Below are 54,809 nucleotides of genomic sequence, written 5' to 3'. Positions count from 1 at the left end.
CCCCGGTGCGGTTGGTGGAGGTCACGCTGATTCCGTGGTTCTCCTGCAGCTGCTCACCGATGCCGCGGCCCAGCAGGTCCGGTGTGCCTCCGGCGCCGAAACCGATGAGGATCTCCAGGTTGGAGTCGGGCCAAGTGCCGTCGTCGTCCGTCTGTGCATCGCCGCAGGCTGCCAGAGCCAGGGAAGCGACGGCGAGCAGTCCGGTGGTCTTCACGGCATAGGCGGTCTTCATCGGGTGAACATCCTTACAGCGGGTCGGAGACGAGTGAAGTCAGGCGCAACATGCTAGTACGCCTGCTGGCCCGACGGTGCACCCGCGCAACCTCACGTAATACAGCACCGTTTCCTGTCCGCCCTGAGCCGACGCGATGGACCACGGACGCAGACCTCTCCTTAGGATTATGGGGACATTCCCACCCCCTGACCCACGAGAGCTGAGGCTTTGAACGTGCCACGCATCGGATTCTTCACCCGCCTGTTGGAGACGGGAACCGCTGGTGAGCGGTACCGCTGGGCGCTGGAGCAGATTCAACAGGCTGAGCGCTGCGGATTCTCCAGCGCGTGGGTGGCCCAGCATCATTTCAACGCCAAGGAGGGAGGCCTGCCCACCCCGTGGCCACTGCTGGGCGCTGCCGCGCAGGCCACCTCCCGCATCCGCCTGGGCACCGCGGTCGTGACTCTGCCGCATGAGAACCCCATCCGTACCGCTGAGGATGCCGCCGTGGTGGACGTACTCTCTGGCGGACGCTTTGAATTCGGCGTAGCCCCCGGCGCGTCCCCGCAGGCGCTGGAGGCCTTCGGCTACGGCGGCGCCGATGTGCGCGAGATGTTCGCCCAGAAGTTCGCCCAGCTGCGGGCGGCGCTGCGCGGAGAGCCCATCGGGGAGGCCGGCTTCACCCTGCAGCCGCTGCCCTCCGGTCTGGACGAGCGGATCTGGCAGGCCACCTTCTCCGTCAGCGGTGCTGAACGCGCGGGCCGCGCCGGCGACGGGCTCATGCTCTCGCGCATCCAGCCCGGCAGCCGGCCCGGGGACCGGGTGGGACAGCAGCAGCTGGAGATGATCGAGGCCTACCTGGCCCAGCTGCCGGAAGGCTCCTCACCGCGTATTCTGGCCAGTCGCACGGCTGTCGTGGTTGATGAGAAGAACCGCCAGGTTGCCCTGAAGCACCTGCGGACCCGCGTGGCTGCGCTCGCGGAGCGGAACCTGAAGGTCGACGCCGCCACCTTGAGCGATGAGCAGCTGCTCGCCTACACCAACACCTACTTCGGCACCGTGGAGGAGGTCACCGAGCAGCTGGGTGCTGACGAGGCCGCCGCGCGCTCCACCGAAGTCAGTTTCCAGGTCCACTCCCTGGACCCCGGGCATGAGCTGACCCTGCGATCCATCGAGCTGCTCGGCACCGAGGTGGCACCCCGTCTGGGCTGGACGGTGGAGTCCTGATGACCGACATCATCAACGCTTTGGCCGGAATCCCGGCCGGCAGCAGGCTGGACCTGGTCCGCGATGCGCGCCCGCAGGCCCGGGAGAACGCCCAGCGCTCCTTCGAGCTGCTCTTTGAACCTGAGGAGCCCGGCTCGTTCACCCTGGCAGAGCGCTACGCGGTGGCCGCCTACACGGCGGGGCTGCACGCCAGCAACTCCCCTGCCCTGGCGTTCTACACCGAACTGGCCGAGGATGAGGCCGGTACTCCGCTGGCGGAGGCTGTCGCGGAGTTGGCGGCTCGGGATCGCCGCCCGGGCCCCTACGGGCACTACCGGGAGCCGCGCCATCAGCACGAGTCGGTCCCCGGCCCGAGCGTGGACTACCGTCAGCGTCCGGAGCCGGTCTCGGAGCGGCTGGCCGCGGCCCTGGAGCACGCACATCTGCTGAGCCTGCATCCGCGGGATGCCCGTCCCGAGCACCTGCGCCGCCTGGAGGAGGCTGGCTGGAGCGCCGATGACATCGTCACGCTCAGCCAGCTGATCTCGTTTCTGGCGTTTCAGATCCGGGTCGTGGACGGCCTGCTGGCCCTTCAGGAAGGAGCTTCCGCATGAACACCGTGCTGGAGTACCAAGACATCACGCGGCCGGAGGGATTCACTCAGCAGGGCCTGGGGTGGAGGCCGTGGCTTGCTCCTGTGCCCGAGGATGAGCTGACCGAAGCACAGCGGGCCGCCCTGCTGGACGACTTCCGGATCAAGAGCCCCTACTTCCGACTGCTGGTGCGCAATCCGCAGGCCCTGCATGCCCGGACCCTCACGGACAAGGACATCTTCTACAACGTCACCAGCGGCCTGCCGCGGGCCGACCGGGAGATCGCCGCCTCCGCAGCATCGCGTCTGAACGGTTGCGTCTACTGCGCCTCCGTGCACACCGCCCGCGCCACCGCGGAGTCAGGCCGGGCCGAAGACGTCCAACGCCTGCTCGACGAGGGCGTGGATGCCGATCTGGGCGAACCCTGGTCGGCGATCGCCGCGGCCTCCGCCGCGCTGACGCGTACTCCTAGCGCATTCGGCCGGGCGCACCTCCAGGCTCTGCGGCAGGCGGGACTGGGCGAGGGTGAGATTCTCGACGTGATCTACGGTGCGTCGTTCTTCAACTGGGCGAACCGCCTCATGCTCTCGCTGGGAGAGCCGGAGGTGCCGCCCCGCAGGCGATAGGGCTGATCTCGGCTAGGCAGCGACGCCGCTTTCAGCTGCCGGAGGTCAGTAGCCCCAGAAGCTCACGCCGCAGGGCGAGGTAGTCGCTGCTGGACTCCACGGCATCACGGTCGCGCGGGCGCGGGAACGGAACCTTGACGTCCTTGAGCACGGCGGCCTCGGGCCCCTGGGACAGGACCAGAATCCGGTCGGAGAGCAGCAGCGCCTCATCCACGTCGTGAGTGACCAGCACGAACGTCCGCTTCTCCTGCTCGGAGAGCTTCAGCAGCTGCAGCTGCAAGGTGTGCCGGGTCAGGGCATCGAGTGCGCCGAGGGGCTCATCCATCAGCAGCACCTCTGACTCCAGGGCGAAGGCCCGGGCAATGCCCACGCGCTGCTGCATGCCTCCGGAGAGCTGTCCGGGCTTCAGGTCCTTCGCGTCGGAGAGCTGCACCAGCTCCAGCCAATGCTCGGCCAGCCGTTCGCGTTCGCTCGCGGAGCGGTCAGAGCCTCCGTGGGCCTCCAGGGCGAAGAGCACGTTCTGCTTGGCGGTGAGCCATGGCAGCAGCACATGCTGCTGGAAGACGACGCCGAGACGCCGGCTGGGAGCGGTGACCGGCTCTCCGGCCAGCTCCACTCGTCCCGAGTCGGGCGCTTCGAGCCCGGCCAGGAGCTTCAGCAGGGTGGACTTTCCGGAACCGGAGGGTCCGATGATGGTGACGAACTCGCCCTCACGGATAGAGAAGCTCGTCTCGCCGAGCACCCGCTGGAACCCTCTCCGGCGGTGGGGGAATCCTTTGGTGACTTCCACGGCGGCGAGCGCGGGGGCGGCGGTGAGGGGTTCGGCGGTGGCCTCGGAGGTCACGGTCATGAGGGATTTCCTTCCACGCGATGAACGTGCGGGCGGGTCAGTTCTTCGGGATGAGTCGGTGCAGCTGGGCGATGGAGCGGTCGAGCACAAAGCCCACTGCGCCGATGATGAGGATGGCCACGACGATGCTGTCGATCTGCAGGGCGTTCCACTCCGTCCACACGAAGGTGCCCATGCCACGGTTGCCCACGATCATCTCGGCAGCCACGATCACGAGCCAGGCGGTGGACAGCGCCGTGCGCAGGCCGGTGACGATGCCGGGCAGAGTCGCAGGCAGCAGGATGCGCAGCGTCCTGTTAGTGCTGGTGGCCTCCAGGGTGCGGGCCAGGTCCAGGTAGAGGGGGTTGACCCGGCGCACCCCGTCGATGGTGTTGATGAGGATGATCCAGAGGCTGGCCATGAAGATCACGAAGACGGCGGTGGCCTCGGCGTCACGCAGCAGGGCCAGCCCCAGGGGCAGCCAGGCCAGCGGGGAGACCGGGCGCAGTACCTGAATGAACGGCTCCAGGGCGGCGTTGATGGTGCGGTTGGTGCCTAGCAGCAGCCCCAGCGGTATGGCCACCAGCGCAGCCAGCCCGAATCCCAGCAGCACGCGCTGCAGCGAGGCCACGAGGTGGAAGACGATGCCGACGTCGTTGGGTGGATTGTGGGTGAAGGCGCCCGAGAGCACCTCCACCAGACGCTGCCAGCTCGCCGCGGGCGTCGGGGCCAGCCCGCCGTCGTCGTACCCCATGGTGGCTAGCTGCCAGAGGCCGATGAAGAGCACGAAGAAGATCACGAAGAGACCCGCGGCCTTGAGGCGGCGCGCTGCACGGTCTCGTTTGGCGGCGTCCTGGAGCGACTGGGGGGAGGCCTCTTTGTGCGCGGTGGTGGTCATGATGCTGCCTGCTTACTCCACTCGAGGGGATTCTGAGGGTCGAAGGTGCGGCCGAGCACCGTCTCTGCGGTGCGTTCCTGCGTGATTCCGCCCAGAGCACCCAGGACGTCCGCGGCGGCCTGCGAGTCGAAGACCTCTGAGACGGCGGCCGAATACTCGGCTCCGGTCGTGAAGGTCTGCTCTCCGGTGAGCCCCCAGCGCTGCATGGAGTCCAACATCCATACGCCGTAGGACTCGTGGGGGTAGGGCTGGAAGCCGATACGGTCGGGGACCGAATGCTCCTCGCCGGTGCCGTCGGGGTAGTTCCCGGTCAGCACAGCGGTGAGCACCGGTTCCGGCAGGCCCAGGAACGCGGGCTGAGCCATGAGGGAGGCCGTGTCCGCGCGGCGCTGGGGGTCATCGATGAAGAGTGCCGAATCGCCGATGGCACGCAGCAGCGCCGTGTAGGTGTTGGGGTTGGCGGCGGCGAAGTCCTCGGCGACGGCGAAGCTGCAGCACGGATGCTCCGCCCAGAGGTCCTTGGTCAGAGTGTGGATGAATCCGGCGCCTTCGGCCACGGCCCGCTGGTTGAACTGGTCCGGCAGGCAGAAGGCGTCGATCTGACCGACGGCCAGGGCGGTGACCATATCAGCCGGGCGCATGATGCGCAGGTCCACATCGGTCTGGGGGTCCAGTCCCCCGGAGACCAGGTAGTCACGGGCCAGCAGATTGTGCACGGAGTAGTCGAAGGGCAGTCCCAGGCGAAGGCCTGCGAAGTCCTCGGGGGATTCGACCTGCCCCGCCAGCCGCTGGGAGACGGTGATGCCGTTGCCATTGATATTGGTGACATAGGGCAGTCGCAGGCTGCGCTGGCCGGAGGCGAAGCCGTGATGGATGGCCAGCGGCATGGGCGCCAGGAACTGGGTGGCGTCGAGTTCACCGGCGACGAAGGCGATCCACAGCTCTGCCCACCCCGTGAAGCGGCGCAGGGTCACGTTGAGCCCGTAGTGCTCGTAGATGTTCAGGGCCGCCGCGTTGACGATCGGGGAGGAGCAGGTGATGGGCACAAAGCCGATGGTGATGTTGGTCTGCTCGAGGTTCTCCGGCGCGGGCAGGCTGGGCTCAAACGTCGGGGGCTCGGCGGCTGTGGCCGGAGCACCGGGGCCGGCAGGCGCACAGGCCGCCAGCAGGGCGGCGGCGGAGGCTCCCGCTCCGAGCCCCAGCAGGCTGCGGCGGGAGAGGCCACCGGAGAACGAGGGCGAGTGCATGGAGCTCCTTCGTCGAACGTCTCAGCGCCCGTGGGCCAGTTCCCAGCGCAGCTGCGCTTCGGAGGGAGACTGCACGGGCAGGAAGGTCGCCTCACGGAAGCGGCGGTTGGCGTCTGAGGTGACCACGTAGCCCTTGCCACCGGAGGTTTTGATCTCCAGGGTCGCCAGTGCCACCGCGAGCTGTCCGGCCTGCAGGCGCAGGGAGAGGATCTCCGAGCGCTGGGGAGCGTGCTCCGTGTTGACCCGCAGCGCGTAGTCGCGCAGCAGCGCCTTAACCTCCGCGAGCTCATCCTGCAGAGTCCGGAACTCCTCGAAGAACACCTCATTGAGGCCGGGCAGATTGCTGCGGGCCGCCCGGAAGCTGGCCGTTGCCAGCCCCAGGCAGAAGGCGCTCTGCAGCACCGCGAAGGTGGGGCGGCATCGGGCCAGAAAGCCGTAGAAATCCTCCGAGAGGACCTGCTCCGCCGAAATCCGGACGTCGGTGAGCTTCACGGAGGTCGAGGAGGTGCCCTGCAGGGCCAGCAGATCCAGGTCTCGGCCGATCTCCACGCCCTGAGCATCCAAAGGGAAGCTCACCACGATGGGGGTCTTCTCCCCCTGGGCGGTCTCCCATGCCGAGGTCGCGACGACGGCGTCCGGGTAGAGATTGGAGGCCCAGGGCAGCCGACCGTTGAGAATCAGCTCCTGCCCCTCTCGGACCGCGGTGAGATCCAGGGTTCCCGCCCCGGCGAACGTCTTGAATGCCGAGGCCATCCCGGAGACTCCGGGGACGGTTCCCTCACGCAGTCCGGTCAGCACCGAGTGGGCATACGGCGTACCGGCTGCGGCGAAGTACTCCACGGCCATCCGGTGGCCCCAGAGGGCGAACCCCGTCGAGAGGGACCGTTCAGCGAGCTGCTCGATCACTGCCGCCTGAGGCAGCAGGTCTCCCCCGCTGTTGCCTGGTGCCCCCAGGTCGTTGAGACCGTGCCGGCCGAGCTCGGGGAGGAACTCGCGAGCGAGCGCGTCCCCAGCGTCGATGGCTGAGGCGCGCTCGGCGACCGCCTCCAGGAGGTCGCGGGGCACCTCGGTATGGGTCAACGGGGCGTCGGCGGGTGCAGTGGTCATGGCAACAGGCTCCCTGCGGCTCAGCCGTGGCTGGCGGCGTCGCCCTCGGAGTCGGTGGGGGCCTCGCCCACGGTCAGAGTGGTCTCGAAGGTCGCCGGACGCTTAAAGGTATTCACCACCGGCGACCACGCGATGGCGTTGTCGGTGATCTCCTGCAGAGTGGCCTCATCGGCGTCGCCATCGAGGACTACGTTGACACGCACGTGGGAGACGCCCAGGACCTTCTCGGGATCGAGGTCGCCCACGCCCCAGGTGGCAGAGATGTCGATGTCGCCCTCGAGCTCCACCTCGATCTTGGTGAGCGTCACTCCGCGGTGGGTGGCGTTGGCCAGCAGCCCCACGGAAATGCAGGAGCCCAGGGCGCCCAGCGCGAACTCGGTCGGGTTCGGGGCCTCGTCGTCGCCCAGGAGTTTGTGAGGCTCGGAGATCAGGAAGGGCTTGTGATCGCGCACGTAGTTGAGGTTGCGGAAGCCGGCCTCAGCCACAGTCTTAGTCTTGACCACCTTGTGGCCGTGCTCGGGGTTCTCCCGGTTCTTCTGAGACAGGTTGGCCAGGCCTTCAGCATCGATGCCTTCAAGATGAGTCGTCTCGGCGCCCATAGGAACGGTTCTCCTTCGAGGTCGGTGGTTCACGTGCGGTACGGACCATCATCCGTTTCCTCGCATACTACGAGCTGGACATCGGGTGAACATAGACCTCTTCATCTGGAGACATAAATGCCCGACGACGGCAGCACAACGGCCCGCCCCCAAGGAAAAGAGGACGGGCCGTCAGCGGGATCAGTCAGAGGCGACTGCTCTCATCCCCACAGCTTCTTCGTCGCCAGCGCTGCTCCCTGCGCCAGGGACTCAAGCTTGGCGAAGCCGATGTCCGGGTGCAGACGTCCTCCCAGGCCGCAGTCGGTGCTCGCCTGGACGTTTTCCTTGCCCACGCGCTCGGCGAAGCGTAGGAGACGCTGCGCCACAAGCTCCGGGTGCTCAACCACATTGGTGGCGTGGGAGACCACCCCGGGGGCGATGACTTTGCCCTCGGGCAGCTTCAGGTCGTCCCAGACGGTGTACTCGTGCTCGTGCCTGACGTTGCCGGCTTCGAAGGTGAAGTACTTGGCGTTGGCCTCCAGGCACAGGTCCGCGATGTGACGGAACTCGATGTCGGTAGTGTGCGGACCGTGCCAGGAGCCCCAGCAGATGTGCAGGCGGACCAGCTCCGGGTCGATGCCCTCGAGGGCGTAGTTGATGGCCTCGATACGGATCTGAGTGAACTTCCGGTAGTCCTCCACGGAGGGCTCAGGGCTGATTTGGTCCCAATTCTCTGCCAGGGAGGGGTCGTCGAGCTGAAGGATGAGGCCGGCGTCGGTGATCGCCTTGTACTCGTTCTTGAGCACATCGGCCCACGCGTAGATGTGCTCCTCCTCGGTCTTGTAGTAGGAGTTGGGCACGCGAGCTCCGGAGCCGGGGGCGATGGAGGTGATGAACCCCTTCTCCAGCCCGACGGCGTCAAGGCCAGCCTTGAGGTTGGCAATGTCGGTCTCGATCGCCTCCTGACCCCGCCAGGTGAGGGGACCGGTGGTGGCGGGGAAGGCGGTGGCCTGTTTGCCGGTCTGCAGCTCTCGGGAGGTGTAGAACTGCTTGAACTTCACCCAGTCGCGGCGGTTGAGCATGTTGGTGAGCTTGATGTTGCCCGGGCTGGACTCCTGGTGGGGCCAGCTGAAGAGATCCTCGCCGGTGACCTCGAGGCCGCCGACGCGCTGGAAGACGTAGGACCACCAGGCGCCATAGTCCACCGCGGAGCTCATGGCCTTGCCGTATTCGCCGTCGCCGGGCAGCGTCACGCCGGCCTCGGCCTGCTTCTTCACCAGGTCCACGACCGCTTCACGCAGCAGCCGGTCGAACTCCTCGGTCTTCTTCAGAGTGAAGCCGTCGTCCTCCAGCTCACGGGCGGCATTGGCTTCAATGAGCTCATCAGTGCGCGGCAGAGAGCCGGCGTGGGTCACGAGGATCTGCTGATCGGGGTCCTGCGAGAGGGGCAGTCCGTTGAGGGAGTCAGGCATGCGAGCCGTCCTTTCGTTTCATCCGTGGGTGACGAAAGTCGGTTCGCTTCAGGTCGTGGTGCCTGCCGCGAACCATCCTTGTCGAACACTCCACCAGGTGTCATGAGGAATTGGTTCGCAGCGGTGCCGAGCAGAGTCCGCTGCGTCCTGTGTGGGGACTGCGGAGTGCTGGGCGCGAGGCTTCGCATGCGCGCTGCCGAAGAATTATGTTCAATTCTTCAGCAGGCATCATAACCACAGTTCCCTTCGGCGGCGGAAATATGACGGCACTAGACTGTGGGGCAGGACACCGACCCCGTAGAGAAGGAGCCCCCATGGCCAAGGATTCAAGCTTCGACATCGTCTCCCAGGTGGACAAGCAGGAGGTCAACAACGCGCTGAACCAGGCCCAGAAGGAGATCGCCCAGCGCTATGACTTCAAGGGCACCGGCGCTGAGATCGACTTCTCGGGCGAGAAGATTCTCATCAAGGCCAACTCGGAGGAGCGGGCCAAGGCCGTGGAGGACGTGTTCGGCTCCAAGCTCATCAAGCGCGGCATCTCTCTGAAGTCCTTCGACTCCGGCGAGCCCTACGCCTCGGGCAAGGAGTACCGCATCGAAGGCACGATCAAGGAAGGCATTGATCAGGCCACTGCCAAGAAGATCTCCAAGATCATCCGCGACGAGGGCCCGAAGTCCGTCAAGGCGCAGATTCAGGGCGATGAGCTGCGGGTGACCTCGAAGTCCCGGGACGACCTTCAGGCCGTGATCGCGCTGCTGAAGGACTTCGACGACGCCGCCCTGCAGTTCATCAATATGCGCTGAGCAGGTCCACCACGGAGTCCTCCCGGAAGGGATCCCCTTCGTAGAGCGTGCCGGTCTCGCCATCCTCATACCGGGACTGCACCGCCTCATAAGAGCGCTCGGGCAGGCGGTAGAAGAAGGTCCTCGGGAGTACGTCGTGGGCTGAGTTCAGATAGTGCTCGACGAACTCGGCCACGGCGTCGTTCTCCTGAAGGGCGCTCGTGGAGACGTAGATGAAGAGCGGACGTGTCAGCGGCTGGTAGCTGCCGTTCTGAGCGTTCTCCAGCGTGGGCACCACCCCGTCAACCGCCACGGTGGAGATCACGTCCCGGGATTCGTCGTCGCCGGCGCTGTAGTAGTTGCCGATGCCCATGAACGCCAGAGCATTGGGATGCTCCGCAACCCAGTCCACGAGCTCGTCGAGGTCATCGGTGGCGAAGTAGTCCTCGCGGATCTGCCCTGTCTCCCCCACGATCTGATGGGTGAACACATCAAAGGTGCCCGACCCGGCCGGACGGCCTGCCAAGTCGATCTGCTCTTCCGGCCAGTCCGGCCGGATGTCCGACCAGGTCCTGACGTCAGAACCCGGTTCCCAGACGGCGCGCAGCTCATCAACTGTCATCTCTGAGGCGAAGTCGTTCTCCAGATGACGGACGACCGTCAGGGTGTCCATTCCGATGGGCAGCTCTAAGAACTCCACGCCGTTGTCTTCGCAGAGGCTGAGGAAGTCCACCGGCTGACCCTCCCCCGGGATCGCCTCGGAGGCATTGTTGATATCGGTTTCTCCCGCGCAGAACCGCTGGAAGCCGTCAGCCGTCCCCTCCCTGGAGATCTCGACGCTGAAGTCCCCTTCCCGGGCCATGAGCTCGGTGATAGGGGCCACCGTCGCTGAACCGGAGATGCGGATAGTCTGGGCAGCTTGAGCCTGATCCTCTCCACAGCCGCTGAGCATGGCCGCCATCAGGACCGTGCCGGCCGCTGCGAGAGCGGTGGTGCGTGGACGCGTCACCTCTCTTCCTCCTGTCCCGCGTCAGCGCGGCCGCCCCGGAGCTCCTGGAGCATCAGCCGGAAGAAGACTCGAATCTCACTCCAGCGCACGGTGGCGGCGGCGAGATGCTCCTCCAGCTTGTCGACTTCCTCGTGCTGCATGCGCTCCTGCTGGATCTTCACCAGCTCATGGCGGAGTTCGGCGATGGACTCCTCCGCCTCGAGCAGGATGCGCGCAAGCTGGGTTTCGACGTCGGGAATCTCAGGGGAGTTGGTCATAGCAGGCTCTCCAGTCGGGGATCGGGAATCAGAAAGCGGTGGTGGCGAAGATCAGCACCAGAGGAATGACGACGAATACCCCAAGCGACCAGGCAAAGGCATAGACCTTGCGTTCGGCGGAGCGTGCCGCCAGCCAGGTGGCACCCCGTACCGGAATCAGGCGCAGAAATGGGAGCCCGAAGATCAGCACGGTGGAGAAGACGTTGAAGAAGAAATGCACTAGCGCCGCCGTCAGGGCCGCTGTAGCTTCTGGGCCGTCGAAGGCGAATGCCGCGATCAGGGCGGTGACGGTGGTTCCGATATTGGCCCCCAGCGTGAAGGGGTAGATCTGCTTCAGAGTGAAGGCTCCCGATCCGGCCAGCGGCACCACGAGGGCAGTCGACGTGGAGGACGACTGCACCATGACGGTGATGAGTGCCCCGGAGCCGATTCCGGCAAGGGGCCCGCGTCCGATCGCTATGTGGAGCACGTCCTTGGCCCGGCCCACCATGAGGATCTTCAGCTGTTTGCCGATGAAGTTGATGACCAGCAGGATCAGCGCGATGGCGACAACGATCATGACGATCCCGTGCCACACAGCCGGCAGAAAACTCAAACCCTCCTCGATCAGATTCGACAGAGGCCGCGTGGCGGTCTTCACGACCGTGCCCAGGCCGCCGAAGATCGCGTTGAGGACTCCCGCTTCGGCTCCTGCCGTTGCATCGGCTAGCGCTGTGGCGGTGCGCTGGAGCAGGCCGAACATCATCTCCAGCGGCAGGAAGATCACGACCGCCAGAAGGTTGAAGAAGTCATGGACGGTGGCGGCGGCGAAACCGCGGCGAAACTGCTCCTTATCCCGCACCATGCCCAGGCTCACCAGCGTGTTAGTCAGCGTGGTGCCGATATTGGCGCCCATAATGATCGGCACGGCGATCTCCAGCGGCAGCCCTCCGGCCACCAGGCCCACCGTCACCGACGTGGTGGTGGAGGAGGACTGGGTCAAAGCGGTGGCGACGACGCCGATCATCAGAGCAACGATCGGGTTCGTCGCGAAGGAGAAGAGAGCGTCCGCCTGATCACCGGTGGCGATCTTGAACCCGGACCCGATGACGTTGACGGCGGTGATCAGCACATACACCGCGGCCGCAACGGACATCCAGTTCGCGATGGCCAGACCGCGCCCCGTCAGACCGAACCTTTCGAAGGGACTCCGCGGTGGTGCGGCAGGCGACTTCGCATCAGGCTCGTCAGCACGGGCCTCAACAATGGGGGATGTCATGTCTGCTCCTGCAGGCCAGGGCGCTGGCGTGGTGCCGGCGCGTTCCACGCGCAACATTAAGCGGGCCGCACGAGCCGTTCCCAGGACATCTGGGTGAACTCCCGATGAACATCACGCGTTCTGCAGTGCTCCTGCGCGGCGCGGGCGGTGGGCTCTAGGTGCGGGAGTCTCGCTCGCCATCGCCGCTGCGCAGCTCCTCCAGGACTTCAGTGAAGAGCGCCTTCAGATCCCGCCAGCGACCCCTGGTGGTGGCCAGATACTCCGGGAGCTTGTCGATCTGTTCGTGCTGTCGTCTCCTGAGTCGCTGCTCGGCGAGCTCCTTGCGGATCTCGGTGACCGTCGCTTCAGCGTCGCGCAGGATGATCTCCAGCTCGATCTCCATGTCCTTCAACGCTTCATCCCATTCGGGATCCAGTTTCTCGGCTTCGGCCATCACAGCATCACGCTTCCCAGAATGAGGGCCAGCGGGAGCGCGACGAACAGACCAATCACCCACAGGAGTGCCACGACCTTGCGTTCGCCGGCCAAGGCTCCCATGCGCCCGGCCGCAAGCGGGGGCAGGCTGCGCACATAGGGCACCGAGAAGATCACCAGCAGCGCGGTCACATTGAACAGGAGGTGCACCAAAGCGGCCTGCAGGGCAATCACGCCCTCCTCTCCGGTGAAGCTGAAGGCTGCGATGAGCGCGGTCATGGTGGTACCCAGGTTGGCCCCCACGGTGAAGGGATAGAGCTCCTTGAGGCCAAAGTGCCCGGAACCGGCCAGCGGTACGGCCAGAGACGTCGTCGTCGAGGAGGACTGCACCATCACGGTGACCGCGACGCCGGATCCCACTCCCGCCACTGGACCGCGGCCGATGGCGCCGTGGAGCACTTTCTTAGCGGTGCCCACGAGCAGGACCTTCAGCATGCTGGAGATGAAGTTGATGACGAAGAGGATCAGCCCGATGCCCAGGAGAATCATGATCACCCCCTGCCAGACGTCGGGGAGGAAGCCCAGCCCGAACTCCAGAGCATCAGCGCCGGGATCGGTGATGAGGCTGACGCCGTCGCCGATCCGTTCAAAGACGTAGGCCACGGGTCCGCCCTCCGCGCCTGCAGTCTGCTCCGAGAGCCACTGGGATGAGCGTTCCAAGAAGCCGGTGAGCAGCTCCACGGGAAGAATCAGAGCCACGGCCATGAGGTTGTAGAAGTCCTGCACCGTGGCCACCGAGAATCCTCGGCGGAACTGCTCTTTGTCCCGGATCATGCCGAGGGAGACCAGGGTGTTGGTCATGGTGGTGCCCATATTGGCGCCCATGAGCACCGGAATGGCGATCTCCAGAGGCAGTCCGCCCGCCACCAGGCCTACCGTCACCGACGTGGTGGTGGAGGAGGACTGGGTCAGGGCGGTGGCCACGATGCCGATCATCAGCGCGATGAAAGGGTTGGTGGCGAAGGCGAAGAGCTCCTCGGCCTGGTCTCCGGCCGCCAGTTCGAAGCCGTTGCCGATCGCGTTGACCGCCGTGAGCAGCAGCCATACTCCCAGTGCCACCGACAGCCAGTGGGCCATGGTCAGCGCTCGGCCTTCCAGACCGATCCGCTCAAAGAGGCTGGTGAGCCGTCTGGTCGGCTTCTCTTCGGCGCCGCGGCGGGAGAGCTCGTCCTCGTGCAGCCTCAGCTCGGGGTCTTCTTCGGCGAGGGGATCCTCACCCTTGACGGGGTCATACTTCTTCACGGTCATGACAGGTCTCCCTGAGTCCGTTTTCAGCAGTTATCTGACTGGGTCAGCCCCCACGCGTCACCTACTGTGCGACGCGCAGGTGTAACTGCAGGTGAAACGGACGTGAACTGGCCGTGAATTCGGCGCGGCTTCGGGAGATTCTTAGCCGGCGTTCAGAAGCGGGACACCTCAGAGCGCGAAGATGAGCACCAGCGGCAGCGCCACGAATACTCCGAGCACCCAGGCGAAGGCGTAGATCTTTTTCTCGGCCGCGAGGTTGGCCAGCCAGGTGGCACCCTTCAGGGGCAGCTCGCGAAGGAAGGGCAGGCCGTAGATGACCACCGTGCCGAAGATGTTGAAGAACAGGTGCACGAGCGCGGCCGTCAGGGCGATGGTGCCCATGGCGCCGTCGAAGGCAAAGGCTGCGACCAGTGCAGTGATGGTGGTGCCGATGTTGGCTCCGAGGGTGAAGGGGTAGATCTGGCGCAGACCCAGCGCGCCGGAGCCGGCCAGCGGGACCATCAGCGCCGTAGAGGTCGAGGAGGACTGGACCATCACGGTCACCAGCGCGCCGGAGCCGATCCCGGTGATCGGTCCGCGTCCCACCGAGGCGTGCAGCACGCGCTGGGCGCGGCCCACCAGGAGCACCTTCAGCTGACGCCCGATGAGGTTGATCACCGCCAGGATCAGCGCGATGGCGACCACGATCATGGCGATGCCGGCCCAGGGCCCGGGCAGGAAGCCTAGAGCGGATTTGATGAGGTTGGACAGCGGGCTGGTGGCTCCCTTGACCACGGTGCCAATGCCGCCGAAGACGGCGTTGAGCACACCGGCCTCGGCTCCGGACAACGCCCCGGAGAGGGCGCTGGCGGTGCGCTGGAGCAGGCCGAACATCATTTCCAGCGGCAGGAAGATCACGACCGCCAGAAGGTTGAAGAAGTCATGGACGGTGGCGGCGGCGAAACCGCGGCGAAACTGCTCCTTATCCCGCACCATGCCCAGGCTCACCAGCGTGTTAGTCAGCGTGGTGCCGATATTGGCGCCCATAATGATCGGCACGGCGATCTCCAGCGGCAGCCCTCCGGCCACCAGGCCCACCGTCACCGACGTGGTGGTGGAGGAGGACTGGGTCAAAGCGGTGGCAGCCACGCCAATCATGAGGCCCACGATGGGGTTCGCGGCGAAGGAGAAGAGCTCGGATGCTCGGTCGCCCGCGGCGGCGGAGAAGCCGGCGCCGATCACGTTGACGGCGGTGATCAGCACATAGACGCTCGCCGCGACGATGAGCCAGTTCAGGACCGCGGCGCTGCGAGGCGAGAGGCCCAGGCTCCGCAGCGGTCGGGGAAGCCTTGAGGGCTGGGATGCGGGTGCGCGAAGTGCGGCGTCCTTCTTATCCACAGCGGGGATGACGGCCATAGAATCTCCTTGGCGTGCGGCCTGTGCAATGCCCTCAGGGCCCTGGTCTGGAACGCTCCAGCACCCTGTTCTCCCACACAGTGACAGTCCAAAGTGAACTCCAGGTGAACACCTGGCCAATACGACTCAACTAGTCCAGTTCTGTGGCGGATCTCACTCACAGAACGCGGGCAGCAGCGCCTTGAACTCCTCGTAATCCTCATCCTCCGGCTCCAGGAGCTCGCCGTCCTCGTCGAGCACCGCGCATTCACCCTCGGGGACATCGCTGGGGCTCGGCGAGGGGCTCTCAGTGGGGGCCGGGTCCTCACTGGCGGGCGGCGCGTCAGGAGAAGGGCTTGGGGACGGCGTCGCGCTGGGGGACGGATTCTCAGTGTCCGGGGCCTCCGGTGACGGCTGGGGTGACGCCGAGCGGCTCGGACGCGGCGAGCTACTGGGCGTCGGTTCGGAGACTGAAGGCTCTCCCGAAGGCGAGGCGCTAGGTGAGGGCGATTCCGCCTCCCGCGACTCTGAAGGCTCCGGAGACGGTGAGGGACTGGACGATGAGCCCGCGGCGCTGACCGCCTCGTCCTGCTCGTCATCGTCCGGGCCGCGATCGGGCACATAGCTGCGGTATTGCCCTCCGTAGAGATGCTCCGGCTGGTCGTAGAACCCCGGAAGGTAGAGCGCCGGATTGACCCATTCGCCGTGCAGGAGCACCTCAAAGTGGACGTGACATCCGGTTGAGCGCCCGGTGGTGCCGGAGATCGCGACGACTTCTCCCCGCTCCACGGTCTGACCGATACGCGCGACGAATGCCTCGTTGTGGCTGTAGGCAGTCTTGACCCCGTGGCCGTGGTTGATCACCATCCGCCATCCGCCGGCGTCGTGCCAGCCGGCCGACTCCACTACGCCGGACTCCGCCGAACGCACCGGGGTGCCGCAGGCCGCGGGATAATCCTGGCCGAAGTGGAACTGACGGCCCGGACCGGTGGGGTTGTCCCTCCAGCCGAAGGGCGATGACAGGTAGCTGAACGGCACCGGGTGCATCAGCGCCAGGCCGCCGGGGAGACTGAGCATGCCGCCGGTCTCCGCATCCCAGCCCGGCACTTCGCGCTCGAACTCCTCCGGGAGAAAACGCTCCTCATGCGGGGGCGGCCCAGGGATGGCAGAGGCAACACCGGGAACCATCCCACCGACCGTGGCGGCAGAGAGCTGCAGTCCACTGCCGGCCGTCGCGCCGGCACCCGAGGACAGCAGCGTGGGCAGTTCCCAGCCCGCGTAGGCGGCGTCACGGGAGGCAACCTCCGGCGGCGCGGCGGTGGAGGCCATCAGCGGTGGGGCGATCAGAACGGCTGCTGCCGGCAGCACCAGGCAGCGGCTCCAGAGACCGGGATGACGGAGGCCGGAGCGCGATGACCGAGAGTTGTGGGAATCCGTGGACGAGGTGCGGTGCTGAGACACTGCCGACGCCTTCCAAAACGGGGAGGTCAGAGAGAGGCCTTGCCCTCATCAGCCTAGCGGCGGGGGCGTGATCGTGGAAGACCCCGGCATAGGATGACGTTGTTCTTTACCAGAACCACCACCACACACCGGACGCCAGGGAGTGACCGCCAGATGCACCACCACAACGGACGCCTGAGGACCGCGGGTCTGCTGGCCTTCCTCTTTGCCATGCTGCTGCTGGTCGGCGCCATCGTCGCCTATGCCAGCGGCACCCCGCAGTTCCTGTTCATCTTTGGCCTGATCGGCGTGGGCACCGTGGCCTATTCGTACTGGAACTCCGACAAGATCGCCCTACGAGCGATGAAGGCTTACCCGGTGACCCGGGAGCAGGCCCCAGCGCTCTACGCGATGGTGGAGGAGCTCGCCGCCCGCGCTGAGCAGCCGGCCCCGCGGATCTACATTGCTCCGACTCCCACTCCCAACGCTTTTGCCACGGGTCGCAATCCGGAGAACGGCGTCGTGTGCTTCACCGAGGGCATCCTGAACCTGCTCACCGAGCGGGAGCTGCGAGGCGTGACCGGCCATGAGCTGATGCACGTCTACAACCGCGACATTCTCATCTCATCAGTGGCCGCAGCCGTGGCGGGCTTCCTCACCACGGTCACTCAGTTCTTCCTGCTGTTCGGCGGCGGAGGCGGGCGCAACAACCAGGGCGGCAACCCGCTCATGCTCGTGGGGGCCCTCCTGGCCGCCCTGCTGATGCCTCTGGCGGCGAGCCTGATTCAGATGGCCATCTCCCGCACTCGGGAGTACGACGCCGACTCGGATGGGGCCGCGCTGACCGGTGACCCCCTGGCACTGGCCTCAGCGCTGGCCAAGCTCGACGGCGGCATTGCTCGTCAGCCGCTGAAGGAGGATCCCAAGCATGACGCGCATGCGCACATGATGATTGCGAACCCCTTCGGCCCCCGCGCCAAGCAGATGTTCTCCACCCACCCGCCGATGGCCGAGCGCATCGAGCGCCTGGAAGCTATGGCCCGCGGCCAGTAATCACGTCTCAAACTGCACGCACAACAGCGGGGGCGAGAACCCTTGAAGGACTCCTTGTGGCGACGCTGCACAGCAGCGGAGCAAAGGAGGAGGGTTCTCGCCCCCGCGCATGTGGTGGGAGATGAGAATTACTCGCCGCGGGAGATGCGGACCATCTCCTCACGCGGAACGACTTTGACGCGCTCACGAGCGCTGCCGGTGGGAAGCTCGCCGTAGGCCGCGCCCAGGCCGAGCTCGTGCTCATCGAGCTTGAGCCAACCTTCCCAGGTGGTGTACTGCACTCCGCGGGACTCGAGCAGCTCGATCACGGCCTGCTCATCCGGTTCCGCAGCGGCAGGCAGGCTCTGCGCGTCGGCCACCAGGCAGTCGATCGTCTCCATGGCATCGCCCTTGGTGTGGCCGATGAGTCCCACCGGCCCGCGCTTGATCCAGCCCGTGGCATAGGTGCCCGGAATGTGCTGGCCGTTCTCATCGAGCACCCGGCCGGCCTCATTGTGGATCACCCCGCGCTTCTCGTCGAAGGGGATGCCCTCGATCTCGGAGCCGAAGTAGCCGATGGCGCGGTAGACGGCCTGCACCTCGTAGTCCACGAATTCTCCGGTTCCCCGCACGTTGCCGGTGCCGTCAAGCTCCATGCGCTCGAAGCGGATCCCCGCCACCTTGCCGGTGCCGGTGCCGTCCGCGTTCTTCCCCTCGAGGATCTCCACGGGCTGGTGCAGGAAGTGCAGGTGGAGCCGGCGGGAGGCGGCCTCGGTGCGCTCCTCCTGCTCGACCAGCCAGTTGGTCAGGGTGTTGACCATGGTCTTGGTCTGGTTGTTGGTCTTGATCGCCTCATCGGAGGCCTCGTCAAACTCGAAGTCCTCCTCGTAAAGGACGATATCGACGTCGCGGCTGTGGGAGAGCTCGCGCAGCTCCAGCGGGGTGAACTTCACCTGGGCGGGGCCGCGGCGGCCGAAGACGTGCACATCGGTGACGGGGGAGGTCTTCAGGCCCTCGTACACGTTGTCCGGAATCTCGGTCTCCAGAAGGTCGTCGGCGTGCTTGGAGAGCACACGAGCCACGTCCAAGGCCACGTTGCCGTTGCCGATCACCGCGATCTGTGCCGCCTCCAGCGGCCACTCGCGGGGGTAGTCGGGGTGACCGTCGTACCAGGAGACAAAGTCCGCGGCACCGTAGGAACCCTCAAGCTCCACCCCGGGGATGTTCAGAGCGGCGTCCTTGATGGCGCCGGTGGCGAAGATGACGGCGTCGTAGTGGCGCCGCAGGTCCTCGATGGTCAGATCGGTGCCGATGGTGACGTTACCGATCAGGCGGATATCACCCCGGTCCAGCACCTTGTGCAGAGCCTTGATGATGCCCTTGATGCGGGGGTGGTCCGGGGCCACGCCGTAGCGGATCAGACCGAAGGGAGCGGGGTAGCGGTCGAACAGATCGATGCTGACGCTGATGTCGTGCTTCTTCTGGGCCTTGGCCAGGATGTCTGAGGCGTAGACTCCGGCGGGGCCTGCACCGATCACGGCGACGCGAAGGGGCCGGGTGGAGGACGTGTCAGACACTGGTGGGAGGTCCTTTCAGACTGGTGTAGTGAGAGTGGTTGCGGCGCACAAGAGGCCGATTTACCTCAAGACAGTATGCCTTATTGGCAACAGCACCTGCCCCGCTCCTTCTTCCCGATGTCACGCACATCACGGGGTTGTAGGCTGGGACGATGGCGGAGATCTTCCTGGAGCGCTTCAAGCAGCTGGTGCCCAAGTACCTGGACGACAAGTGGACTCCCTCGGAGGGTTACTCCCCCGATGAGCTCGCGGAGCTGCTGGCAGATTCGGAGCTTCCGGACTCCTCGCGGCTTCCCCTAGTGCTGGAGGAGTTCTACCTCGCGCTGGGCCGATGCGAGGAGATTATGGAGGCCTATCACTTCATCTTCGACCCCGATGAACTGGTGGCCGAGGAGGGCCACCTGCTGTTCCTGGAGGACGAGGAGGAGCGATGGGCCTGGGGCGTGGACGTCGCTGATCTGACGATTCCCGATCCCCTCATCTACCGCCGCAACAACGCCACCCACGAATGGACGGGCGAGGGGGCGACGGTCAGCGAGTTCCTCTTCGATCTTCTCGAGTTCTCCTTCGAGGAGGACTAGGGCCGTGAAGCACGACGACGGCACCGACCTGTGGTCCTCCCACGCCCCGGCCGGCTACCGCTGCCCCTTCTGCGCCCTGGCCGAGGGGGACACCTCAGATCCGGGCAACCGGTGCGAGCTCAGCGACCTCGTCCATCAGGATGAGGATCTGCTGGTCTTCATTGCCTGCGACGGCTTCGGCCCCCATCCCGGGCACGCGATGATCACCCCCGTGGGGCACTACGAGGCGCTCTATGATCTGGACGACCGGTTGCTGGCACGTATCGGCGCCATGTCCCGTGATGTGGCTCTGGCCATGAAGAAAGCGTGGAATCCCGAGGGCACCAGCGTGCGCCAGCACAACGAACCGGCGGGCAATCAGCACGTCTGGCACTACCACCTGCACATCTTCCCGCGCTACAGCGACGACATGCTCTACCGACAGATCCGCCAGCCCCTGGACCCTGAATACCGCGCCCGGCTGGCCGCCGAGCTGCAGCCCGCCCTGGCGGAGATTCTGCGGGAGAGGCAGCAGCTCTAGCCCCCTGGCGGTTCGCACCCCCGTTTGCGCAATCACCCACCCCTTAGGCGCGGGCTGACGAGCGGAAGTGGGGTGTGAACTGGACGCCGGGCGTCAGACCTTGCGGTAAGGCTCAGCCCTGACGGTCGACGACGGCGTCAGCGAAGCTCAGAAGCGCGGACTTCACCGTGGACTCGGGCAGGGATGCGATGGCGCTCTTGGCCTTCTCCGCCCAGCTGCGGGCCACCTCCCAGGACTCTTCGGTGACGGGATGGCCGACGACGGCTGCTACCGCTTCGGCCAGCGCTTCGTCGCTGGTCAGATCACCCTCGACCAGAGCGAGAACGCGCTGGGCCTCAGGCTGAGGATTCTCCGGGTGCTCAGCTTGCTGACGCAGCAGAAGCACCGGCAGCGTGGGCACCCCCTCCCGCAGGTCGGTGCCAGGGGTCTTGCCGCTGGTGGCAGGGTCGGCGGTGAGGTCAATGACGTCGTCGGCCAGCTGGAACGCCACGCCCACGGCTTCGCCGTAGACCTGCAGCATCGAGGAGACCTCGTCGCTGGTGCCGCCGAAGATAGCTCCCAGGCGGGCCGCAGCAGCCACCAGAGAACCGGTCTTGTCAGCGACCACGCGGATGTAGTGCTCGTAGGCGTCGTCGCCCTCGGCCGGACCCACGGTTTCGTGCAGCTGTCCCATGACGAGGCGCTCGAAGGTCTCAGCCTGAATGCGTGAGCCCTCGTGCCCCAGCTCCGTCATGAGCTGGGAGGCCCGGGCCAGAATGAGGTCTCCGGTGAGGATGGCCACGGAGTTGTCCCAGACCTCATGGGCCGAAGGAGCTCCCCGGCGCAGTGGGGCGGAATCCATGACGTCGTCGTGGTACAGGGTGGCCAGGTGGGTCATCTCCATGACCACAGCGGCCTGCCTGACCTGCGGGTTCACCCCTTCCCCCAGAAGCGAGGTGAGGATGGTCAGCAGCGGGCGCACGCGCTTGCCCCCCGCCTCGGCAAGGTAGCGGGCGGCCCGGTTGGGCAGTTCGTCGCTGCTGGAGAGCGCCTCGAGAAGCTGCTCCTCCACCGCGTCAAGGGCATCGCTGACCGTAGCGGCCAGCTGCTCGTCCTGGGCCAGGACGTCGAACCCTGCCGGGAGCTTGATGGTCAGGGCGTCCGCGCGTGATTCTGTCATCGGGTGCAAGCCTACCGAGAAGTTGTCCGGGCCGGCTTGATCGCGTGGTGGATCGCCACAATCCCGCCGGAGAGGTTGCGGTAGCGCACCCCCGACCACCCGGTCTCGGCGATCAGGGCGGCCAGATGGTCCTGGTCGGGCCAGGCGCGGATGGACTCGGCCAGGTAGACGTAGGCGTCGGGGTTCGAGGAGACGGCGCGGGCCACCGGGGGGAGTGCCTTCATGAGGTACTCGTTGTAGACCACGTTGAAGGGGCGGAAGGTGGGGTCGGAGAACTCCATCACTGCCAGTCGCCCGCCGGGTTTGGTCACGCGCAGCATCTCAGAGAGACCCACCTCGGGCCGCACAATGTTGCGCAGGCCAAAGCTGATGGTCACGGCGTCGAAGGTGTCATCGGCAAAGGGCAGGTTCATGCCGTCGCCGGCCACAAAGGTCATATCGGGGCGGCGGCGCTTGCCGACCTGCAGCATGCCCAGGGAGAAGTCGCACGCCACGGCCGTCGCACCGGCGTCGTGGAAGGGCTCGGTGGAGCTGCCTGTGCCCGCGGCGAGGTCGAGGACGGTCTCGTGGGGCTTGACCGCGAGCGCCTGGACCAGCTTCTTCCGCCAGCGCTTGGTCTGCCCCAGGGAGAGGACGTCGTTGGTGAGGTCGTAGCGTTCGGCGACCTCGTCGAACATCGATGCGACGTCGTCGGGCTTCTTCTCCAGGGTGGCGCGGCGTCCTCGGCGGGTGGGGCTCATCACCTGAGCATTCTCCCACAACGGAGCTATAGACTGATCCGGCGATGAATGCCCAGCCCCCGCTCCTGCACACCGTCACGGTCGAGGTGAATCTGGGATCCTCAGCACCCGGCGACTCCGTCCTTGTCGCGCTTCTGGGCCGGTTGACGCCCACCGGAGCGTGGCTGCGTGAGGGTGAGGGACTCATCGGACTTGGCCAGGCTGCGAGCGCGGCGGCCTCTGGGCCGCGCCGCTTCCCGGAGCTGGCGCAGTGGTGGGCCTCCGTCAGCTGGAACCCGAACGAGGGCACGACGCCGGCCCTCTCCCCCCTCTCCCCCGTAGCCTTCACCTCAGTGGCCTTCTCCGCGGAGTCTGACTACTCCTCGCGCCTGATCGTGCCGGAGCTGCTGATCTCCCATCGTGAGGGTCGCACCCATCTGCTGATGATCTCCGCCGAGCCGCATGAAGCTGTGCCGGGCACAGCGGATGTGGACGCCGTGCTGGCACGGCACGGACTGCGGCTGAAGGCTGGCGACCCGCTGCCCGAGCTGGTCGCCGAGGGTTCTGCCGTCCCTCAGCTGCCGAAGACCTCCGTGGAGCCCGGCACACATTCCGAGCGGCAGTACATGAATGCGGTGACTGCCGGACTGTCGGCCATCGCTGAGGGCACGGTGGAGAAGCTGGTGCTGGCCCGCGACGTTGCGGTCCGCGCCGCGGCCCCCGTGCACACCGGCGCCCTGCTGGCACGCCTGGCGCAGGACTACAGCGAATGCTGGACCTACTACGTCCACAGCACCTCCGCTGCGGCCCGGGCCGTGCTCGGCGCTACACCGGAGATGCTGGTGCGGCTGCGCGGAGATCGGGTGTCCTCCCGTGTGCTGGCCGGCACCGTGGACCGCTCGTGGTCGCCCCAGGAGGCCGAGGACCGGCTGCTGCGCGATGCCAAGCAGCACCGCGAGCATGACCTGGCCGTGCAGTCCCTGGTGGAGCAGCTGGCTCCGCTCACTGAGTCGCTGCAGAGCCCGGCAGATCCGCGTGTGCTGCAGCTGCCCAACGTCTATCACCTGGCCAGCGACGTCACCGGTCAGCTCACCAGGAACGACGACGGCGCCCTCCCCGGTCCGCTGCAGGTGGCCGAACGTGCCCACCCCACCGCCGCGGTGTGCGGCACCCCCACCCGTGAGGCGGGTCAGCTGCTTCAGATGCTGGAGGGTCTGGACCGCGGCCCCTTCGCGGGCCCGGTGGGCTGGATGGATACCCGCGGCAACGCAGACTTCGGCATCGCTCTGCGCGGGGCCGTCGCCGAAGACACCGGTGGCCCCGCGCAGTGTCCGACGCAGTTCCGCCTCTATGCCGGATGCGGGATCGTGGCCAATTCAGTCCCGGAGGATGAGCTGGCCGAGACCAGGGCCAAGCTGCGTCCCATGCTCGCGGCCTTGGGACTTCAGTAGACACTTCAGGATCGCCGTGGCTGGGGATGCGGATCACGGGCCTCTGTGAGCCCTGGGCTTTCGCCGGTGTCGCTGGGAGGATATGGCCATGAGGTTCTCCCGACAGGTGATTGTTCTGGATGCGGCCAACAGCGACGAGGTGGCCCAGTTCTGGGCTGCCCTGCTGGAGGGCGCGGTGCAGCGCTCCGACGAGGACTGGTACGAGATCGAAGTCGACGGCAATTACCCGCTGGCCATCCAGCGCGTCGCCAACCATGTGCCGCCGCAGTGGCCGGATGGGCAGCCGCAGCAGATCCACCTGGATTTCTTCGTGGAGGACATTCGCACTGAGCACGCCCGCGCACTTGAGCTGGGCGCAACGTTCCTCAAGGCCGCCGGTGACCTGGATGCCCCCACCGGCTTTCAGGTCTACGCTGACCCCGCCGGACACCCGTTCTGCCTGTGCTGGGGCTGGGACGCTTGGCGCAGGAAGATGGACGGCCCTAGGACCGCTGGGGCGTTCTGACCTGACCGGCCAGATCGGCGATGATCTGGTCCCACTGAGCGGGCTGCAGCCCCAGCAGCTCGGTGGCGGCGGCATGGTCCATGACAAAGTCGCTCTCCCATTGGTACAGCACCTCATCCACCTCGCGCAGCAGTGGAACGAACGGATAGGCGGGCCACAGTGCCCAGCGCGGTATGGTCCGGATCCGCGGGGAAGGGGCTCCGAGCACGTCGGTGAGCGACTTCAGCGCCCCACGGATGGTCACAGCCGCAGGTGAGGGGACGCGCCAGGCCCTCCCCCACGCCGCGGGCTCCTGCGCCACGGTGAGCAGAGTCTGTGCCACGTCGGAGACGTAGGTGAAGGTGTGGAGAACATCCGCGCTGCCGAAGACGCTGACTCGGCGTCCCGCGGCTGCTGCCTGGGCGTAGCGCACCAGCATGGACTGGTTCGGCCCCACTCCGCCTCCCACATAGTCGGAGGCGCGGATCTCCACCGCACGGATCTCGCCGGCGTCGTGGGCCGCCTTGACCTCGTGCCACATCTGCGCGCGCAGGCGTCCTTTCACTCAGGTCGCGGCGAGCGGATGCTCAGTCGTGAGGGGGCCGTGGACCGGACCATAGCCGTAGAGGTTGCTCACCGTGGCCAGCACTGCGCCGGTGCGCCGGGATGCGTGCAGTAACGCTGCCGCCAGCGGAGGCCACAGGCTTCTCCACTGTATATAGGTGCCGGGATTCGCGCAGTTGTAGAGCACCTGGGCGCCGCCCACGGCCGCGGTGAGCGCCCGCGGGTCAGACGCATCCACCGAACGGCTGATGACGCCGGGCAGGTCAAGCTGCCGACCGCTGCGGCTGAGCAGCACGACATCGTGCCCCTGGGCGGCCGCCAGTCGGGCGGTGTGTGTGCCGACGCTTCCAGCTCCGACAATGACGTAACGTGCCATAATCTCCCCTTGCGTGAACACTGTTCTTGTTGTGAACAGTGTTCCGTGACCCGCCTCGGGGCACAAGCGCACTGTTCCTCTTCGCGACGCCTGTTCTGGTGGATGAGACACTGTCAGGATGACTCCAGGGATCCGCGAACGATTGCGGGCTGAGCTGACGCAAGAGCTGCTCACCACCGCACAGCGCCACCTTGCTCAGCACGGTGGCGCGGCACTGTCGCTGAGGGCCATCGCCCGCGAGGTGGGGCTCGCCCCTTCTGCGGTCTACCGGTACTTTCCGGATCGCGACGCCCTGCTCACCGCCCTGATCGTCAGGGCCTACACAGAACTGGGTGAAGCCGCCACTGCCGCCGAGGCCGCCGAGGAGCGCGAGGATTACCGGGGGCGCTGGCGGGCGGTGTTTCGGGGAGTCCGCGACTGGGCGCTGGATCACCAGCACGAGTACGCACTGATCTACGGCTCACCGGTCCCCGGCTACCAGGCACCCCGGGAGACGATCGATCCGGCCTCCAGGGTGGCGCTACTGCTGGCCCGCGTCGCACTGGACGCGAGACTGGCCGGGGCGCTCCGCACCCCCACAGCTCCCGAGCTGCCCCAGGCGCTGCTGCAGGACTCCGAGCAGCGGCTCTCACAGGTCATCCAGGAACGGCTGGCCGAGGAGTACGCCGAGCGGGGCACCCCTCTCTCCGCAAGCGATCCCTGGCTGCCGATCGCCGTGGTGGATGCCTGGACGCTCCTGTTCGGCGCCGTGAGCTTTGAACTGTTCGGCCACTACAAGAAGGTCATTGAGGCCCGGGAGGCCCATATGGACTACCTGGCCCTGCTGACCGCGGAAACCGTTGGCCTCTAGAGCTCGGCGGCCTTCTGCGCGAGTCGCTCGTGCAGAGCACGCAGGCGGCTGCGGTCAGTGCGCATTTCGATGATCCGGATCCCGAGCCGGTCCTCCGGGTAGGCCAGCGCGCGCCCCAGTGCCTCCAGGCTTTCGGCGTAGACGTATTCGTGCCGGTAAGCGTCAGCGATCGCTTCGAAGTCCACGGTCTGCGGAGTCCCGAAGAGGCGCTCCACTGCCTCTGCTTGCCCGGGGCGCCGGCCCACATCACCGTGTTCGAGCTGGTCGAAGATGGCCCCGCCGGCGTCGTTGATGACCACAAGATCCAGGTTGGGGGCACGCTCGGTGCTGGGCACCAGTAAGGCGTTGACGTCGTGCAGGAACGTCAGGTCCCCCACCAGGGCGGTGACGCGGCGGTCCTGGGCCAGGGCGAGCCCAGCGGCGGTGGAGAGATTCCCGTCGATCCCGGCGAGGCCACGCAGGGCGTAGATTCCCCGCCGGTGTGCCCATGAGCTGCCAGCCCCGTCGACGCCCGCGCGGGTGATCACTGCGGCGAGGTCCACATCGCGGATCACCGAGGAGGAGCCCAGAAGCAGCGAAGTCTTCACGGTTTCTGCCACGAACTGAGCGGCCTGCACGGAGCTGGGAGCCTCGTGTTCGGACGCATCCTGGGCCAGTACCGTGTCGAGGGCGTGCTGCGCCGCCAGTCCCTTGGCCTCCCACTGGTGCAGCCAGTCCGCATCCCCCCGTCCGGCGAACTCGGCGATCTCCCGCAGATCGGCCACCGCTCGGCGGGGCAGCGCCTCCTCCTGGCGACGGCGGTCCCACCAGGCCTGCGCGCTGGGGGCATAGTGCACAGCCTCCAGGTCCCGACGGGCGATCAGCCGCTGGACCGGTCGCGTGAGCGTGGGGCGGCCGGCGACGACGACTCGCTGAGTCTGGGCCACCAGCTGATTCGCCTCTGTGCCCTGTGGGGCCTGCAGGATGAGCCGGTAGCCGGGGATGGCTCCGAGGTCGCTCGACCTGGCACCGGAGGTCGGTTCGGCGAGCACAGGGTGCCCGAGGCTGCGAGCCAGTTCCACCGCTTCGGGCGGCGCACCGTGCCCCAGTACGAACAGAGTTCGGTGAGTGAGTTCCGCGCTGGGCGAGTCGGTACTGGACGAGCCGGCGTCGTCGTGCGTGCTGCCTGGTCCGGGGATCTCGGCGCCGAGGCGCTCCAGCAGGTCCGAGGCTCCCAGATGCTCGGCAGGGGTGATCGATTCCGTCCGTGAGGCCCGGTAGAGCCGCTCACGCTCCTGGGAGGGGATGACGCCGCGGCGGGCCCAGCGCTGGATCGCCGGCCGGGCGCCTCCGCCTGCGGTCTCAGGAGCTTCGGCAGGCACGAGGGGATCGCGGAAGCCGATGTTCAGGTGTACGGGCCCGGGTGCGCTGCGCAGGGTGGATGTGGTCGCTGCACGCAGCAGCAGCGCGGTCTGCGTCTCGGCGGCGAGCATGTCGTCCCTGGATTCAGGCTCCAGGCGCAGCTGCCCGGAGGCGATGAGTCCCTGCTCCAGATGCAGTTCATCCCGGACTCGACCCGTGAACATTCCCTGCTGCCAGGTGGCCTGATTGGCGCCGATCCCATGCAGCTCCTCGGGCCGGTCCGCCGTGATGGCCACCAGCGGGACACCGGACATGTCGGCCTCCATCACCGCCGGCAGCAGGTTGCCCGCCGCAGTCCCGGACGTGGTGATGACACCTGCGGGTTCCCCGCTGGACAGGGCCAGGCCGAGCGCGGTGAAGGCCGCAGAGCGCTCATCGATGCGCATGTGGACGGTGATGGCGCCCAGCTTCTCGGCCTCGGCCAGCGCGTAGGCCAGCGGAGCCGATCGGGATCCCGGGGCGAGCACGACGTGGCGCATGCTCACGGTCAGCCCCCGAATGACTCGGCGGGCCAGCCGCAGGGACTCGGCGTCATGGGAGTCGTCGAACTCACGGAACGGACGCCGAGCTGAAGTCATGGATAGATCCTATGGGAGTAGGCCTCACGGATGCGCTGGTGCCACCAGAGCTCACGCTCACCGGTGACCCGCAGCGCTGCAAGCTTCTGCGGGTTCGGCACCGGCGCGGCGATGTGGCCCTTGTCATTGACCGGCACGCGGAGGCGACCCGATACCGGCAGCATCGGCTGCGGCACCACGTCGTCGCAGAACAGCGTGACCGTACCCAAACCGCAGGCATAGGGCAGCTCAGGAAGCCGCGCGGCGAGCGCGACTCCGGCGGCGAGGCCCACGGAGGTGTCCAGGGCAGAGGAGACCACGGCGGGCAGCCCGGCCTCCTCCACGATCCTGAGGGCGCGGCTGACCCCGCCCAGGGGCGGCACTTTGACCACGATGAGGTCGGCAGCTCCCAAGCGCGCCACGCGCAGGGGGTCTTCGGCTTTGCGCACGGCCTCATCGGCGGCGATGCGCACCCCAATTCCGTTCCGCTCCAGCGCCTCCCGCAGTTGGGCAAGCGGCTCGATGCCCGCCACGGGCTGCTCCGCGTAGTCGAGCCGGCCTTCGGCGGCGGCGCCAATCTGCTCCAGTGCGGTCACGGCTTCACTGAGACTCCAGGCCCCGTTGGCGTCGACCCGGATGCCCGCGGTGGGCATCTGGCGGGCCACCTCGCGGACACGGGCGACGTCGTCGTCGAGCGTCTGGCCCGGTTCTGCGACTTTGATCTTGACCGCCTGAACCGCGTCCAGGGTGCCGGAGTCGCCGTAGCGATCGAGGATCTCGGAGACCTTCTCCGGCGGCACGGCGGGAACCGTCGCATTCACGGGGAGGCTTCTGCGCAGCGGCGCGCCGAGTCCGGACCATGCCGCCTCGATGGCTGAGGCGAGCCAGTGCTGTGTCTCGGGGGGCTGATACTCGGGGAAGGGTGCGAACTCGCCCCACCCGGCGGGACCGGAGAAGAGGACGGCCTCGCGGCTGGTATGACCGCGGAAGCGGGTGAGCATGGGCAGACGAACCACCACGGCGGATTCGAGGAGCTCCTGGAGCTCGGGCCGGTTCTGAAGCGCAGCTGCGGACATGGGGTTCAGTCTAGGAGCTGCTGTTCGCAGGGCATCGCGGCGTCGCGGTTTTGAGGCTTTGTCCAGCCGAGCTGAGATACTTGATGCCATGTCCGCCGTCACCAGCCCGCTGCGCGCCCCCGCCCGCCGCACCGGTTTGTGGGTTGCCGCAATCCTGGCCTGCGCCGCACTGTTCATCGTGATCTACGAGTACTTTGTGCGCAGCAGCTCAGGGCAGCTGGTTGATACGGTGGCCCGCCTCAACGCCGAGTACTACGACCACCCGCTGCCGTATCTTGACCCGGCCAACCCGTGGATCGCGTTCTATATTGTGGCCCCGCCCGCCCTGGTGTTCTTGGGCATCACCCTGACCCGGCAGAAGTTCGTCTCAGCACTGATAGCCGTGGGAACCGTGATCGGAGCCAACCTCTCGACCCAGGTCTTCAAGTCGACCCTGTATGAGCGTCCAGAGCTGGGAGACTTCCCCACTGCCTGGACGCAGGACTACCTGGATAATTCTCTGCCCAGCGGCCACACCACGATCGCGGCCTCGGTGGCGGTGGCGGTGTTCCTGGTGGGAAGCCCGCGACAGCGCCCGTTCCTCGGGGTGCTTGCCGCTCTGTGGGGCGGTGGATGGGGCACCTACATCTTCATCGACAACTGGCACCGGCCCTCGGACATGGTGGCTGCGTACCTGGTGGTGGCCATCTGGGCGCTCATCGGCGGGTGGCTGATCATGCGGCTCGAACCCCGAAAGAACTCGGTCTACTACGACGCACTCCCCCCGGTCGCGCCGGCCGCGGCATTCTGCTGGTTCTTCGGGATCGTCTTCACCCTGGCGGCGGGACTGTGCCTGCTGTTTGCTGGCGGCTGGTCGGGCATCGCCCGCGCCGCGGAGGACCCGTCCCTGTGGATGTGGCTGGCGGGAGCCCTGCTCTCTTTGGGACCGGCGTTCCTCGTGGCCGGTGCCGGGATCAACTTCTTCGGCGCAGAGGCCGGTCGCCTTCAGCGCGGCATGGACCTTCCCAGCCCCCAGGCAGAACGCATCAGCTACCCGGTGCCGCCGCAGTTCAACGATCTCTACCGGGTGTGAGCGGCGCCGTCTGAACGACGACGCCGCCTCTCTCAGCGGGGGCGGAACTGGGAGATCACAGGGCAGTCCATGGGGTCGGCGTATCCCAGTCCCACGCGGTTGAGATAGCGGATGACAATCCCGTAGGACTCCACCAGTCCGGTTTCGGTGTAGGGGATCTCCTTCTCAGCGCAGAACTCGCGCACAATCGGCACCACTTTGTGCAGGTTGGGGCTGGGCATGCGGGGGAAGAGATGGTGTTCGATCTGGTAGTTCAGCCCGCCCATGGCCCAGTCCATGGGACGACCGCCCCGGATGTTCCGGGAGGTGAGCACCTGGCGGCGCAGGAAGTCAACCTTCACGTCCTTGGGGATCAGGGGCATGCCCTTGTGGTTGGGAGCGAAGCTCGCGCCCATGTAAACGCCGAAGACTGCGACCTGGACCAGGAGGAACGCGATGCCGATCCACAGCCCCATGGCCCAGATGACCAGGGCGGGAAAGCCGATGAGGCGAACAGCCAGCAGCACCGCCTCGGTGGGCCGGTGCTTCACCTTCTCCGCCCGGATGACCGCATCCACTGCGTGGACGTGCAATGCCCAGCCGAAGAACGTCAGCAGCGGGAAGAGCATCCACCCCTGGCGACGGACGAACCAGCCGGCGAAGCCTGTACGCGCGGTCGCGTCCTCCGGGACGAACGCCACGATGCCCGGGGCGATGTCACCGTCCTTGCCGATGGTGTTGGGGTTGGCGTGGTGTTTGCCGTGCTTCTTGGCCCACCACGCGTAGGACAGTCCGACGATTCCGTTGCCGATAATCCGGGCCAGCCACTCGTTCTTCCTCCCGTTGGAGAAGACCTGCTGGTGCGCAGCGTCGTGGGAGAGGAAGGCGACCTGCGTGAAGAGCACCCCGAATACCGCGGCGAGTCCTAGCTGCCACCAGCTGCTGCCGAGCAGAAAAAGGCCGGCGAATGCACCAATGAACGCCAGACTCAGCACGATGGTGCGTGGGATGTAGCTGCGCGCTCCGCGCTCCATGAGTCCGGCCTCCTTCACGCGGGTGGAAAGCTCGAAGAAGTCCTGGACCTGGGTGTTTGCACGTCCCGCTGCGGCGGGACTGCGCGGAGGTGAGGTGACTGTCATGCCTTCACCGTAGGAACGCGTCAGCGCTCAGGGCGTCACCCGGGGGAGCCAACTATGCCCCCTACCTGAGTAGGGGGTCGTCCTGTCGGCGACGGTTCACGACGCCGCCGTGGTCCTAGAACGGCAGGATCGCGCGGACCCGGAACCCGCCCTCCTCGGTGGGGCCTGTCTCCACGGTCCCGCCGACGGCAGCCGTACGCTCACGGATTCCCGCCAGTCCCAGTCCAGCGCCCGGCGCCGGCGTCGTCAGCTTCTGGGGCGGGGCTTCGTTGGTCACGGTGATCACCAGTGCGCGCGAGGAGTCCGGGCTCTCAGCTCCCTCCACGGCCAGGTCCACCACCACGGCCGCACCCGGGGCGTGCCGAAGCGCGTTGCTCAGCGCTTCCTGCACGGTGCGGTACGCCGCCAACCCCGTGGCGGAGGAGACGCTTCGCAGCGCAGAGGAAACCGTGGACAGCCCGCCGGAGACGGCGTCACCCTCGGAGGCATCGGTCCCGCCGGCCGCGCCCGGAGCCGCGTCGCCAGTCGTGCGGATCTCCGTGCCCGAGGCGCGGGTGGCCTCGATGAGGGCCCCAAGGTCCTGCAGACCAGGTTCGGGAGCCGTGGGGACATCATCCTCCCCGCGCAGAATGCTCAGCAGCATGCGCATCTCCCCCAGCGCCTGCCGCGAGGATCCGGCAATCTCGTCGAACTCCCGCTGCGCGGCCTCATCGATGCTGGGATTGCGGTACCTGGCAGTAGCAGCCTGCACGCTGATCACCGACATGGAGTGGGCCACCACATCGTGGAGTTCGCGAGCAATCCGGTTGCGCTCCTGCAGCTCCTTGCGGCGACGATCCTGTTCCGCGCTGCTGCGCTCAGCCGCTTCCAGCCGGTCGGCGTTGACGATCCACATGCGTGACAGTGCAGTCAGCAGCACCACGCCGGCACTCACCGAACCGAACACGATGCCGGTGCTCAACGCCCCGCGCGGCAGGTTCGGGGCCACGGCCAGCAGCGCGCCCAGGGTCAGGACTGCGCTCGCGCACCACCCGGAGGCGGCCACGTACCAGGGTCGGGCCAGTGCCGCGACTACCAGCACAGCGCACTGGGTGATCAGTGCTGTCACGGGCCAGGGCCAGACGCTGACTCCGGAGCCCACCGTGACGAGCATCAGCCCGCCGGCCGCACCCAGCGACAGGATCATGCCGATCCACGCCCACCGCAGCGTGATCACCAGGGAGACGCAGTGCAGCAGCACCAGCGCCATCGCGACGGCGACGTCCAGTGCATAGACCACGGTCATCACCGGCCAGGCCACCGCCAGCAGGGCAATCGCCGCGAAACCCGTGCCGATCCATGCCCAGGCGCGCCCGCTGAAAGAACCGCTGTGACGGGATCCCGCTGCCGCGGGCGCATACCGCACCACATCCGCGTTGTCGTGGGCGGAGGCGGCCTCGGCACCCAGCAGCGTGCCGGTGAGGAAGGCATCGGAGCGGGCGAGAGCTGACATCACCGCGGGCAGGGTCAGCAGCAGAATCAGCCCCAGGACAAAGTGTGCCCCGGCGTCTATGAGGAAGCGGGCGCCGTCGTCGTCGGGAATCAGCTCGGGCTGGATGAGTTCCAGCAGCTCAATGGTGTTCCGCTCTCCGGGCAGGAACAGGGACCAGAAGACGTAGGTGAGTCCACCCAGGCTCAGCACGGTCCAAACGAGTGCCACGATGAACGTCAGCAGCCGCAGCGGGAAGGCGATGATCATCTCGAAGACAAGGTCGAGCCATCGCCGCGGGTCACCCAGCAGGCGAAGGATGCCTGCGAGCCCCGCCTCGCGCGGCCGGTAGGTGACGGGCCCGGCGTCAGCACCCCACAGGCGCAGGCGGCTGCGGTCCAGGGCCGCGAATCCCGAGGCCACCATCAGCGTCAGCGGCAGCAGCAGCGCCCCGACCCAGATGACAAAGGTGGCCACGGAGACCACCGTCAGCGCCAGCAGCAGGCTGAAGCTGAAGATGGCGATCGGCAGTCCGGGCAGCACAAAGGCGTAATCGCGCCCCAGCCGCTGCAGCATGGGCAGCTCGGCACGAGGGCGGGTGCGGGAGATCATGGTGATTTCGCTCAACCTAGACAGTCCCTTGCCCGTCCCGCGTCACTCTCCGGAGCGAATCCGTGATCCGGGCGGTAATACTTTCCGGTGAGATTCGGCGCGGTGCTTCGCAGAGGGATCCGCGAGGAGCCCGCCCTGGGGTAGCTTGGGACTGTGCCTTCCACCGATTCCTCCTCCAGTGCTGTGCGCGTGCTGATCGTTGATGACCAGTCCATGATCCGCGCCGGCTTTGCGGCCCTGCTGGATGCCCAGGAGGACATCGAGGTGGTCGGCACCGCCGACGACGGCGCCGGGATCACCGAGGTAGTGCGGCGGACCAGACCGGACGTGGTGCTGATGGACATCCGTATGCCCCAGGTCAATGGGCTCGACGCCACCCGGACAGTGCTCAGTATGCCCGGTGTTCCGCCGCGGATCCTCATGCTGACGACGTTCGACGCCGATGAGTACGTCTTCTCCGCACTGCGCGCCGGCGCCAGCGGCTTCCTTCTCAAAGACGCCGCCCCCGAGGAGCTGATCCACGCGGTACGAGTGGTGGCCGGCGGAGAGGCGCTGCTGTCTCCACGGATCACCCGCACTCTGATTGCGGACTACGCCGCCCGTCCGGCCGCCCCTCAGCAGCACCGCAGCGTGCTTTCCGCTCTCACCGACCGTGAGCTGGAGGTCACCCGGCTGGTAGCCCGCGGACTCTCCAACGCGGAGATCGCCGCCGAACTTTATCTGGCTGAGCAGACGGTCAAGACCCATGTCTCGCGCATTCTGGGGAAGCTCCGGCTGCGTGACCGGACCCAGATCGTGGTGACGGCCTACGAGTCGGGGTTGGTGAACGCCGGGGGTTGAACGGCCCCGTCGTTCACCAACCGCAAAGTTTCCGCTTCCTTTAGTCCAGCGAGACGAAGACCTTCTCGCTGAACAGGTCGGGCCTCACGGACAGTACGCCAGCTTCAACCTCCTCAGCGGGGACGCTCAGCGCGATGTTTCCCGTGGCCGAAGCGCCTTCATACAGGGTTCCCGTGGAGTCCAAAGCATCCGGGGCAACGGCAAACGATTCGGCGGCGTCGAAGGTGTTCCCCTGGGGTGAGACGTACTCCACGGTCACCCAGGGCATGCTGCCTTCGGGATCGTTTCCGGTGTACTGAGCGGTGACGTTGACCAGGAGGTAGAGGTGGCCGTCCGCCGGCGCGTCGTTGAACTGGTTCTCGGCCATCACGGCGTCCGTGGCGTCAAGGTCCACGCTGTTGATCGTCACGGTCCAGTCTCCTGAGGAAATCTCGGCGCCCAGGGGGTAGGGGTTCTCCCTGGTTCCCTCACCATCGGGGCTTCCTGCCACCTCTTCCTCCTCCTCGGTTCCGGCCACATCCGGTTCAGCAGAAGCCGCTTCCTGGTCCTCGGACTCCTCCTCGCGTGTTTCGGCGGGTGCGCTGCCGCTGGTCTCCTGGTTGAAGCTGTCGCTGAACGCGTTCGCCACCACTGAGAGGAAAACGACGACGCCGATGACGGTGCCGACCACGGAGATGATCAGCGCGGCAATGCCCATCCCGCGCTTCTTCCCCTTCAGGAAGAGGGATACCAAGGCCAGGACGAAGGCTATGGGCAGCAGCACCCAGCCGATGATCAGTGCGCCGGGCACACACGCGAAGACGGCACCGATCACGGCGAGGATCAGGGCGACAAGGCCCACGGTGTTTCTGGTGCTTTCGGCCTCTGGGGCGCTGGGGGTCTGGTGCGATGCGGATGTCGTCACGATGTACCTGTCTTTCGTCGATTGTGCGAGTGTTCTGCGGCCGTGATCAGTACGGTATGGCGCGGTGGATCCGGACTGGACGGTGAATCGGGTGAACTGCCGTGCCCGATCGGGCACTGTTGTCTCGCCGATCCGCCCTCCGATCAGCTGGAAGGACCTCAGTACACTGACCGAATGGCCCCCCGCTCCCGGCTTCACGCCCTGCTGCGCGCACTCGCGTTCGTCGCCGTCGTCGTCCTCATGATCGTGTCCGGGGTGCTGGTGCTGACGCTGTCGATGATGACCTCACCCACCACGCTGGATCCGGTCACTATGGAGATCACGGACTTCGGGGCGACCCGGGCTCTGCTCGGCATGCTGATTCTGCTCACGCTGCCCTGGTACCGCAGGACTCCCGTCGTGCTCCTGGTGGCAGGGGCACTTGCTGCGGTGGCAGTTCAGACCGACCCATTTGTTCTGGCCGTGGGTCTGACCGTGTGGATCATCCGCTGCAGCACACCGTGGCAGTGGGTGATCGCGGGCATTGGCGTGGCGTGTATCCTCACCAACGCTGCGCTGCACCTGAGGGCATTGTCCGCCTGGCCTGACGAGGACTATCAGCGCACCGGCCAGGTCCTCGTCGTGTCGCTGACGGTCCTGTGTCTGAGCCTGGTGATGGGCATCGCCTTCTGGAGGCGACAGAAGCGCTCCACCGAACGAGCCAAAGCGCAGGCACAGTCGGCTCGGCACACCAGCGAGCAGCTCTCCGATGAGCTCGTACGCCAGCGTGAGCGCGAGGACCTGGCTCGCGAGGTGCACGACACCTTGGCCGGCCGCCTCTCGGGTCTTTCACTGCAAGTGGGAAGCCTCGAGCACAGCGCTCGGCAAGCAGATGCAGGACAGCTCGACGACGCCCTGCGCACCACCCGGCGCTACGCCGATCAGGCGCTGTCAGATCTGCGCCTGCTGCTGACCTCCCTGCGCGAGGGCGGGGCATCGGCGACCGCGCCGGCAAAACCACCCACGGGCGTGCAGGATCTGCAGGACCTGTTGGAGGACGCCACGGCCTCGGGTCTGGAGGTCCGTCCCTATATCCTGCTGGACGGCTACACCACCGCCCCTGATGCGCTTCAGCGGGCGGTCCTTCGCATCACGCAGGAAGCGCTCACCAACGCTCTGCGCCACAGCCCGGACCGCGCTGCGGCGGTCCGCATCAGCGGTAACCAGCACCAGGGAATCCACCTGGAGTTCAGCAACCGCAGCACCGGCGAGTCGGATTTCACCGCCGGATCGGGCACCGGACTGATCGGCATCAGGGAGCGTGCCCAGATGCTCGGGGGCACCGTCGATGTGCTGCGCCAGCAGGAACGCTTCTTTCTGCGCGTGCATCTGCCGTGGGCCAGGGAGGGTTCCAGCACCTGAAGACGCATGGCCCCACTCGCCGTTGGTAGACTCCGCTGAGTGCAGATCAGGGTGGTGATGGTCGACGACGAGACTCTGGTCCTTGATTCCCTCGAGCGGATCCTCGACAGAGAAAAGGACATCACCGTCGTCGGGACCGCCCGCACGGGCCCCGAAGCCCTTCAGATGGTGCGTAGAGCCCGGCCCAATGTGGTGCTGATGGACCTGCGGCTGACAGGCGAGATGGACGGCGTCGAAACTACTCGCAGGCTGCGCAACTCCGTGAACCCGCCCGCGGTGCTGGCTGTGACGAGCTTTGACACCGATGTCTACATGCGCGGTGCCCTCGACGCCGGGGCCACCGGGTTCCTCCTGAAGAACGACGCCACCGACTCTTTGGCCACTGCTATCCGCATGGCGTATCAGGGGGATCCGATGATCTCCCCGGCACTGACGTCACGACTGATTGCCAGCTACATTGCGCCGCAGACTGATCCGGTCTGCGATGCCGCACGACGCCGGGTCCAGGGCCTCTCCCCACGAGAGATTCAGGTGGCACAGATGGTGGGTGAAGGCCGGACCTATGATGAGATCGCCCACCATCTGTTCATCTCAGCCAGCACCGTCAAGAGCGCCATCGGTCGGGCCATGAGCAAAGTCGGCGCCGATTCCGGCGCGCAGCTGGCAGTCGTCGTCGCCCAAGCACGCCTCGACCTGCTGGATGGCGAGCCCAGTTGAGGCTCAGCCGGCCTGGTTGAATAGAGGAATGACAACCACGCCCGTCCCGCCGATCGCCAAGAAGGTCCCCACCGAGCGGAACCACCACGGTGAAACCTTCATCGATCACTACGAATGGCTGCGCCAGAAGGAGTCGGCGGAGGTGCTGGAGCACCTCCGTGCAGAGAACGCCTACACCGAGGCCGTCACCGCGGCCCAGGCGCCGCTGCGCGAGGCGATCTTCTCCGAGATCAAGCACCGGACTGTGGAGACGGACCTCTCCGTGCCCGCCCGGCGCGGCGCATGGTGGTACTTCTCCCGCACCAGTGAGGGTCAGCAGTACCCGGTTTACTGCCGTGTGCCCGTGAGCGATCCCTCCTCGTGGGAGCCGCCGCAGGTTGAGCCCGGCAAGCCCCTGCCCGGGGAGGTCACCTACTTCGACACCAATGCCGAGGCCGAGACCCACCCCTTCTACTCGCTGGGCGGCCTGAGCACCGACCGGGAGGGCTCGGTGCTGGCCTACTCCGAGGACACCAGCGGGGATGAGCACTACACGCTGCGGTTCCGGGACCTCACCACCGGGGAGAACCTCCCGGAGGTCATCGACAACGTTCACGGCGGGCCCATCCTGGAGCCCACGGGGCGCCGGGCCTACTACATGGTCGCCGACTCCGCCTGGCGACCCTACCGTCTCTATCAGCACACGGTGGGCACCAGCCCGGACCAGGATCGCCTGCTGCTGGAGATCACCGACGAACAGCTCTGGACCGGTATGTGGCTCTCAGCCGACCGGCTGGAGCTGGTGATCTACTCGGGCAACTCCGAGTACAACGAGACTCGTCTGCTCGACGTCACCGATCCTGAGGCGGAGCCGGTGCTGCTCATTGGAGCGGACCGTCGCCTCCTGCACGCTGTGGAGCCCCTCGAGCTCGACGGCGAGCGCCTGCTGCTCATCACGCATAACCAGCACGGCCCCAACAACGCACTGTCATTGACCAGCGCCTCTGCGCTGACCAACCAGCCCGCCGAGGCTCCGCTGTCCTTGGGCCGGACGCTGCTGCTGCACGAGGACACGGTCAAGCTCGATGAATCCGTGACCGTCACTGCCTCCGAGATCTTGGTGAGCGCGCGCATCAATACCGTGGAATCCGTCTACCGGCTCTCCTTGGACACTGTCCGGGAGGTTCGTGACGGAGGGCAGGGCGTACCGACCTCCTCGCTTCCGGGACTGCCCTTCGAGGAGGAGCTGTTCACATGCGCGGTCACCTCTGCTGAATACGACGCACCGGTTTTCCGCGTGGTCTACACCTCCTGGATGACTCCCCCGCGCATCTATGACGTACCGCACGACGACGGTGCCTCCCCCGCCGCTCCGATTCTGCGCCGGGAGACCCCCGTCAACGACGTCGACCTGCAGGACTACTGCGCGGTGCGCGTCTGGGCGCCTGCTCCCGACGGGGCCCAGATCCCCGTGACGGTCATGCACCACCGCAGTGTGCGCCCGGACGGCACCAATCCGCTGGTGGTCTACGGCTACGGCTCCTATGAAGTCAGCATGGACCCCCAGTTCGGCATCGCCCGGCTGAGCCTGCTGGACCGCGGCATCGTCTTCGCAGTGGCCCACGTCCGCGGCGGCGGCGAGCTGGGGCGGGCCTGGTATGAGGCGGGCAAGAAGCTGCAGAAGGTCAACACCTTCACCGACTTCATTGCCGCCACCGATCACTTGGTCTCCCTCGGTTGGGGCGACCCGGAGCGGGTGGCCGCGATGGGCGGCTCCGCCGGCGGGCTCCTTATGGGTGCGGTGGCCAACATGGCGCCTGAGAAGTACCGAGCGATCGTGGCACAGGTGCCCTTCGTGGACAATCTCACCTCGATCCTGGATCCTGACCTGCCGCTCTCTGCCTTGGAGTGGGAGGAATGGGGCAACCCCATCGAGGACCCTGAGGTCTACCGGTACATGAAGTCCTACTCCCCCTATGAGAACGTGCGGGAGACCGAGTACCCAGCCATCGCAGCGGTCACCAGCCTGCATGACACCCGTGTGCTGTATGTGGAGCCGGCCAAATGGGTTCAGCGGTTGCGGGAGCACCAGCGCGGTGAGTCCCCGATCGTGCTCAAGACAGAGATGGACGGCGGGCACGGAGGCGCCTCAGGGCGGTATGAGGAGTGGAAGGACCGTGCCTGGGACTACGCGTTCCTCGCCTGGTGGCTGGGCGCGCACGTCAAAAGAAGTTGAAATCTTGAAGAATTCCGGCACGCTGTGCCACAGTACCGAGTATGGACCCACGGTCTGTGGCACACAGCACGGTTTTCCTCTGGCTGGCCGCTCTCGTTCTGACAGGATGCAGCACCGCATCCACCGACGCCTCAGATGCCCTTGCCCAGGACGCTGAGACCCCCAGTCCTCAGGCCTCCGGCTCTGGTCAGACGCAGAATGACGACGCCTCTGGCGGTGAGGGCGCGGAGCCTCCTGCTGACCCTGCTGAGGGGGAGTATTCCCAGCAGGGGGGCGACGTCGTCGTCGAACCTGCGGAGCAGTCCCCGGCCGATCAGTCGCCGCAGCCTCGTGAGGAGCCGCAGCTGGAGGATCTCGACATCCCCGAGGAATGGCTGAGCGACAGCGCGCGCGCATGGCCGGCCTCGGCAGGGTTTGAATCCGGGGTCCCGGTGCTCAGCCGGAGCAAAGACTGCCTGCTGGCCGATCAGCTTCCGGAGATGTTCGGCAGCACCGCAGAGATCACCGATGCTGGATTCGGCCCCTGGGGTCCGGACCCTCAGGCTGAGGACGCCTACCGGCATGTGTGCAACCTGTGGTCCCCGGACGAGTACGCGGGTCGACTGGTGCTCATCCAGGCGGATTCGGAGGCCACCGCGCAGAACACCCTGGAGCACTTCCGCGAGCAGCCCAGCTCGGAGGCACAGCAGAACCAGGTGGAGGAGCTGGAGTACGCAGGCCAGCAGTTCCACGTGTTGAGCCGCTGGTATCTGGCACCCAATCACGGCCGCTATGAGGTGCTCCACTACGACGAGGAGGCGAACGCGTTCGCCGTGCTCGAGCTGACCTACCTTTCGGAGGAGCTGTGGGAGGCGGGCTCGCCGCAGGAGATGGCCGGCTACCTGGTGGACATCCTTACGGCCGGCACAGCGGAGCCCGCCCCAGTAGACTCTGGTGAGTGAGCGAGAACAGCACCAGCACCTCTGCAGAGCTTCCCGAGAAGGTTTCTGACCTCTTTGATCCCCGGCAGTGGCGCCGGGTGGAGGGGTTCGACTTCACGGACATCACCTATCACCGGCGCGTTGAGCGCGACGACGACGGCGCCGTAGTTCGCGATCTGCCGGCCGTCCGCATCGCCTTTGACCGGCCCGAGGTGCGCAATGCGTTCCGGCCTCACACCGTCGACGAGCTGTACCGGGCTCTCGATCACGCACGAATGACCCCCGATGTGGGGGCAGTGCTGCTCACCGGCAACGGCCCCTCCCCCAAGGACGGCGGGCACTCCTTCTGCTCCGGCGGAGATCAGCGCATCCGCGGCCGGGACGGTTACCGCTACGCCGAAGGCGACACCGCTGAAACGGTGGACCCAGCGCGGGCAGGACGGCTCCACATCCTGGAGGTGCAGCGGCTGATCCGCACCATGCCCAAGGTGGTCATCGCGGTGGTCAACGGTTGGGCCGCCGGGGGCGGACATTCCCTGCACGTGGTGGCTGATCTGACCATCGCTAGCCGGCAGCACGGAAAGTTCAAGCAGACGGACGCGACGGTCGGCTCCTTCGACGCCGGCTACGGGTCCGCGCTGCTGGCCCGGCAGGTGGGCCAGAAGAAGGCTCGGGAGATCTTCTTCCTGGCACGTGAGCATTCTGCCGAGGATATGGTGGCCGCCGGCGCGGTCAACGAGGCAGTCGATCACGAGCGCCTGGAAGAGGTGGCCCTGGAGTACGCCGCCGATATTGCGCGGCAGTCTCCGCAGGCGATCCGTATGCTGAAGTTCGCCTTCAACGCCGCCGACGACGGCCTGGCCGGCCAGCAGGTATTCGCCGGTGAGGCCACTCGCATGGGTTACATGACCGATGAGGCGGTGGAGGGTCGCGACGCCTTCCTGCAGAAGCGCGACCCCAACTGGTCCGACTTCCCGTACTACTACTGAGGACAGGCACGGCGCTCCCTGGGCTCAGTTGCGCAGAGGCGCTTCGCTGGTGGAATGGGAGTCCTGCCCGAGGTCAACGACGATCTTCCCGAGCACCCCGCCGGCCTCCAGGGCGGCCTGGACTTCTCCGATCTCCGCGAGCGGGAAGGTTCGGTCCACCACGGGCTCTAGGTAGCCGCCTTCGGCCAGTTGGGTCAGCTCCTCGAACAGTGGCCCCGGGGGTGACCGTGGCCGCCGTCGCACTGGGCTACAGTCTGCGACTCCCACAGGAGCTGCAGGACAGCAGCCGCCAGCTCATTGAGTCGGCCGCCCAGGAGGAGCACGCACGCGCAGCAGCTGCCGCCTCGGAGGAACGTGCGGCGATCGCCAGGGAGCTGCACGATTCCCTGGGTCACCATGCCACTGTGGTGTCGATGCACTCGGATGTCGTCCGGGAGGCAGCGGCATCAGAGTCTTCCACAGTCAAAGACTCAGCTCAGATCATCAAAGGCACAAGTCAGGAGATGCTGACCGAGCTGCGTCGCACAGTTCAGGCTCTTCGCGGCGCGAATCCTTCGAGCGCCCGACAGATTCCGTCCCTAGACCCCGGGTTCCTTCAAACGAATATCTTCGAACCCCTCCCTGTGCAGGTTCACGCAGATATTCAGGTGGTCGAGCAGCCTCCGCCGGCCGTCCAGTCTGCTGCTCATCGGATTCTCCAAGAATCCCTGACGAACGTGGTGCGGCACTCCATGGCCGATACGGCTTCAGTCACTGTCCTCGGCTCACCCTCTGAAGTACACCTGATCATCACCGATCCTGGGCCCGCCCGAGCTGAACCCGAGAGAACTCCCGGATATGGGATCGCCGGCATGAGGGAACGTGCCGAAGCCCTGGGAGGCTCCCTGAGGGCCGCCTCCGACGGTGAGGGGTTCACCGTGGAGGCGCGACTCCCCATCCCCTCACATGAAGAGAACTCATGATCCGTGTTCTGCTTGTTGACGACCAGGATCTGGTGCGCGCAGGTCTGCGTGCAGTGCTCTCCAACGCCCCCGACATTGACGTCATCGCCGAAGCCCGTCACGGCGAAGAAGCTGTCCAGACCGCGAAGCTGGAGCAGCCCGACGTCGTGCTGATGGATATCCGCATGCCGGTGCTCGACGGGATCCGCGCCACCGAGCAGATCACGGGCCTCCCCCACCTTGCGGGAACGCGGGTCGTGATTCTCACAACTTTCGACGACGATGACGACATTGTTGATGCCGTGCGAGCAGGCGCTGCGGGCTACCTGCTCAAGGACACTGGTTCGGAGCAGCTTCGGGAGGCGGTCCGAACGGTGGCGGCTGGAGGGAACCTGCTGTCACCGCAGATCACCCGCAAGGTGATGGAACACATGGCTGCGCAGCCTGAGCCTGATGTGGCCCCAGCGGTGGACCTCTCAGCCCTGACCGAGCGGGAGAGGGAGGTGCTGGTACGGGTCGCTCAGGGCGAGACCAATGCAGAGATCGGCGCTGCCCTATACCTCAGCACAGCCACGGCCCGGACCTATGTGAGCCGCATCCTCGCCAAGCTTCATGCCCGGGACCGGACGGAGCTGGTCATCATCGCCCATCGGGCAGGCCTCGTGCGCTGAAGACAGCTGAGCCTCATTGCTCGACCGTCAGATCCTCCAGCCAGTCGCCCCAGTGCTGCTTCCACTTCTCCGCGGCCTGCGGGTCCGGGAGCTTCTCATGGGTGACCACCAGCTTGCAGCCCGCTGCCGCCGGCTCCACGCGGAACTGCAGAACACCTACGTTCTCCCCAGTTTCGGCGTCCGCAAGGGAGAACTTCGGCGCCTTTGTGGTGGGCTTGGAGCGCGGCTGGGAGGACAGGCCGGGCAGCAGAGCGGCGCGGGCGTCGTCGTCGTTCAGGCGTTCTCGGAACTCAGCACCGTCCAGGGGCAGGGTCTTGGAGCGGGATACGCTGAACGTGCCGTCCTTCATCTGGCCCGGCAGCCGCAAACCGGTGATCCGCTCATACCCCACAGTCACGCCCTGAGCCCACCAGCCGTCGACGCCGTGCTCCTCCACCAGCCAGGCAGCGATCGCAGCGTGACCGGCGGCGCGTCCAGGGCCGGCGTCGATCAGCGCCACCCATTCGTCCCAGCCGCGGCCGGTGTTCTCCCGAATTGTCGCGTCACTGACGTCAGGTGCCGCGCCCTGCTTCTCCGCCATGGTGGGTTCCTTCGGTCTGCTCGATGTGCCGTTCTCGCCATCATAATGAGGAGCACATGTTGACCTTGACGTTGCGTCAACTTCTAGCGTGGTGCTCACTGCTGAGAGGAGAAGAGGATGAGAGCGGTCAGCGAAGGTGACCAGTCCCAGGAGTGGTCGATCCAGGAAATCGCCCGCCTGACCGGAACCACCAGCAGGACCCTGCGCCACTACGACCAGATTGGCCTGCTGCCGCCGTCACGTGTGGGATTCAACGGCTACCGGCACTACAACGCCCAGTCCCTGCTTCGGTTGCAGCGGATCCTGCTGCTGCGGCAGATGGGGCTGGGGCTACCGGAAATCGCTCGTGCCCTAGAGGGTGACAGCTCTGATCAGGCGGCGCAGACGCAGGTGCTCCGGGAACACCTTCAGGCTCTCTGTTCCGAACAGCAGCGGCTGGGGCGACAGATCGCTTCAGTCCAGCACACGATCACAACTCTGGAAGGAGGTGGTGAGCTCATGGCGGACACGATGTTCGATGGGTTCAACCACACACAGCACAAGGACGAGGTCATTCAGCGCTGGGGCGCCGACGCATGGAAGCGCAGCAACACCTGGTGGGAGGGCCTGAGCGCGGAAGAGAAGCAGCGCTTCACCGACGACGTCGAATCCCTGAACGCCGCCTGGCGCTCCGCCGCCGACGACGGCGTCGCCCCTGACTCCGATCGAGCCCAGGACCTGGCCTCGCGGCACGTGGCATGGCTGGACAGGGTCCCCAGCGCTCCGCGAACTGACGGCCGCCTCGACCCCGCCTATTTGCTCGGCCTGGCCGAGATGTACGTGGCCGATGAGCGGTTCGCCGCCAACTACGGCGGCGCAGAGGGCGCCCAGCTGGTGCGCGATGCCCTGACCGAATGGGTGCGACGCAGTCGCAGCTGAGGGTGGGCCGTCAGGAAACACCTCCGCCTGACGGCCCACCGTGGCGGCCTCTGACTCAGCCGTCTTTCTCCACCGGCATCCAGAGTTCACAGGTGGCGTCGGTTCCGGTGAAGCTCAGATACCGCAGCAGGGTCGGGCCGGGGCGCAGCCGCCACGGGTTCGAGGGGAACCAGTCAGTGGCAGTGGCCGCCCACAGCTTCTGCAGCACCTCAGGGTGCGGACCCTCCGAGGCGAAGACCGCCCAGGTGCCGGCGTCGACCGAGATGGAGTCCAGGCCTTCCGGTACCTGGGCGCCTTCGGCGAGCGCGACGCCGTGCAGGTAGGTCAGCATGGACCCCTCGGCCGCGTCGGGATCTAGACCGTAGGTGATCGACAGGATGCCGGAAGGATCGCCGTCGTTGGTCTCCGTGAGCCGGTGGTTCTGCTCCTCGGTGATCGACTCGATGTGCTGCTGGATATGCGGGTTCACCCCCTCGTAAATCAGGGGGACCTGGGCGGCATGACCGGCCAGAGTCAGTTCGGGTTTTTCGGTGATGGTGATGTTCATGGTGGCATTCCCTTCTACGCTCAGGCGGAACCGGAGCGTGGATTGTGTGCGGAGAGGACCGCCATCACGCCGCGCCTCCCAGCGACTGGGTCGCGAAGTAGCTCCTCGCCCAGCGCTCTGCGCTGTGCTTGTCGACGAGTATCCTGCGCGCAGGTCCGGGCATGGCATCAGCCTACGTCCCGGGCTCGACGGTCGGCGGCCGGCGTTGAACAGGGGCGAACTCCCGGATCCGGGGCGTGAGGTGGTGCGTTCGCTAAGCTGACGGTGACCCGCCTCGCGCACTGACCACTACTGACGGAGATGAAGCATGCCCTGGTTCGGATGGATCGCCATCGCCGCGATCCTCGCTTTCAGCCTGGTGCAGGCCATCAGCATGGTCACCGGACGGCCTCTTCCCGGCGGTTCGGACTCCTCCGAGGAGCTGGAAGAGCTGCGCAAGCGCCTGAAGAAGCTGGAGAAGGCACAATCGGCCGGAGAGCTGGAAGCGCCGAACCTCCCCACCAAAGCGGAGGAGAACATGGCTGCGGAGGACCGGTGGCGGCTGGACATGCTGGAGGCGCGTCTCGAAGAGCTCGAGAAGCGGAACAAGCCCGACGACGGCGCATGAGCGCCTGGGTCGGGGAGGCTCTGGCCGCATTGGAGGCGGCCTTGGCGGGCCGGACGCCGCCGCTGGAGTTCCTGCCAGCTGAGCAAGGAGCCCCGCCCCGCTGGGTGGAACGGCCTGATGTCCACACAGTGTGCCGAAACTGGGGCAACACCGCCGAATCGACCCCTGAGCCCGCAGTTTCAGCACACTCTGCGCCGGCGGTGGGCCAGAGGCAAACAGAGGGTCAGCGCCCGGCAGTGGTGGTCCGCACTTCCGGCTCGACCGGCACACCCAAGCAGACACTGCTCTCCGCTGCGGCCCTGCGCGCCTCGGCCCAGATGACCGCCGAGCACCTCGCCGCCCGCGGGTGGGGCGGCCATGGCCAGTGGCTGCTGACTCTGCAGCCCTCCTATGTTGCCGGCCTCGCCGTGCTCTCCCGCAGCCTGGAGGCCGGCACTGAGCCAGTCCCTCTCCTGGAGCACACCACGGATCCGGAGGCCTTTGCCCACGCCGCCGAGCAGCTCACCGCACAGCACCGCTACGTCTCCCTGGTCCCCACCCAGCTGACCCGACTGCTGAACGACGCCGAACGTCACCCCCGGCTGCGCACCGTTCTGCAGCGCTTTGACGCGATTCTCCTGGGCGGAGGAGCATCCAGCCCGCAGCTGCTCGGCACCGCCCAAGACGCCGGCCTCCGGGTCATGCGCACCTACGGCATGAGCGAAACTTGCGGAGGCTGCGTCTACGACGGCGTGCCGCTTCCGGGCGTCGGCATCGAGGTCGACGACGCCGGCAGGGTCCTGCTCTCCGGCCCTCAGGTGGCACTCGGGTACCTGGACGAACAGCTGAGCGCCGAGAGGTTCGACGCCGACGCATCGGGCCGACGCCGTTTTCTCACCGACGACCTCGGTGTCCTCACCGACGGGGTGCTCTCGATCACCGGTCGGGCCGATGACGTGATCAATACCGGCGGAGTCAAAGTCTCTGCCGAGAAGGTCCGCCAGGCCCTGGAAGCGGATCCGGAGATTCGCGAGGCATTCGTGACCGGAGTCGAGGATCCCGAGTGGGGCCAGCGGGTAGCCGCCGTCGTCGTGCTGGAGCGGTGGCCGGAGGATGGGTCCTCCCCCTCACCGCACAGCGGCACGGAAGAAGCAGCCGTCCGCCCGCCCGAGGAGCGACTCACAGCTGAGTGGCTCGCAGCGTTGAACGCCGGGCTCCGGCAGCAGCTGGGCCCGGCGGCAGTGCCCAAGAGCATGCGATACCTCTGCCGGCTGCCTCGGCTGTCCAGCGGCAAGCCGGACCGGCAGGCCATGCGCAGGATGTTCTCCGACACCAATTAACGTTCGGCGATGGATTTTGACCATAATTTGTGAGGATTTCCGCCCGAACTATCTCCACTTTCCATCACCGAACGCGAGGGTGGGCGCCAGAAAGGGATAACCATGGCAACTGCTGCTCAATGGGTGGCCGGATCCCGGCCCCGCACCCTACCGATGGCCGTGGCCCCGGTCCTGATCGGCGCGACCGCCGCGGCAGCGGCAGCACCAGCGACCCAGGACTTCGCCTACGTGGCCGGAGCCTGGGCCTCGGACTTCCTTTCACCAGGCACGGCCATGGTCCTCACAGCGGTCCTAGCCCTCATCGTCTCCCTGGCCCTGCAGGTGGGCGTGAACTACGCCAATGACTACTCCGACGGCATCCGCGGCACCGACGACGCCCGCGTGGGTCCCATGCGGCTCACCGGCTCCGGTGCGGCACAGCCGCGGCAGGTCAAGCGTGCCGCCTTCGCCAGCTTCGGCGTCGCAGCGCTTGCCGGCCTGGGAATCGTGCTGCTGACCGGACAGTGGTGGCTGATCGGCGCCGGCGCCCTCTGCGTGCTCGCCGCGTGGTGGTACACCGGGGGCTCCAAGCCCTACGGGTACATGGGTCTGGGCGAGATCATGGTGTTCATCTTCTTCGGTCTGGTGGCCACACTGGGGACCACCTACGCCATGGTGGCCGCCGCCACCGTGCGCGGAGTCAGCACAGAGTTCCCGGTGGCTGAGGCGCTCATTGGCGCCGTCTCGCACGGACTCATCGCCTCGGCGCTGCTGATGGCCAACAACGTGCGCGACATCCCCACCGACCGCGAGTCTGGCAAGATCACCCTGGCCGTCCGCCTGGGTGACCAGCACGCACGCCTGAGCTACGTACTCATGGTGGGACTCGCCGTGGTGCTGCCCCTGGGGCTGCTGGGGCAGAGCCTGTGGTTCCTGCTGGTGGCCATCTCCTGGCTGCTGTGCGCCGGACCGGCACGCATCATGCTCAATCCCGGCCAGACCGGCCCCCAGCTCATCAAGGTGCTGCAGCTGACTGGCCTCATCGGCATCGCGTTCGCGCTCACCTACTCGACGGCGCTCCTGCTGGCCTGAGCCGCTACCTCCGCAACGCGCGACCCTCAACGCACAACCTACGAGCGCTGCGGCCCCTCTGGTCCGTGATCGTCGGGCTCGTCACCGTCGGGGGCCTGATCACCTGAGTCGCCGGCGTCGTCGTCTGCCTGTTCCTGCGACGAGGAGGTCCGACGACGGCGTTCCTGCTCGGCCTTCTTGCGCTCTTTCTCCCGACGACGGCGGACCTCCTCCTCGCGGCGGGCCGCCTGGCGGCGCTGGAACTCGATGTTGCGCAGGAACTCCGGGTCATCATCGGGGGCGGCGGGGCCTTTGCGGGGCGCAGCTCCGCCGCGGGACTCCTTGATGCGGCCAAAGGCCATCCACAGTCCCGGGCCCAGCAGCGGCACCAGAATGATGGTGGCCAGCCATGCGGTCTTGGGCATGACTCGCAGGCGATGGCGCGGAGTCTGAAGGCACTCGACCGTGCAGTAGATGAGCAGGCCGAGGGCAACGATTCCTAGCCCGATGAAGACACGTACCACGTTCGTTCGCTTCCCGTCTCATTCTTCGCCTGAGCCGGGTCCCCGGCTCATTCTCTTACCAGGGTAGTTCACCCCGCACCCGGGAGAGTCCCCCCGGCGCCTGGTTCCGCTGTGAGCTAGCGGGATGGCCTCTGCTGGGGATTCTCGGGGCCGAGCCGGTCCTCGGCGGCGGTCTCCTGGGCGCGGTGGAACTCCTCAGCCAGCTCGTCCTCAGCGGCGTTGTCGTCGGCCTCGCTTTCGGCCAGCTTGCGCTTGCTGCCCAGGCGCCGGGCCAGCTGCTCACCGGCGGCCACCCGCCATGAGTTGAAGAACAGGTAGCCCACAGCCCAGGAGATGACCACGCCGCAGATCATGGCGAACGGGACGGTGAACTGCCCCAGGTCCAGATACAGACACGCGAAGAAGACGGCGGCAAAGACGCCCAGTCGCAGCAGCGAGTACTTCAGAACAGCCATGGGTTACTCCGGGAGGCCTGCGTAGGAGTGCAGACCGGGGAAGAAGACGTTGACGACGGCGTAATTGATGATGATGCAGATGAATCCGGCGATGGAGAGCCATGCGGCCCGGTTTCCGGTCCAGCCGCGGGTGGCCCGGGCGTGCAGGTAGCCGGCGTAGACCACCCAAATCACAAAAGTCCAGACCTCTTTGGCGTCCCAGCCCCAGTAGCGGCCCCAGGTCTCTCGGGCCCAGATGGCGCCCGTGATCATGGGGCCCAGGGTCCAGAACACGAAGGCGACCGCGTTGATGCGGTAGGACCAGTTCTCCAGGGACATGGCCTTGGGCACCAGACGCAGGAAGGGCGCGCGGGTCAGCATTCTCTCGCCGCTGGAGAGGTTCTCTCCGCGGGCCAGGGCCTTCTCGCGCTTGCTCTGGGTCAGCTGCAGCACGCTCATGGCGAAGGTCAGCACGAACAGGGCGATCGAGAGCACTGCGAGCGAGACGTGGATGGCCAGCCAGGGGCTCTGCAGCGCGGGCTGGACGTGTCCGATGGGTGTGGGGAATCCGATGGTGGCGGCCACCATCATGGTCACCACCAGCCCGAGCACGAAGACGCCCAGGAAGCGCAGGTCACGGCGGATGAGGGAGACGAGATAGACCAGGGAGACGATCAGGGCGGCACCGACGAGGAACTCGAACATGTTGCCCAGCGGCCAGCGGGAGGCGGCCACGCCGCGGGCGATGACGGCGAATGCATGGGCGGCCACGGCCACTACGCTCAGCGCCACAGCCACGTTGGCCAGGGGCCGCTTGGTGCCCACGTAGGCCATGTCCTCATCGACCAGGTGCTCGTCGTCGGCAGGCAGCGAGGACTCAGCACCGCCGGATACGGCGGCGTCGGTGCTCTCTGAGACGTCCGGTCCGCCGGCTCCGGCAAGTTCACGCGGCCGTGCCTGCGTCTGCAGCGCTGCATGCTCCTCGGCCAGCTCTGCCTCCACCCGGCGGATGGTGGCCGAGCTGCGCGCGGTGTCCACCGCAAAGAGGATGAAGGCCAGGGTGTAGATGAACGCGGCGATGAGCAGAAACAGCTCGCTGTACTCCGCCAGCTCCACGTTGATGGGGGCCAAAGTCAGCACCGGAACGGTGGTGTCGAGTCCAAGCATTCTCAGCTACCTCGTGATTCTCCAGTAGTGGTGTCGGCCGCAGAACCGGCCTCAGCGGCCTCAGGCTCCTCGGGCGGCCGGACCGGCCAGATTTTCTCCAACTGGGTGCGCAGGGCGATGTTCTCGTCCCGCAGGGAGAAGTCCTCACCGCGGGAGAGCAGACCGTAACGCACCAGTGTACGCCCGGCCTCGGTCCTCTCCACGGTCACCCAGGCACGACGACGCCGCAGGAACAGGCTCGCGATAAGACCGCCCGCTGCGGTGAGGGCGAAGATGAGCACGCCCATCTCGCCCGGGTTGTAGTGAATGTCGATGGCGATGTAGTCCTGCACCTCTTCGAACTCAATGGTGCCCATGCCCTCGGGCAACTCAAGGGTCTCCCCCGGGGCCAGGACAATGCCGCCGGCCTCCACCTCGCGGGAGTTCAGGACTTCAAGGTTCTCGGTGTCCAGGACATAGACGTTCTGGGGGATGCCGTCGTCGAGCCCCAGATCGCCGTAGTAGGAGTTCAGATGCAGCTCCGGGTTGTAGAGCTCCGGATCCACCGAGACGGCCAGGCCCTCGCCGGTGTCGTGGGCGGTGGGCAGGAACAGTCCCACGAACCCGAGCTGCTCCGGGGCGGCGTCGGGCGCCTTGACGACCATCATGGAGGTGTAGACCGGGTCATCAGGCCGGGTGATGACCGGGCCGGAGAAGGCCACGTCGCCGTTGCCGTCGCGGACGGTGACCACCGGGGCGTAGCCATTGCCCACCAGGTAGACCTGGGCTCCGCCGAGGGTCAGTGGATGGTTCACGCGCAGTGTGGTGTCCTCCGGCTCAGCGTCAGCGCCGTCCTGAACCGTGACATCTGCGGTGAAGCCGAGCGCCTGGCCGTAGTGCGGGTTGGGCTCGTCGTCGAACATCTGACGGTCGAACTCGCGCTCGAAGTCGTTGAGCCGGATGCTGAAGGGCTCCAGATCCTCTTCGGAGAACCAGGTGCCGGGATAGAAGTTGTCGTAGGCCACCAGCGCGTTGACGAAGCCCTCGTCCTCGATCAGCACCTTCTGCCCGCGGTAGCTGAGCATGGAGCCCAGCGCCACGAACACCAGCACGCCCACCAGGGAGACGTGGAAGATGATGTTGCCGACCTCTTTGAGGTAGCCCTTCTCCGCGCCGACGGAGCCGGTGCCGGCGTCGTCAAGACGCAGCTCGGTCCGGTAGCGGCGCTTCTTCAGGACCCGTTCGGCGTCCTTGAGGGCCTGCTCCGGGGAGGGGCCGTCTTCGGCGAGCTCCAGGGCGCCGTACTCGGGCAGGCGCTGCAGCCGGCGAGGGGTGCGCGGCGGCGGAGTGGTCATCTGCTGCCAGTGCTTGCGCGCACGCGGAATGATGCAGCCGATCAGGGAGATGAACAGCAGCAGGTAGATCGAGGAGAACCAGATCGAGGAGTAGACGTCGAAGAACTGAAGGAAGTCCAGGATCGGCCCGATCGTGGGGTTGTCCTCGATCCACGTCTGCACCGCAAACGCGTCCTGGACTCGCTGCGGGAAGATGGAGCCGGGCACCGCAGCTACAGCCAGGAGCAGCAGCAGCATCAGGGCGATGCGCATGGAGGTCAGCTGGGTCCAGGCCCAGCGCAGCATGCCGAGAACCCCGAGGGCAGGGGCGACGACGTCCTTCTTCGTCTCACTGCCCTGGGCGGCATTCAGCGCGTCTTCGCGGGCGTTGTCGCGGTGAGCCGAGGGCTCGACGAGTTTGCGTGTGCTCATCAGATGGGCATCCTGATCTCGTTGGCGAACCAGTCCTGCAGCGCCCACACCCAGGTGTTCCACACGCCGGTGGCCATGAGCACGCCGATGAGGATGAGCATGCCGCCGCCGAGGCGCATCACGGTCAGCTTGTGACGTTTGAAGAAGTTCACAGCTCGCATGCCGCGCTGCAGTCCCAGGCTGATGAGGATAAAGGGAAGCCCCAGGCCCAGGCAGTAGATGAAGACCAGCAGGGCGCCGCGGGTGTGGTCAGCTCCGGTGGGATCGTAAACCAGAGCCAGCACCGCAGCCAAGGTGGGGCCCATGCAGGGGGCCCAGCCGATGCCGAAGGTGGCACCGAGCAGCGGTGCCCCCAGCAGTCCGTCCGGGGGCCGGCGATGGATCTTGGCCTCACGCTGGAAGATCTGGAAGGCGCCCATGAAGATCAGGCCCATAATGATCACCAGCACGCCCAGCACCTGGGTGACCCATCCACCTTCGAATCGCAGCCACGCGGTGGCCTGGACGAAGACGGCGCCGATGAGCAGGAACACCACACTGAAGCCCAGCACGAACAGTCCTGCGCCCAGCACCATGCGGCCGCGGGAGCGCTCGTGCAGATCCACTCCCGACAGGCCGGTGACATAGCCGAGGTAGCCGGGCACCAGGGGCAGCACGCAGGGCGAGAGGAAAGAGACTAGACCGGCCAGGAGTGCCACCGGAGCGGCCAGCAGCAGGGATCCGTCAACGGCGATTTCAGCGAAGGCGTTGTTCGCCGACAGCACGGGGATCATGCGTCTTGTGCGTCCTGCTCGGCTGAGCCGCCGTCGTCAGGGGTCTCCTCCAGTGCTGAGTTGATCAGCGCACGCAGGGTGCCGGGTTCGATGACTCCCAGGACGCGGGCAGAGACGCGCCCCTCACGGTCCAGCACGAGCGTGGTGGGCACCGCCGACGGCGGCACATAGTTGGTCATTGCCATCATCACCTGGCCTCCGCGGTCCTCCATGGAGGGATAGGTGATGCCGAAATTGCGCTCGAAGGCCTCTGCGGTGGCCTGCGTGTCACGCGTGTTGACGCCGTAGAACTGGACGCCCTCATCCTCGAACTCCTCGTGGATGGCCTGCAGGTCCGGGGCCTCTACCCGGCAGGGGGCGCAGGCGGCGTACCAGAAGTTGATGACCACGACCTCACCCTCCCAGCGGGCGGGGCTGACGTCGGTGCCGTCAAAGAGGGTGGATTCGAAGCTGACGGGCTCGCCGCGATTCTCGGGTGCATACTCCTGCACCGAACCGTCACCGGCCACGTAGTTGGTGCCGTCATTGGCCGCGCGCTGCTCGAGTCCGTCGTCGGACCCGCAGGCGCTCAGCGCCAGGGCAGAGATCAGCGCCCCCGCAGCGAGCGCGCGGAAGGTACGACGACGGGAAAGGGAGTCGGCGGAACGCATCATTGGAAAATTCTACCGGCTGTAGAAGAAACCCGCACACGCGCAGCTACAGGCGCCGGTTCAGGCGCCCGGCAGTGCCAGAGCCTGCTTGCTGAGTTCCTTATTGGGTTCGTGATAGCTCACCGACTCCACGCCGGAGGGGCCGATGTGGAGGCTGGTGATCGAGGTCAGCGTGCATTCGCGGCTGCGCGGATCGTGCCAGAGAGGACGCTGCTCAGCCCACAGACGGGTCACCCAGATGGGCAGCTGGTGTGAGACCACGACGACATCGGCCCCGTCTCCGTGCTCCTGGACCGCCTGGTCTGCCAGATCCTTCACCGCCGCCAGCACGCGCGTCACCTGCGCCTTGTAGGGCTCTCCCCAGGAGGGACGGAAGGGATTGATGAGCAACGGCCAGTGCTTGGGCCGGCGCAGCTGCCGCTTCACCGAGGAGAGTCCCTCGAAGGCATTCTCAGCTTCCAGGACCCGCTCCTCGATGGTGACCGGAAGCCCGAGCCGCTTCGACAGCGGGGCGACGGTCTCCTGGGCACGCTGCAGCGGAGAGGAGGCCAGCAGGTGAACCGGGCGGCCGTTCTCTGCACGGTCACCGAAGTAGTCAGCGATCCCCTCTGCCATGCGACGGCCCAGGTCAGAAAGGCCGAAGCCCGGCAGACGCCCGTAGAGGACTCTGTCCGGATTGTGCACTTCACCGTGGCGGACCAGATGGACGGTGGCTTCATACATGTTCCCAGTCTCGCACAGCGCTACAGTGACACTATGAGCACCTCACAGCACGACGACGAGCGCCCCGAACCTCGTTACGGGCGCTATGCGCCCAACACCGGTCAGGAACAGAGCTCCGAGGGCCAGGGCGGCTTCGCCAGCCCCTACGGTTCTCCCGAGGACAAGCCCCGTGAGAAGTCTGCACCGCAGAGCCCCTACGGCCGGAATCCCTACGGCGACAACCCCTACAGCGCCCCCGAAAACAGCCCTTACGGCACACCGACTTGGGGCCATCCGGAGCAGCAGCGCAGCTCGGGCAAGTCCGAGGCCTGGCAGGACAACCCTGCCCAGCAGCAGCTACCCGCCGGCCCGGTGGCGCCTCCCAAGCGTCCGGGCACGCTGCTGACCGCCCTGTTCCTGATGCTCGGCGCGGCTATTCTCTCCCTGGCCTGGGGCATCTACTCCCTGATGACTCTTCCGGTGATGGACCCCAGCGACGTGATGGGCTCCACACAGGCAGAGATCTTTGAGAGCCAGATGACGGCTCAGGCCGCGAACGATCCCCAGCTGCAGGATCTGAGCACCCAGGAACTGATGGAGTTCATGATGCTCACCCTGGGAATCATGGCCCTGGTCTGGTCACTGGTTCTGCTGGCCGTCTACATCACCATGGCGTTTGTGGGCACCATGACCGGTCAGGTGGGCCGCATCCTGGCCACCATCTGGCTCTCCCTGAGCCTGGGGATGCTCCTGCTGGGCTTCAACGGCGCCTCGTACGGCATCATCGCCGCGGTGATCATCGCCAGCCTCGTAGCGCTCGTGATGCTGTGGATGCCGGCTACCAACGCCTACGTCCAGGAACGGCGCGCCTATAAGGAGCGACGCCGCGCCGCGCTGTATCAGCGCTAGTTCCGCGGGCGGGGACACCCCGCCACGCTCTCGGCGAGCTCACGCTCGCCATCACAC

Annotated in this window: 58 protein-coding genes (1 of these 58 running past the window's edge); 24 read left to right on the top strand and 34 right to left on the bottom strand. The window is 66.5% G+C overall.

Going from position 1 to position 54,809, the window contains the following annotated elements; translation table 11 throughout:
• Positions 1–232 carry the 5' portion of a Bug family tripartite tricarboxylate transporter substrate binding protein gene (locus tag RH857_RS03500; RefSeq protein WP_310536593.1) on the bottom strand. Its footprint begins 740 nt before the window's first position, so the window shows 232 of its 972 coding nt (coding positions 1–232); the start codon lies at positions 230–232; its stop codon lies off the left edge, out of view.
• A gap of 216 nt (positions 233–448) precedes the next feature.
• Between RH857_RS03500 and RH857_RS03495 the strand changes: the two genes are divergently transcribed.
• The 3 genes from RH857_RS03495 to RH857_RS03485 are packed head-to-tail and all read left to right on the top strand — an operon-like array spanning position 449 to position 2,639.
• A complete protein-coding gene (locus RH857_RS03495; protein WP_310536592.1) occupies positions 449–1,441 on the top strand; it encodes an LLM class flavin-dependent oxidoreductase in 993 nt (330 codons plus the stop codon).
• Complete coding sequence (locus tag RH857_RS03490) at positions 1,441–2,034, top strand: CMD domain protein (protein ID WP_310536591.1); 594 nt, start codon at positions 1,441–1,443, stop codon at positions 2,032–2,034. Before RH857_RS03495 ends, RH857_RS03490 begins: the two co-directional genes overlap by 1 nt.
• A complete protein-coding gene (locus RH857_RS03485; RefSeq protein WP_310536590.1) occupies positions 2,031–2,639 on the top strand; it encodes an alkylhydroperoxidase domain protein in 609 nt (202 codons plus the stop codon). The genes RH857_RS03490 and RH857_RS03485 overlap by 4 nt, the downstream gene beginning before the upstream one ends.
• Before the next feature lie 31 nt (positions 2,640–2,670).
• Here the strand turns inward: RH857_RS03485 and RH857_RS03480 are convergent, their stop codons facing one another.
• From RH857_RS03480 to RH857_RS03455, 6 genes are all read right to left on the bottom strand, one after another.
• Positions 2,671–3,429: an ABC transporter ATP-binding protein gene (locus RH857_RS03480; protein WP_425573468.1), complete on the bottom strand. Its 759-nt coding sequence runs from the start codon at positions 3,427–3,429 to the stop codon at positions 2,671–2,673.
• A 97-nt stretch (positions 3,430–3,526) separates the two neighbouring features.
• Entirely contained in the window at positions 3,527–4,366 is an 840-nt protein-coding gene (locus RH857_RS03475) for an ABC transporter permease (protein WP_310536588.1), read from the bottom strand.
• Positions 4,363–5,613, bottom strand: a complete 1,251-nt coding sequence (locus RH857_RS03470; protein ID WP_310536587.1) for an ABC transporter substrate-binding protein — start codon at positions 5,611–5,613, stop codon at positions 4,363–4,365. The genes RH857_RS03475 and RH857_RS03470 overlap by 4 nt, the downstream gene beginning before the upstream one ends.
• A 21-nt stretch (positions 5,614–5,634) precedes the next feature.
• Positions 5,635–6,720 carry an acyl-CoA dehydrogenase family protein gene (locus RH857_RS03465; RefSeq protein ID WP_310536586.1) on the bottom strand — a complete coding sequence of 362 codons (1,086 nt, stop codon included), beginning with the start codon at positions 6,718–6,720 and terminating at the stop codon, positions 5,635–5,637.
• Positions 6,721–6,740: 20 nt separating this feature from the next.
• Positions 6,741–7,319: an OsmC family protein gene (locus tag RH857_RS03460; RefSeq protein WP_310536585.1), complete on the bottom strand. Its 579-nt coding sequence runs from the start codon at positions 7,317–7,319 to the stop codon at positions 6,741–6,743.
• Between the two features lie 200 nt (positions 7,320–7,519).
• Positions 7,520–8,770: a cobalamin-independent methionine synthase II family protein gene (locus RH857_RS03455; RefSeq protein WP_310536584.1), complete on the bottom strand. Its 1,251-nt coding sequence runs from the start codon at positions 8,768–8,770 to the stop codon at positions 7,520–7,522.
• A 314-nt stretch (positions 8,771–9,084) separates the two neighbouring features.
• Between RH857_RS03455 and RH857_RS03450 the strand changes: the two genes are divergently transcribed.
• A complete protein-coding gene (locus tag RH857_RS03450; RefSeq protein ID WP_310536583.1) occupies positions 9,085–9,573 on the top strand; it encodes a YajQ family cyclic di-GMP-binding protein in 489 nt (162 codons plus the stop codon).
• Here the strand turns inward: RH857_RS03450 and RH857_RS03445 are convergent.
• The 7 genes from RH857_RS03445 to RH857_RS03415 all read right to left on the bottom strand — a co-directional run bounded on the left by RH857_RS03445 (position 9,560) and on the right by RH857_RS03415 (position 16,540).
• Complete coding sequence (locus tag RH857_RS03445) at positions 9,560–10,561, bottom strand: PstS family phosphate ABC transporter substrate-binding protein (protein WP_310536582.1); 1,002 nt, start codon at positions 10,559–10,561, stop codon at positions 9,560–9,562. The two genes, RH857_RS03450 and RH857_RS03445, sit on opposite strands and share 14 nt — an antisense overlap.
• On the bottom strand, positions 10,558–10,818 hold the full coding sequence (locus RH857_RS03440; RefSeq protein WP_310536581.1) for a hypothetical protein: 261 nt from the start codon (positions 10,816–10,818) through the stop codon (positions 10,558–10,560). Before RH857_RS03440 ends, RH857_RS03445 begins: the two co-directional genes overlap by 4 nt.
• Before the next feature lie 28 nt (positions 10,819–10,846).
• Positions 10,847–12,076, bottom strand: a complete 1,230-nt coding sequence (locus tag RH857_RS03435; RefSeq protein WP_310536580.1) for a Na/Pi cotransporter family protein — start codon at positions 12,074–12,076, stop codon at positions 10,847–10,849.
• 154 nt (positions 12,077–12,230) lie between these two features.
• Entirely contained in the window at positions 12,231–12,509 is a 279-nt protein-coding gene (locus RH857_RS03430) for a hypothetical protein (RefSeq protein ID WP_310536579.1), read from the bottom strand.
• A complete protein-coding gene (locus tag RH857_RS03425; protein WP_310536578.1) occupies positions 12,509–13,798 on the bottom strand; it encodes a Na/Pi cotransporter family protein in 1,290 nt (429 codons plus the stop codon). Before RH857_RS03425 ends, RH857_RS03430 begins: the two co-directional genes overlap by 1 nt.
• A 168-nt stretch (positions 13,799–13,966) precedes the next feature.
• Positions 13,967–15,193, bottom strand: a complete 1,227-nt coding sequence (locus RH857_RS03420) for a Na/Pi symporter (protein WP_310536577.1) — start codon at positions 15,191–15,193, stop codon at positions 13,967–13,969.
• Between the two features lie 153 nt (positions 15,194–15,346).
• On the bottom strand, positions 15,347–16,540 hold the full coding sequence (locus RH857_RS03415; protein WP_310536576.1) for a M23 family metallopeptidase: 1,194 nt from the start codon (positions 16,538–16,540) through the stop codon (positions 15,347–15,349).
• Between the two features lie 246 nt (positions 16,541–16,786).
• Here RH857_RS03415 and RH857_RS03410 point away from each other — a divergent pair, with 246 nt between their 5' ends.
• Entirely contained in the window at positions 16,787–17,665 is an 879-nt protein-coding gene (locus RH857_RS03410; RefSeq protein WP_310536575.1) for a M48 family metalloprotease, read from the top strand.
• 128 nt (positions 17,666–17,793) lie between these two features.
• Here RH857_RS03410 and RH857_RS03405 read toward each other — a convergent pair whose 3' ends face one another.
• Positions 17,794–19,221, bottom strand: a complete 1,428-nt coding sequence (locus RH857_RS03405) for an FAD-dependent oxidoreductase (RefSeq protein ID WP_310536574.1) — start codon at positions 19,219–19,221, stop codon at positions 17,794–17,796.
• Positions 19,222–19,373: 152 nt separating this feature from the next.
• Between RH857_RS03405 and RH857_RS03400 the strand changes: the two genes are divergently transcribed.
• Entirely contained in the window at positions 19,374–19,802 is a 429-nt protein-coding gene (locus tag RH857_RS03400) for a hypothetical protein (protein WP_310536573.1), read from the top strand.
• A gap of 4 nt (positions 19,803–19,806) precedes the next feature.
• Positions 19,807–20,322 carry an HIT family protein gene (locus tag RH857_RS03395; RefSeq protein WP_310536572.1) on the top strand — a complete coding sequence of 172 codons (516 nt, stop codon included), beginning with the start codon at positions 19,807–19,809 and terminating at the stop codon, positions 20,320–20,322.
• 112 nt (positions 20,323–20,434) lie between these two features.
• On the opposite strand, the gene RH857_RS03390 is transcribed toward RH857_RS03395, so the two are convergent.
• Positions 20,435–21,481 (bottom strand): polyprenyl synthetase family protein, encoded by a 1,047-nt coding sequence (locus tag RH857_RS03390; protein WP_310536571.1) that lies wholly within the window; start codon positions 21,479–21,481, stop codon positions 20,435–20,437.
• Positions 21,482–21,492: 11 nt separating this feature from the next.
• Positions 21,493–22,221: a demethylmenaquinone methyltransferase gene (locus tag RH857_RS03385; RefSeq protein ID WP_310536570.1), complete on the bottom strand. Its 729-nt coding sequence runs from the start codon at positions 22,219–22,221 to the stop codon at positions 21,493–21,495.
• 44 nt (positions 22,222–22,265) lie between these two features.
• Between RH857_RS03385 and RH857_RS03380 the strand changes: the two genes are divergently transcribed.
• A complete protein-coding gene (locus RH857_RS03380) occupies positions 22,266–23,651 on the top strand; it encodes an isochorismate synthase (protein ID WP_310536569.1) in 1,386 nt (461 codons plus the stop codon).
• 88 nt (positions 23,652–23,739) lie between these two features.
• Entirely contained in the window at positions 23,740–24,156 is a 417-nt protein-coding gene (locus RH857_RS03375; RefSeq protein WP_310536568.1) for a VOC family protein, read from the top strand.
• On the opposite strand, the gene RH857_RS03370 is transcribed toward RH857_RS03375, so the two are convergent.
• The gene (locus RH857_RS03370) at positions 24,134–24,676 is read right to left on the bottom strand and encodes an NAD-dependent epimerase/dehydratase family protein (protein WP_310536567.1); all 543 of its coding nucleotides are present in this window, start codon (positions 24,674–24,676) and stop codon (positions 24,134–24,136) included. The genes RH857_RS03375 and RH857_RS03370 overlap by 23 nt on opposite strands.
• A gap of 24 nt (positions 24,677–24,700) precedes the next feature.
• Positions 24,701–25,075, bottom strand: coding sequence for an NAD(P)H-binding protein (locus tag RH857_RS03365; RefSeq protein ID WP_310536566.1), 375 nt, complete (start codon positions 25,073–25,075; stop codon positions 24,701–24,703).
• Between the two features lie 118 nt (positions 25,076–25,193).
• Here RH857_RS03365 and RH857_RS03360 point away from each other — a divergent pair, with 118 nt between their 5' ends.
• Positions 25,194–25,925 (top strand): TetR/AcrR family transcriptional regulator, encoded by a 732-nt coding sequence (locus tag RH857_RS03360; RefSeq protein ID WP_310536565.1) that lies wholly within the window; start codon positions 25,194–25,196, stop codon positions 25,923–25,925.
• Here RH857_RS03360 and menD read toward each other — a convergent pair.
• Positions 25,922–27,904, bottom strand: a complete 1,983-nt coding sequence (menD, locus tag RH857_RS03355; RefSeq protein ID WP_310536564.1) for a 2-succinyl-5-enolpyruvyl-6-hydroxy-3-cyclohexene-1-carboxylic-acid synthase — start codon at positions 27,902–27,904, stop codon at positions 25,922–25,924. The genes RH857_RS03360 and menD overlap by 4 nt on opposite strands.
• On the bottom strand, positions 27,901–28,959 hold the full coding sequence (locus RH857_RS03350) for an o-succinylbenzoate synthase (RefSeq protein WP_310536563.1): 1,059 nt from the start codon (positions 28,957–28,959) through the stop codon (positions 27,901–27,903). The genes menD and RH857_RS03350 overlap by 4 nt, the downstream gene beginning before the upstream one ends.
• Before the next feature lie 88 nt (positions 28,960–29,047).
• Here RH857_RS03350 and RH857_RS03345 point away from each other — a divergent pair, with 88 nt between their 5' ends.
• A complete protein-coding gene (locus tag RH857_RS03345; RefSeq protein WP_310536562.1) occupies positions 29,048–30,031 on the top strand; it encodes a phosphatase PAP2 family protein in 984 nt (327 codons plus the stop codon).
• Positions 30,032–30,063: 32 nt separating this feature from the next.
• Here RH857_RS03345 and RH857_RS03340 read toward each other — a convergent pair whose 3' ends face one another.
• The gene (locus RH857_RS03340) at positions 30,064–31,149 is read right to left on the bottom strand and encodes a fatty acid desaturase family protein (protein WP_310536561.1); all 1,086 of its coding nucleotides are present in this window, start codon (positions 31,147–31,149) and stop codon (positions 30,064–30,066) included.
• Positions 31,150–31,264: 115 nt separating this feature from the next.
• Complete coding sequence (locus RH857_RS03335) at positions 31,265–33,244, bottom strand: sensor histidine kinase (RefSeq protein WP_310536560.1); 1,980 nt, start codon at positions 33,242–33,244, stop codon at positions 31,265–31,267.
• A gap of 138 nt (positions 33,245–33,382) precedes the next feature.
• On the opposite strand from RH857_RS03335, the gene RH857_RS03330 reads away from it, so the two are divergent.
• Entirely contained in the window at positions 33,383–34,069 is a 687-nt protein-coding gene (locus RH857_RS03330; protein WP_310536559.1) for a response regulator, read from the top strand.
• Positions 34,070–34,109: 40 nt separating this feature from the next.
• On the opposite strand, the gene RH857_RS03325 is transcribed toward RH857_RS03330, so the two are convergent.
• Entirely contained in the window at positions 34,110–34,973 is an 864-nt protein-coding gene (locus tag RH857_RS03325) for a DUF4352 domain-containing protein (RefSeq protein WP_310536558.1), read from the bottom strand.
• 174 nt (positions 34,974–35,147) lie between these two features.
• Here RH857_RS03325 and RH857_RS03320 point away from each other — a divergent pair, with 174 nt between their 5' ends.
• From RH857_RS03320 to RH857_RS03300, 5 genes are read left to right on the top strand one after another with little or no spacing between them, the layout of a single operon-like run.
• Entirely contained in the window at positions 35,148–36,374 is a 1,227-nt protein-coding gene (locus tag RH857_RS03320) for a sensor histidine kinase (RefSeq protein ID WP_310536557.1), read from the top strand.
• A gap of 39 nt (positions 36,375–36,413) precedes the next feature.
• Entirely contained in the window at positions 36,414–37,091 is a 678-nt protein-coding gene (locus tag RH857_RS03315; protein WP_310536556.1) for a response regulator transcription factor, read from the top strand.
• 28 nt (positions 37,092–37,119) lie between these two features.
• A complete protein-coding gene (locus RH857_RS03310; protein WP_310536555.1) occupies positions 37,120–39,306 on the top strand; it encodes a S9 family peptidase in 2,187 nt (728 codons plus the stop codon).
• Positions 39,307–39,347: 41 nt separating this feature from the next.
• Positions 39,348–40,247, top strand: coding sequence for a hypothetical protein (locus tag RH857_RS03305; protein WP_310536554.1), 900 nt, complete (start codon positions 39,348–39,350; stop codon positions 40,245–40,247).
• On the top strand, positions 40,244–41,215 hold the full coding sequence (locus RH857_RS03300) for a 1,4-dihydroxy-2-naphthoyl-CoA synthase (protein WP_310536553.1): 972 nt from the start codon (positions 40,244–40,246) through the stop codon (positions 41,213–41,215). Before RH857_RS03305 ends, RH857_RS03300 begins: the two co-directional genes overlap by 4 nt.
• 24 nt (positions 41,216–41,239) lie before the next feature.
• Here the strand turns inward: RH857_RS03300 and RH857_RS03295 are convergent, their stop codons facing one another.
• Positions 41,240–41,458 carry a zinc-binding dehydrogenase gene (locus tag RH857_RS03295; protein ID WP_310536552.1) on the bottom strand — a complete coding sequence of 73 codons (219 nt, stop codon included), beginning with the start codon at positions 41,456–41,458 and terminating at the stop codon, positions 41,240–41,242.
• Here RH857_RS03295 and RH857_RS03290 point away from each other — a divergent pair.
• Both RH857_RS03290 and RH857_RS03285 read left to right on the top strand, forming a co-directional pair.
• Positions 41,443–42,177, top strand: a complete 735-nt coding sequence (locus RH857_RS03290; RefSeq protein WP_310536551.1) for a sensor histidine kinase — start codon at positions 41,443–41,445, stop codon at positions 42,175–42,177. The two genes, RH857_RS03295 and RH857_RS03290, sit on opposite strands and share 16 nt — an antisense overlap.
• Positions 42,174–42,827: a response regulator transcription factor gene (locus tag RH857_RS03285; protein WP_310536550.1), complete on the top strand. Its 654-nt coding sequence runs from the start codon at positions 42,174–42,176 to the stop codon at positions 42,825–42,827. The genes RH857_RS03290 and RH857_RS03285 overlap by 4 nt, the downstream gene beginning before the upstream one ends.
• A 13-nt stretch (positions 42,828–42,840) precedes the next feature.
• On the opposite strand, the gene RH857_RS03280 is transcribed toward RH857_RS03285, so the two are convergent.
• Entirely contained in the window at positions 42,841–43,407 is a 567-nt protein-coding gene (locus RH857_RS03280) for a DUF4287 domain-containing protein (RefSeq protein ID WP_310536549.1), read from the bottom strand.
• A 117-nt stretch (positions 43,408–43,524) separates the two neighbouring features.
• On the opposite strand from RH857_RS03280, the gene RH857_RS03275 reads away from it, so the two are divergent.
• On the top strand, positions 43,525–44,325 hold the full coding sequence (locus RH857_RS03275) for a MerR family transcriptional regulator (protein WP_310536548.1): 801 nt from the start codon (positions 43,525–43,527) through the stop codon (positions 44,323–44,325).
• A gap of 55 nt (positions 44,326–44,380) precedes the next feature.
• Here the strand turns inward: RH857_RS03275 and RH857_RS03270 are convergent, their stop codons facing one another.
• Positions 44,381–44,872, bottom strand: coding sequence for a GyrI-like domain-containing protein (locus tag RH857_RS03270; protein WP_310536547.1), 492 nt, complete (start codon positions 44,870–44,872; stop codon positions 44,381–44,383).
• A gap of 307 nt (positions 44,873–45,179) precedes the next feature.
• Here RH857_RS03270 and RH857_RS03265 point away from each other — a divergent pair, with 307 nt between their 5' ends.
• The 3 genes from RH857_RS03265 to RH857_RS03255 all read left to right on the top strand — a co-directional run bounded on the left by RH857_RS03265 (position 45,180) and on the right by RH857_RS03255 (position 47,869).
• The gene (locus tag RH857_RS03265; RefSeq protein WP_310536546.1) at positions 45,180–45,479 is read left to right on the top strand and encodes a hypothetical protein; all 300 of its coding nucleotides are present in this window, start codon (positions 45,180–45,182) and stop codon (positions 45,477–45,479) included.
• Positions 45,476–46,798, top strand: a complete 1,323-nt coding sequence (locus RH857_RS03260; RefSeq protein ID WP_310536545.1) for an AMP-binding protein — start codon at positions 45,476–45,478, stop codon at positions 46,796–46,798. The genes RH857_RS03265 and RH857_RS03260 overlap by 4 nt, the downstream gene beginning before the upstream one ends.
• A gap of 102 nt (positions 46,799–46,900) precedes the next feature.
• Positions 46,901–47,869: a 1,4-dihydroxy-2-naphthoate polyprenyltransferase gene (locus RH857_RS03255; RefSeq protein ID WP_310536544.1), complete on the top strand. Its 969-nt coding sequence runs from the start codon at positions 46,901–46,903 to the stop codon at positions 47,867–47,869.
• A 38-nt stretch (positions 47,870–47,907) separates the two neighbouring features.
• Here RH857_RS03255 and RH857_RS03250 read toward each other — a convergent pair whose 3' ends face one another.
• The 7 genes from RH857_RS03250 to RH857_RS03220 form a co-directional block, all read right to left on the bottom strand.
• Positions 47,908–48,372 (bottom strand): PLD nuclease N-terminal domain-containing protein, encoded by a 465-nt coding sequence (locus tag RH857_RS03250; protein ID WP_310536543.1) that lies wholly within the window; start codon positions 48,370–48,372, stop codon positions 47,908–47,910.
• Positions 48,373–48,488: 116 nt separating this feature from the next.
• A complete protein-coding gene (locus tag RH857_RS03245) occupies positions 48,489–48,827 on the bottom strand; it encodes a DUF4229 domain-containing protein (RefSeq protein WP_310536542.1) in 339 nt (112 codons plus the stop codon).
• Between the two features lie 3 nt (positions 48,828–48,830).
• Positions 48,831–49,973, bottom strand: coding sequence for a c-type cytochrome biogenesis protein CcsB (gene ccsB, locus RH857_RS03240; protein WP_310536541.1), 1,143 nt, complete (start codon positions 49,971–49,973; stop codon positions 48,831–48,833).
• 2 nt (positions 49,974–49,975) lie between these two features.
• On the bottom strand, positions 49,976–51,718 hold the full coding sequence (gene resB / locus RH857_RS03235; protein ID WP_310536540.1) for a cytochrome c biogenesis protein ResB: 1,743 nt from the start codon (positions 51,716–51,718) through the stop codon (positions 49,976–49,978).
• Positions 51,718–52,491, bottom strand: a complete 774-nt coding sequence (locus RH857_RS03230) for a cytochrome c biogenesis CcdA family protein (RefSeq protein ID WP_310536539.1) — start codon at positions 52,489–52,491, stop codon at positions 51,718–51,720. Before RH857_RS03230 ends, resB begins: the two co-directional genes overlap by 1 nt.
• The gene (locus tag RH857_RS03225) at positions 52,488–53,141 is read right to left on the bottom strand and encodes a TlpA family protein disulfide reductase (RefSeq protein ID WP_374761114.1); all 654 of its coding nucleotides are present in this window, start codon (positions 53,139–53,141) and stop codon (positions 52,488–52,490) included. Before RH857_RS03225 ends, RH857_RS03230 begins: the two co-directional genes overlap by 4 nt.
• Positions 53,142–53,201: 60 nt before the next feature.
• On the bottom strand, positions 53,202–53,864 hold the full coding sequence (locus RH857_RS03220; RefSeq protein WP_310536537.1) for a histidine phosphatase family protein: 663 nt from the start codon (positions 53,862–53,864) through the stop codon (positions 53,202–53,204).
• A gap of 33 nt (positions 53,865–53,897) precedes the next feature.
• Here RH857_RS03220 and RH857_RS03215 point away from each other — a divergent pair, with 33 nt between their 5' ends.
• Entirely contained in the window at positions 53,898–54,752 is an 855-nt protein-coding gene (locus RH857_RS03215; RefSeq protein WP_310536536.1) for a hypothetical protein, read from the top strand.
• The last annotated feature ends 57 nt before the right edge of the window (positions 54,753–54,809 follow it).

The sequence above is a fragment of the Nesterenkonia flava genome (assembly GCF_031432335.1).
Lineage (GTDB): Bacteria > Actinomycetota > Actinomycetes > Actinomycetales > Micrococcaceae > Nesterenkonia > Nesterenkonia flava.
This window is presented reverse-complemented; position numbering and strand designations above follow the sequence as displayed.

Coding starts and splice junctions, on each gene's coding strand:
- RH857_RS03490 (WP_310536591.1), top strand. CDS start 1,441: ATGACCGACATCATCAACGCTTTGGCCGGAATCCCGGCCGGCAGCAGG.
- RH857_RS03485 (WP_310536590.1), top strand. CDS start 2,031: ATGAACACCGTGCTGGAGTACCAAGACATCACGCGGCCGGAGGGATTC.
- RH857_RS03475 (WP_310536588.1), bottom strand. CDS start 4,366: ATGACCACCACCGCGCACAAAGAGGCCTCCCCCCAGTCGCTCCAGGAC.
- RH857_RS03470 (WP_310536587.1), bottom strand. CDS start 5,613: ATGCACTCGCCCTCGTTCTCCGGTGGCCTCTCCCGCCGCAGCCTGCTG.
- RH857_RS03465 (WP_310536586.1), bottom strand. CDS start 6,720: ATGACCACTGCACCCGCCGACGCCCCGTTGACCCATACCGAGGTGCCC.
- RH857_RS03460 (WP_310536585.1), bottom strand. CDS start 7,319: ATGGGCGCCGAGACGACTCATCTTGAAGGCATCGATGCTGAAGGCCTG.
- RH857_RS03455 (WP_310536584.1), bottom strand. CDS start 8,770: ATGCCTGACTCCCTCAACGGACTGCCCCTCTCGCAGGACCCCGATCAG.
- RH857_RS03450 (WP_310536583.1), top strand. CDS start 9,085: ATGGCCAAGGATTCAAGCTTCGACATCGTCTCCCAGGTGGACAAGCAG.
- RH857_RS03440 (WP_310536581.1), bottom strand. CDS start 10,818: ATGACCAACTCCCCTGAGATTCCCGACGTCGAAACCCAGCTTGCGCGC.
- RH857_RS03435 (WP_310536580.1), bottom strand. CDS start 12,076: ATGACATCCCCCATTGTTGAGGCCCGTGCTGACGAGCCTGATGCGAAG.
- RH857_RS03430 (WP_310536579.1), bottom strand. CDS start 12,509: ATGGCCGAAGCCGAGAAACTGGATCCCGAATGGGATGAAGCGTTGAAG.
- RH857_RS03425 (WP_310536578.1), bottom strand. CDS start 13,798: ATGACCGTGAAGAAGTATGACCCCGTCAAGGGTGAGGATCCCCTCGCC.
- RH857_RS03420 (WP_310536577.1), bottom strand. CDS start 15,193: ATGGCCGTCATCCCCGCTGTGGATAAGAAGGACGCCGCACTTCGCGCA.
- RH857_RS03410 (WP_310536575.1), top strand. CDS start 16,787: ATGCACCACCACAACGGACGCCTGAGGACCGCGGGTCTGCTGGCCTTC.
- RH857_RS03400 (WP_310536573.1), top strand. CDS start 19,374: ATGGCGGAGATCTTCCTGGAGCGCTTCAAGCAGCTGGTGCCCAAGTAC.
- RH857_RS03390 (WP_310536571.1), bottom strand. CDS start 21,481: ATGACAGAATCACGCGCGGACGCCCTGACCATCAAGCTCCCGGCAGGG.
- RH857_RS03385 (WP_310536570.1), bottom strand. CDS start 22,221: ATGAGCCCCACCCGCCGAGGACGCCGCGCCACCCTGGAGAAGAAGCCC.
- RH857_RS03380 (WP_310536569.1), top strand. CDS start 22,266: ATGAATGCCCAGCCCCCGCTCCTGCACACCGTCACGGTCGAGGTGAAT.
- RH857_RS03375 (WP_310536568.1), top strand. CDS start 23,740: ATGAGGTTCTCCCGACAGGTGATTGTTCTGGATGCGGCCAACAGCGAC.
- RH857_RS03370 (WP_310536567.1), bottom strand. CDS start 24,676: ATGTGGCACGAGGTCAAGGCGGCCCACGACGCCGGCGAGATCCGTGCG.
- RH857_RS03365 (WP_310536566.1), bottom strand. CDS start 25,075: ATGGCACGTTACGTCATTGTCGGAGCTGGAAGCGTCGGCACACACACC.
- RH857_RS03360 (WP_310536565.1), top strand. CDS start 25,194: ATGACTCCAGGGATCCGCGAACGATTGCGGGCTGAGCTGACGCAAGAG.
- menD (WP_310536564.1), bottom strand. CDS start 27,904: ATGACTTCAGCTCGGCGTCCGTTCCGTGAGTTCGACGACTCCCATGAC.
- RH857_RS03350 (WP_310536563.1), bottom strand. CDS start 28,959: ATGTCCGCAGCTGCGCTTCAGAACCGGCCCGAGCTCCAGGAGCTCCTC.
- RH857_RS03345 (WP_310536562.1), top strand. CDS start 29,048: ATGTCCGCCGTCACCAGCCCGCTGCGCGCCCCCGCCCGCCGCACCGGT.
- RH857_RS03340 (WP_310536561.1), bottom strand. CDS start 31,149: ATGACAGTCACCTCACCTCCGCGCAGTCCCGCCGCAGCGGGACGTGCA.
- RH857_RS03320 (WP_310536557.1), top strand. CDS start 35,148: ATGGCCCCCCGCTCCCGGCTTCACGCCCTGCTGCGCGCACTCGCGTTC.
- RH857_RS03310 (WP_310536555.1), top strand. CDS start 37,120: ATGACAACCACGCCCGTCCCGCCGATCGCCAAGAAGGTCCCCACCGAG.
- RH857_RS03305 (WP_310536554.1), top strand. CDS start 39,348: ATGGACCCACGGTCTGTGGCACACAGCACGGTTTTCCTCTGGCTGGCC.
- RH857_RS03285 (WP_310536550.1), top strand. CDS start 42,174: ATGATCCGTGTTCTGCTTGTTGACGACCAGGATCTGGTGCGCGCAGGT.
- RH857_RS03280 (WP_310536549.1), bottom strand. CDS start 43,407: ATGGCGGAGAAGCAGGGCGCGGCACCTGACGTCAGTGACGCGACAATT.
- RH857_RS03275 (WP_310536548.1), top strand. CDS start 43,525: ATGAGAGCGGTCAGCGAAGGTGACCAGTCCCAGGAGTGGTCGATCCAG.
- RH857_RS03270 (WP_310536547.1), bottom strand. CDS start 44,872: ATGAACATCACCATCACCGAAAAACCCGAACTGACTCTGGCCGGTCAT.
- RH857_RS03265 (WP_310536546.1), top strand. CDS start 45,180: ATGCCCTGGTTCGGATGGATCGCCATCGCCGCGATCCTCGCTTTCAGC.
- RH857_RS03260 (WP_310536545.1), top strand. CDS start 45,476: ATGAGCGCCTGGGTCGGGGAGGCTCTGGCCGCATTGGAGGCGGCCTTG.
- RH857_RS03255 (WP_310536544.1), top strand. CDS start 46,901: ATGGCAACTGCTGCTCAATGGGTGGCCGGATCCCGGCCCCGCACCCTA.
- RH857_RS03245 (WP_310536542.1), bottom strand. CDS start 48,827: ATGGCTGTTCTGAAGTACTCGCTGCTGCGACTGGGCGTCTTTGCCGCC.
- ccsB (WP_310536541.1), bottom strand. CDS start 49,973: ATGCTTGGACTCGACACCACCGTTCCGGTGCTGACTTTGGCCCCCATC.
- resB (WP_310536540.1), bottom strand. CDS start 51,718: ATGAGCACACGCAAACTCGTCGAGCCCTCGGCTCACCGCGACAACGCC.
- RH857_RS03230 (WP_310536539.1), bottom strand. CDS start 52,491: ATGATCCCCGTGCTGTCGGCGAACAACGCCTTCGCTGAAATCGCCGTT.
- RH857_RS03225 (WP_374761114.1), bottom strand. CDS start 53,141: ATGCGTTCCGCCGACTCCCTTTCCCGTCGTCGTACCTTCCGCGCGCTC.
- RH857_RS03220 (WP_310536537.1), bottom strand. CDS start 53,864: ATGTATGAAGCCACCGTCCATCTGGTCCGCCACGGTGAAGTGCACAAT.
- RH857_RS03215 (WP_310536536.1), top strand. CDS start 53,898: ATGAGCACCTCACAGCACGACGACGAGCGCCCCGAACCTCGTTACGGG.